Annotated in this window: 50 protein-coding genes and 2 pseudogenes (1 of these 52 running past the window's edge); 26 read left to right on the top strand and 26 right to left on the bottom strand. The window is 64.2% G+C overall.

Translation table 11 applies throughout. The features are described 5' to 3' along the window. Together EPN51_RS08495 and EPN51_RS08490 are read left to right on the top strand one after the other, a co-directional pair. Positions 1–137: the 3' end of a hypothetical protein gene (locus EPN51_RS08495; protein ID WP_293040315.1), read on the top strand. 622 nt of this gene lie to the left of the window's left edge; 137 of the gene's 759 nt are visible here — the last part of the coding sequence; its start codon lies off the left edge, out of view; it ends in the stop codon at positions 135–137. 194 nt (positions 138–331) lie between these two features. Beyond that, complete coding sequence (locus EPN51_RS08490; protein WP_293040312.1) at positions 332–1,528, top strand: aminoglycoside phosphotransferase family protein; 1,197 nt, start codon at positions 332–334, stop codon at positions 1,526–1,528. Between the two features lie 15 nt (positions 1,529–1,543). On the opposite strand, the gene EPN51_RS08485 is transcribed toward EPN51_RS08490, so the two are convergent. The 7 genes from EPN51_RS08485 to EPN51_RS08455 all read right to left on the bottom strand — a co-directional run bounded on the left by EPN51_RS08485 (position 1,544) and on the right by EPN51_RS08455 (position 10,032). Next, positions 1,544–2,431, bottom strand: coding sequence for a hypothetical protein (locus EPN51_RS08485; RefSeq protein WP_293040309.1), 888 nt, complete (start codon positions 2,429–2,431; stop codon positions 1,544–1,546). Positions 2,432–2,981: 550 nt separating this feature from the next. Continuing rightward, on the bottom strand, positions 2,982–4,172 hold the full coding sequence (locus tag EPN51_RS08480) for an acyl-CoA dehydrogenase family protein (protein WP_293040306.1): 1,191 nt from the start codon (positions 4,170–4,172) through the stop codon (positions 2,982–2,984). Positions 4,173–4,197: 25 nt separating this feature from the next. Further along, complete coding sequence (locus EPN51_RS08475) at positions 4,198–5,415, bottom strand: cytochrome P450 (protein WP_293040303.1); 1,218 nt, start codon at positions 5,413–5,415, stop codon at positions 4,198–4,200. Next, positions 5,412–6,656 carry a cytochrome P450 gene (locus EPN51_RS08470; RefSeq protein ID WP_293040300.1) on the bottom strand — a complete coding sequence of 415 codons (1,245 nt, stop codon included), beginning with the start codon at positions 6,654–6,656 and terminating at the stop codon, positions 5,412–5,414. Before EPN51_RS08470 ends, EPN51_RS08475 begins: the two co-directional genes overlap by 4 nt. Positions 6,657–6,740: 84 nt before the next feature. Then, positions 6,741–8,003: a helix-turn-helix domain-containing protein gene (locus tag EPN51_RS08465; RefSeq protein WP_293040297.1), complete on the bottom strand. Its 1,263-nt coding sequence runs from the start codon at positions 8,001–8,003 to the stop codon at positions 6,741–6,743. A gap of 531 nt (positions 8,004–8,534) precedes the next feature. Continuing rightward, the gene (locus EPN51_RS08460) at positions 8,535–9,155 is read right to left on the bottom strand and encodes a TetR/AcrR family transcriptional regulator (RefSeq protein ID WP_293040294.1); all 621 of its coding nucleotides are present in this window, start codon (positions 9,153–9,155) and stop codon (positions 8,535–8,537) included. A 7-nt stretch (positions 9,156–9,162) separates the two neighbouring features. Further along, positions 9,163–10,032 (bottom strand): enoyl-CoA hydratase-related protein, encoded by an 870-nt coding sequence (locus EPN51_RS08455; RefSeq protein ID WP_293040291.1) that lies wholly within the window; start codon positions 10,030–10,032, stop codon positions 9,163–9,165. A 92-nt stretch (positions 10,033–10,124) separates the two neighbouring features. On the opposite strand from EPN51_RS08455, the gene EPN51_RS08450 reads away from it, so the two are divergent. The 4 genes and pseudogenes from EPN51_RS08450 to EPN51_RS08435 all read left to right on the top strand — a co-directional run. Beyond that, complete coding sequence (locus tag EPN51_RS08450; protein WP_293040288.1) at positions 10,125–11,789, top strand: AMP-binding protein; 1,665 nt, start codon at positions 10,125–10,127, stop codon at positions 11,787–11,789. A gap of 38 nt (positions 11,790–11,827) precedes the next feature. Continuing rightward, positions 11,828–12,982, top strand: coding sequence for an acyl-CoA dehydrogenase family protein (locus EPN51_RS08445; RefSeq protein WP_293040517.1), 1,155 nt, complete (start codon positions 11,828–11,830; stop codon positions 12,980–12,982). A gap of 57 nt (positions 12,983–13,039) precedes the next feature. Further along, the gene (locus tag EPN51_RS08440) at positions 13,040–14,278 is read left to right on the top strand and encodes a cytochrome P450 (RefSeq protein ID WP_293040285.1); all 1,239 of its coding nucleotides are present in this window, start codon (positions 13,040–13,042) and stop codon (positions 14,276–14,278) included. 240 nt (positions 14,279–14,518) lie between these two features. After that, positions 14,519–14,650 (top strand): annotated as a pseudogene (locus tag EPN51_RS08435) (DDE-type integrase/transposase/recombinase); the annotation flags it as partial. 197 nt (positions 14,651–14,847) lie between these two features. Here EPN51_RS08435 and EPN51_RS08430 read toward each other — a convergent pair. The 6 genes from EPN51_RS08430 to EPN51_RS08405 all read right to left on the bottom strand — a co-directional run bounded on the left by EPN51_RS08430 (position 14,848) and on the right by EPN51_RS08405 (position 21,350). Beyond that, positions 14,848–15,030 carry a hypothetical protein gene (locus tag EPN51_RS08430; protein WP_293040282.1) on the bottom strand — a complete coding sequence of 61 codons (183 nt, stop codon included), beginning with the start codon at positions 15,028–15,030 and terminating at the stop codon, positions 14,848–14,850. Beyond that, positions 15,027–16,334: a Rieske (2Fe-2S) protein gene (locus EPN51_RS08425; RefSeq protein ID WP_293040280.1), complete on the bottom strand. Its 1,308-nt coding sequence runs from the start codon at positions 16,332–16,334 to the stop codon at positions 15,027–15,029. The genes EPN51_RS08430 and EPN51_RS08425 overlap by 4 nt, the downstream gene beginning before the upstream one ends. A gap of 85 nt (positions 16,335–16,419) precedes the next feature. Then, positions 16,420–17,088: a TetR/AcrR family transcriptional regulator gene (locus EPN51_RS08420; protein ID WP_293040277.1), complete on the bottom strand. Its 669-nt coding sequence runs from the start codon at positions 17,086–17,088 to the stop codon at positions 16,420–16,422. Positions 17,089–17,163: 75 nt separating this feature from the next. Further along, entirely contained in the window at positions 17,164–18,945 is a 1,782-nt protein-coding gene (locus EPN51_RS08415; RefSeq protein WP_293040274.1) for a long-chain fatty acid--CoA ligase, read from the bottom strand. A 28-nt stretch (positions 18,946–18,973) separates the two neighbouring features. Then, complete coding sequence (locus EPN51_RS08410) at positions 18,974–20,530, bottom strand: aldehyde dehydrogenase family protein (RefSeq protein WP_293040271.1); 1,557 nt, start codon at positions 20,528–20,530, stop codon at positions 18,974–18,976. Positions 20,531–20,666: 136 nt separating this feature from the next. Beyond that, on the bottom strand, positions 20,667–21,350 hold the full coding sequence (locus EPN51_RS08405) for a TetR/AcrR family transcriptional regulator (RefSeq protein WP_293040268.1): 684 nt from the start codon (positions 21,348–21,350) through the stop codon (positions 20,667–20,669). 258 nt (positions 21,351–21,608) lie between these two features. On the opposite strand from EPN51_RS08405, the gene EPN51_RS08400 reads away from it, so the two are divergent. The 5 genes from EPN51_RS08400 (at position 21,609) to EPN51_RS08380 (ending at position 27,528) form a co-directional block, all read left to right on the top strand. Then, the gene (locus EPN51_RS08400) at positions 21,609–22,859 is read left to right on the top strand and encodes a cytochrome P450 (RefSeq protein ID WP_293040265.1); all 1,251 of its coding nucleotides are present in this window, start codon (positions 21,609–21,611) and stop codon (positions 22,857–22,859) included. Then, on the top strand, positions 22,798–23,775 hold the full coding sequence (locus tag EPN51_RS08395) for an LLM class flavin-dependent oxidoreductase (RefSeq protein ID WP_366509408.1): 978 nt from the start codon (positions 22,798–22,800) through the stop codon (positions 23,773–23,775). Before EPN51_RS08400 ends, EPN51_RS08395 begins: the two co-directional genes overlap by 62 nt. 244 nt (positions 23,776–24,019) lie before the next feature. Beyond that, the gene (locus tag EPN51_RS08390; protein ID WP_293040259.1) at positions 24,020–25,192 is read left to right on the top strand and encodes an acyl-CoA dehydrogenase family protein; all 1,173 of its coding nucleotides are present in this window, start codon (positions 24,020–24,022) and stop codon (positions 25,190–25,192) included. Positions 25,193–25,199: 7 nt separating this feature from the next. Beyond that, positions 25,200–25,796, top strand: coding sequence for a TetR/AcrR family transcriptional regulator (locus tag EPN51_RS08385; protein ID WP_293040255.1), 597 nt, complete (start codon positions 25,200–25,202; stop codon positions 25,794–25,796). Positions 25,797–26,004: 208 nt separating this feature from the next. Continuing rightward, complete coding sequence (locus EPN51_RS08380; RefSeq protein ID WP_293040252.1) at positions 26,005–27,528, top strand: AMP-binding protein; 1,524 nt, start codon at positions 26,005–26,007, stop codon at positions 27,526–27,528. Positions 27,529–27,850: 322 nt separating this feature from the next. On the opposite strand, the gene EPN51_RS08375 is transcribed toward EPN51_RS08380, so the two are convergent. From EPN51_RS08375 to EPN51_RS08355, 5 genes are all read right to left on the bottom strand, one after another. Continuing rightward, positions 27,851–28,543 (bottom strand): TetR/AcrR family transcriptional regulator, encoded by a 693-nt coding sequence (locus EPN51_RS08375; protein ID WP_293040249.1) that lies wholly within the window; start codon positions 28,541–28,543, stop codon positions 27,851–27,853. Between the two features lie 285 nt (positions 28,544–28,828). Then, the gene (locus tag EPN51_RS08370; RefSeq protein WP_293040246.1) at positions 28,829–29,104 is read right to left on the bottom strand and encodes a cytochrome C oxidase subunit IV family protein; all 276 of its coding nucleotides are present in this window, start codon (positions 29,102–29,104) and stop codon (positions 28,829–28,831) included. Between the two features lie 11 nt (positions 29,105–29,115). Beyond that, complete coding sequence (locus EPN51_RS08365; RefSeq protein ID WP_293040243.1) at positions 29,116–29,730, bottom strand: cytochrome c oxidase subunit 3; 615 nt, start codon at positions 29,728–29,730, stop codon at positions 29,116–29,118. Further along, positions 29,723–30,427, bottom strand: coding sequence for a hypothetical protein (locus tag EPN51_RS08360; protein ID WP_293040240.1), 705 nt, complete (start codon positions 30,425–30,427; stop codon positions 29,723–29,725). Before EPN51_RS08360 ends, EPN51_RS08365 begins: the two co-directional genes overlap by 8 nt. 409 nt (positions 30,428–30,836) lie before the next feature. Further along, positions 30,837–31,529, bottom strand: coding sequence for a TetR/AcrR family transcriptional regulator (locus EPN51_RS08355; protein WP_293040238.1), 693 nt, complete (start codon positions 31,527–31,529; stop codon positions 30,837–30,839). Positions 31,530–31,609: 80 nt separating this feature from the next. On the opposite strand from EPN51_RS08355, the gene EPN51_RS08350 reads away from it, so the two are divergent. The 3 genes from EPN51_RS08350 to EPN51_RS08340 are packed head-to-tail and all read left to right on the top strand — an operon-like array spanning position 31,610 to position 34,613. Beyond that, positions 31,610–32,968, top strand: coding sequence for an NAD(P)/FAD-dependent oxidoreductase (locus EPN51_RS08350; protein ID WP_293040236.1), 1,359 nt, complete (start codon positions 31,610–31,612; stop codon positions 32,966–32,968). Between the two features lie 2 nt (positions 32,969–32,970). Next, positions 32,971–33,789 carry a hypothetical protein gene (locus EPN51_RS08345; RefSeq protein WP_293040233.1) on the top strand — a complete coding sequence of 273 codons (819 nt, stop codon included), beginning with the start codon at positions 32,971–32,973 and terminating at the stop codon, positions 33,787–33,789. After that, entirely contained in the window at positions 33,786–34,613 is an 828-nt protein-coding gene (locus EPN51_RS08340) for a hypothetical protein (protein ID WP_293040229.1), read from the top strand. Before EPN51_RS08345 ends, EPN51_RS08340 begins: the two co-directional genes overlap by 4 nt. Here the strand turns inward: EPN51_RS08340 and EPN51_RS08335 are convergent. Then, positions 34,606–35,376 (bottom strand): annotated as a pseudogene (locus EPN51_RS08335) (spirocyclase AveC family protein); the annotation flags it as partial. The gene EPN51_RS08340 and the pseudogene EPN51_RS08335 sit on opposite strands and share 8 nt — an antisense overlap. A gap of 21 nt (positions 35,377–35,397) precedes the next feature. After that, positions 35,398–35,787 carry a hypothetical protein gene (locus EPN51_RS08330; RefSeq protein WP_293040226.1) on the bottom strand — a complete coding sequence of 130 codons (390 nt, stop codon included), beginning with the start codon at positions 35,785–35,787 and terminating at the stop codon, positions 35,398–35,400. A gap of 344 nt (positions 35,788–36,131) precedes the next feature. Between EPN51_RS08330 and EPN51_RS08325 the strand changes: the two genes are divergently transcribed. Continuing rightward, positions 36,132–37,730 (top strand): PEP-utilizing enzyme, encoded by a 1,599-nt coding sequence (locus EPN51_RS08325; protein ID WP_293040224.1) that lies wholly within the window; start codon positions 36,132–36,134, stop codon positions 37,728–37,730. Positions 37,731–37,752: 22 nt separating this feature from the next. After that, on the top strand, positions 37,753–38,763 hold the full coding sequence (locus tag EPN51_RS08320; protein WP_293040221.1) for a hypothetical protein: 1,011 nt from the start codon (positions 37,753–37,755) through the stop codon (positions 38,761–38,763). Between the two features lie 47 nt (positions 38,764–38,810). Here EPN51_RS08320 and EPN51_RS08315 read toward each other — a convergent pair whose 3' ends face one another. From EPN51_RS08315 to EPN51_RS08305, 3 genes are read right to left on the bottom strand one after another with little or no spacing between them, the layout of a single operon-like run. Then, on the bottom strand, positions 38,811–39,782 hold the full coding sequence (locus tag EPN51_RS08315) for a hypothetical protein (RefSeq protein WP_293040219.1): 972 nt from the start codon (positions 39,780–39,782) through the stop codon (positions 38,811–38,813). A gap of 57 nt (positions 39,783–39,839) precedes the next feature. Further along, on the bottom strand, positions 39,840–41,474 hold the full coding sequence (locus EPN51_RS08310) for a PEP-utilizing enzyme (RefSeq protein WP_293040217.1): 1,635 nt from the start codon (positions 41,472–41,474) through the stop codon (positions 39,840–39,842). Positions 41,475–41,479: 5 nt separating this feature from the next. Continuing rightward, complete coding sequence (locus EPN51_RS08305; protein WP_293040215.1) at positions 41,480–42,496, bottom strand: hypothetical protein; 1,017 nt, start codon at positions 42,494–42,496, stop codon at positions 41,480–41,482. A 147-nt stretch (positions 42,497–42,643) separates the two neighbouring features. Here EPN51_RS08305 and EPN51_RS08300 point away from each other — a divergent pair, with 147 nt between their 5' ends. Then, a complete protein-coding gene (locus tag EPN51_RS08300; protein WP_293040213.1) occupies positions 42,644–43,249 on the top strand; it encodes a TetR/AcrR family transcriptional regulator in 606 nt (201 codons plus the stop codon). 131 nt (positions 43,250–43,380) lie between these two features. Continuing rightward, the gene (locus EPN51_RS08295) at positions 43,381–44,244 is read left to right on the top strand and encodes a hypothetical protein (protein ID WP_293040210.1); all 864 of its coding nucleotides are present in this window, start codon (positions 43,381–43,383) and stop codon (positions 44,242–44,244) included. 198 nt (positions 44,245–44,442) lie between these two features. On the opposite strand, the gene EPN51_RS08290 is transcribed toward EPN51_RS08295, so the two are convergent. From EPN51_RS08290 to EPN51_RS08280, 3 genes are read right to left on the bottom strand one after another with little or no spacing between them, the layout of a single operon-like run. Further along, positions 44,443–45,072: a TetR family transcriptional regulator gene (locus EPN51_RS08290; RefSeq protein ID WP_293040208.1), complete on the bottom strand. Its 630-nt coding sequence runs from the start codon at positions 45,070–45,072 to the stop codon at positions 44,443–44,445. Further along, positions 45,069–46,100, bottom strand: coding sequence for a hypothetical protein (locus EPN51_RS08285; protein WP_293040205.1), 1,032 nt, complete (start codon positions 46,098–46,100; stop codon positions 45,069–45,071). The genes EPN51_RS08290 and EPN51_RS08285 overlap by 4 nt, the downstream gene beginning before the upstream one ends. Then, positions 46,097–47,701 (bottom strand): PEP-utilizing enzyme, encoded by a 1,605-nt coding sequence (locus EPN51_RS08280; protein WP_293040203.1) that lies wholly within the window; start codon positions 47,699–47,701, stop codon positions 46,097–46,099. Before EPN51_RS08280 ends, EPN51_RS08285 begins: the two co-directional genes overlap by 4 nt. A 358-nt stretch (positions 47,702–48,059) precedes the next feature. Here EPN51_RS08280 and EPN51_RS08275 point away from each other — a divergent pair, with 358 nt between their 5' ends. The 8 genes from EPN51_RS08275 (at position 48,060) to EPN51_RS08240 (ending at position 57,467) form a co-directional block, all read left to right on the top strand. Continuing rightward, a complete protein-coding gene (locus EPN51_RS08275; protein ID WP_293040200.1) occupies positions 48,060–48,938 on the top strand; it encodes a TetR/AcrR family transcriptional regulator in 879 nt (292 codons plus the stop codon). Further along, the gene (locus EPN51_RS08270) at positions 48,935–49,570 is read left to right on the top strand and encodes a TetR/AcrR family transcriptional regulator (RefSeq protein WP_293040198.1); all 636 of its coding nucleotides are present in this window, start codon (positions 48,935–48,937) and stop codon (positions 49,568–49,570) included. The genes EPN51_RS08275 and EPN51_RS08270 overlap by 4 nt, the downstream gene beginning before the upstream one ends. 140 nt (positions 49,571–49,710) lie before the next feature. Further along, positions 49,711–50,904 (top strand): LLM class flavin-dependent oxidoreductase, encoded by a 1,194-nt coding sequence (locus tag EPN51_RS08265; protein ID WP_293040196.1) that lies wholly within the window; start codon positions 49,711–49,713, stop codon positions 50,902–50,904. After that, a complete protein-coding gene (locus EPN51_RS08260; protein ID WP_293040194.1) occupies positions 50,901–52,583 on the top strand; it encodes an NAD(P)/FAD-dependent oxidoreductase in 1,683 nt (560 codons plus the stop codon). Before EPN51_RS08265 ends, EPN51_RS08260 begins: the two co-directional genes overlap by 4 nt. 37 nt (positions 52,584–52,620) lie before the next feature. Further along, positions 52,621–53,712, top strand: a complete 1,092-nt coding sequence (locus EPN51_RS08255; RefSeq protein ID WP_293040192.1) for a tyrosine protein kinase — start codon at positions 52,621–52,623, stop codon at positions 53,710–53,712. Between the two features lie 27 nt (positions 53,713–53,739). Beyond that, a complete protein-coding gene (locus EPN51_RS08250) occupies positions 53,740–54,780 on the top strand; it encodes a tyrosine protein kinase (protein ID WP_293040190.1) in 1,041 nt (346 codons plus the stop codon). Between the two features lie 3 nt (positions 54,781–54,783). Next, the gene (locus EPN51_RS08245) at positions 54,784–55,854 is read left to right on the top strand and encodes an SRPBCC family protein (protein ID WP_293040185.1); all 1,071 of its coding nucleotides are present in this window, start codon (positions 54,784–54,786) and stop codon (positions 55,852–55,854) included. After that, the gene (locus EPN51_RS08240) at positions 55,851–57,467 is read left to right on the top strand and encodes a PEP-utilizing enzyme (RefSeq protein WP_293040182.1); all 1,617 of its coding nucleotides are present in this window, start codon (positions 55,851–55,853) and stop codon (positions 57,465–57,467) included. Before EPN51_RS08245 ends, EPN51_RS08240 begins: the two co-directional genes overlap by 4 nt. The last annotated feature ends 204 nt before the right edge of the window (positions 57,468–57,671 follow it).

Raw genomic sequence — 57,671 nt, 5'->3', positions numbered from 1 at the left:
GCATCTTCTTCGTCTGGCTGGCGGTCATGACCGTCTACACCATCAAGAACATCAACGCCGGCGCCTACCACGACCCGCGAACCGAGCCAGCCGCCAACCACGGCGGCACTCACCTGGCCGTGAATACGGCGCGCTGAGCCCCGGATCGCTTCGACGCCCAGCACCCGCCTTCGAAAGCCATCCCGGCTGTCTGCGAACGGTCGTTCGGATATTTCACCGAATTCATGGTCGGTACGGCGATAAACCGATGGTCTTATGGCACCATCGGGGCGTACGATCGTTCGCGCCCGCCGTACGGTCGGTGCAATCAACGAACGGTAGGAGACAGCGCATGCCCTCGATCGCCGCCGTCACCGAGATCGGGTCCGCCGTGGCCAGGACGTCGGCCGCCATCGTCTACGAGAAGATCACCCGGCCGCGACCGACCACACTCGACCAGGTGCCACCGTCGCCGTCGGCGCTGACCACCGAATGGCTCACCGCCGCGTTGTGCGCGGGGACGCCGGGTGCCCGGGTGGAAGGATTCACCCTGGGCTCGAAGAACGATGGCACATCCGCCCGCCGAACCCTCGAGGTGACCTACAACGCGGCGGGTGGAGCGGCGGGCCTGCCCACTCACCTGTTCACCAAGTCTTCCCCCACGCTATTGACCCGGCTGGTCACGACCACCGCCAACCTGCTGCCCTCCGAGCACGCGTTTTACAGCGCGATCCGGCGCGAACTCAACATCGAGGCGCCGACCGGTTTCTACGCGGCCTGGGATCCCAGGTCCAACCGTTCGCTGTTCATCATCGACGACGTGACACGGACCCGGGGCGCCAAAACCGATACGATCCTCACCCGTCACTTCAGTAGAGAGCAGGCCGAGGACGCCATCGACCTGCTTGCGACACTGCACGCCGCCTACTGGGACCGGCCCGGCCTGGCGCGCCGCTTCGGCTGGCTGATGGACCCGTACTCATGGCAGCTTCGAATCAACAAGCTGATGATGATGGACCGCAACGCAGTCGTCGGATTCGACCGCTCCGAGCATGTCATGCCGCGTGAGATCTATTTGCGCAAACACGATTTCATCGGAGCGCTGCTTCGCAGCAGACAAATCTCGGCCGACGGTCCGCGCACCATCGTGCATAGCGATGTGCACGCCGGTAACTGGTATCTCACCGGTGACGGACGAGTCGGCCTGTTCGACTGGCAATGCATGCTGCACGGCTTCGGAGCCCAGGACATCGCCTACGCGCTGATCGGCAACCTGACCATCGAACACCGACGCGCATGGGAACGCGACCTCGTGGAGCTCTACCGCGAGCGTCTCCGCGAGCGCGGCGCTACCGACGTGCCCGACTCCGAGACACTCTGGCTGCGCTACCGCCAGATGGTCCCGCACGCAATGTTCATGTGGCTGGGCACTATTGGCGCCAACAAGATGCAGCCGCAGATGCAGAAGCGCGAGATCAGCCTCGCCAACATCGAGCGCTCGGCGCAGGCCTGCGCCGACCTCGACGCTTTCGGCGCGCTCGGCATGTGACCGTCCGACCGGCGGCTATGCGAGCCTTCGGACGATCCCCTGCTCGACCAACCCCCGCCCCACGCCGCCGGTTCCGGTTGTGAGCTCGAGGAACTCGTCGTAGGCACTCATCGTCGGACCGACGCGCTCCCATCCCATCGGGACCCAGAACCCGCCGGTGCGGCGCGTCGCCCGAAGCGTCACGCGCTCACCACCCTCGATGGTGATCTCGGCGGCCGCGAACAGCCCCGAGGCGTCACGGGCGATCTGGGACAGGTCGGTCACCGCGCGGGCCCGGTCGCCGAGCAGGAACCCTTCCGCTCGGGTGGTGCCGTCGGCGTGGGCGAACTTCATCACGGTCAGCAACTCGCCGTCCAGGTCCGCGATGACGCCGATGTACTCGGGAAACATTGCCGACTCGTCGCGGTAGCCCCACGTGCGGTCACGCAAACCAACGCCGTCGACGACGGACTCGGTTCCGCAGACCGTCACGGTTCCGGTGACGATCGCCGCCTGCTGGAAATGCTGCAGCGGTTCGCCGGGGACAAGCTCGGGAATGATCTTGCCGGCCGTGTAGTCCGCCGCGACACCGCGCGGGGCGAGTCGCAGGTCGGCGGAGAGATCTTTGGACCGCACGGTGATCCGGCCATCGAGGTCGAAGTAGATGGATGACGTCTTGTATGAACCCGCCGCGGGATCTTCGGCGACCTCGGCGCTGACGCGGCCAATGGCGATGCTCGCGCGCACCCTGCGCCCCTCCGCGTTCGGCGATGTCGAGGCGTGGACCACACCGTTGATGCCGTTGGTCGCATCCCAGAACGCGAGGTAGGCGTTGTCCTTCCACGGTGGCTTCTCCGGGCCGGGGTCGTCGGTCCGGATGGGGAAGGCCAGCGGCCCCCACTCCGTGGTGAGAGTCTCGGTCATAGTGGCGTCCTTTCTTCACTGCCGGCTGGCTGAGTATCGCCGGTCCCGCGACGAATGCCTGCCCCGGGCGCAGTGTCGACGGTGGGCTCGATCAGACCTGTCGCGGCGCGCTCAGCCGAACGATCCCCGCTGCTTTCGAAAGCAGCATCTTTGTTCGCTTCCCGCGATGGACAATAAGATTATATGCGAACGATAGTTCTTTCGGAGATACGGTATCAGGATTGCTGATGGTGCGACAGAGCATGAACGGTATGTACGAGACTCACGAATGTAGTTAACGTGCGTTAACGGTTTGTAACAGTGATTCCCCACTGTGACCGAGGGGCGCGACTTGCCGAGCGCGTGCCCTCGCGGCCGCAACTTCGGCCGATTCGCCAGCGACGATCTACACTCGGCGCTCATATCGATCGAAGGAGTAAGACGGTGCGCCGGCCCAATGTGCCACCGGTCCTGCACAGCGATCAGCGATGGTTGTTCGAAGTATGGAGTGACCGAGTCGTTAACAACGCGCACCGTTGTTACGGTCGGCGGTTGAGTCGTACCTGACCCCTCAGTACGAGCGTGGCAGGCCGAGTGAATGTTCGGCGACGAAGTTGAGGACCATCTCACGCGAGACGGGTGCGATGAGCAGCAGCCGGGCGAGGAACCAATAGTTGGTGAGGTTGTATTCGCGCGCGACACCGTTGCCGCCGTGGGTCTGGATGGCGTGGTCTAGACAGAACACGCCGGCTTCGGCGGCGGTGAGCTTGGCGATGTTGCTGGCCTCGCCGGCGGCAAGCCCCGCGTCGTAGAGCGCCGCCGCGCGCTGGGTCATCAACGCCGCCGACTCCAATTTGATCTTTCCCTCGGCCAGCGGGTGCGCGATTGCCTGGTGCGCACCGATCGGAGCGTCCCACACCGTGCGGGTGCGCGCGTATGCGGCGGCTTTGTCCAGTGCGTAACGGCCGATGCCGATCGAGACGGCTGCGGAGAGAATTCGTTCCGGATTCAGACCGTCGAACGCTGCCTGCAGCCCGCGGCCCTCCTGTCCGATCAGGCGATCGGCCGGCACCGCGACATTGTCGAAGAACAGCGTGAATTGCTTCTCCGGTTCCTCGAGGGCGGTTTCGATCGGCTGCATGGTCAATCCGGGACTGCGCGGATCCACCATGAGCAGTGTGAGCCGTGCCCTGCCCTTGTGGTCGGTGCCGGTCTTGGTCACGAGCAGAAGCTCATCGCACTCGTCGACCCCGGAGATGTAGTACTTCTGACCGTTGACGACGTATCTGTCCCCCTCTTTGCGCGCGGTCGTGGAGATGTTGTGCGAGTTGGATCCCGCTCCGGGCTCGGTGAGCCCGAACGAGAAACGCATTTGCGCCGAAGCGATTCCGCGCAACCACCGATCTTTCTGCTCCGGCGTGGCATGACGGTTGAGGATGGTGCCGATGATGCCGGGGGAGACCAGCAACCGCAGCAGGGGGCAGCCCGCGGCCGCTGTCTCCTCGAGCACAGCTGTCAACTGCAGCAGCCCTTGTCCCGCACCGCCGTATTCCTCGGGCAGGTGAACACCGAGAAACCCTTGTGTTCCCAACGCATTCCACAGTTCGACCGGGGACCGGCCTTGGTCGTTGACCTTCTTGTAGTAGGTTGGCCCGAATTCGGATGCGATCGCGAACACGGTCTCGCGCAGCATCCGGTCCTCGTCGGAAGGGATGAGGGGTAGCATCGGTGCCGCCTGGGTGCTCGACGAGACTGCGGTCATGTTGGCTTCTCTCTTCCGTAGGTTGCTAGCTGATCTTCACCGGGAGGCTGTGGACGCCGCGTAGGAAATTATCGCGGACATAACCGATTTCACCGATCATTTCGATCGTCGATGTCTCGCGGAGCAATTCTTCGAACAGCAATTTGATCTCCAGCGCGGCGATGTGTCTACCGATGCAGGCGTGTGGTCCCATCCCGAACGAGAGATGGCGGTTGGGATCGCGGGACAGGTCGAACGTACGCGGGTCGTCGATCACCGCAGGGTCGAAATTGGCGCCCGGCAGCAGCATCGCGACCCGATCGCCGGCCGTGATGGGCTGCCCGGCGATCTCGGTGTCCGTCGTCGCCGTCCGACCGATGTGGATGACCGGCGTCGCCCATCGGACGATTTCCTGGATGGCGCTTGCCGGGATGTCGTCGGCGCGTTCGCGCAGCCAGGCCATCTGCTCCGGCTTGCGGATCAGAGCATGTAGCCCGTGCGAGAACGCATTACGGGTGGTGTCGCCCCCTCCGCCGGCGAGTAGCAGCACGAACCCCTGCAGTTCCTCATCATCAAGCGTGTCCTCGTCGCGTGCCTGCACAATCTTCGACATCAAGTCCTCGCCGGGTTGCGTTCGTCGGTGCTCGGCGAGTTCGAGTGCGTACTGCCAGATTCCGGCGACTGCCCCCAGCGCCGCCTCCGGCGAGGGAGCGTAGTCGGGATCGGTCGGCACCGCATACGCGTTCACCCAGGACAAGAACGTCCGCCGATCCTTTTCCGGAACTCCCATCAGCTCACAGATCGCGTTGAGCGGCATCTCCACCGCGATCTCCTCGACGAAGTTGAATGTCCCTTTCGCCAAGGCTTTTTGGACAATCCGCCGACACATCACCCGGAACTCGGCTTCGAAGCGTTTGACGACATTAGGGGTAAACGCCTTGCTCACCACGCGCCGATTGCGCACGTGGTCTTCCCCGTCCAAGCCGATCATGGCGGGTTTGCCACCCAATTCGACCTCGAACGGTGTCCACAACCGCGCGGTGAGGCCGCGCCTGGACGAGAATGCGGCCGGGTCGCGGGAAACCTGTTGGATGTCCTCTTCGCGGGTGAGTACCCAGATCTCGTCGACCATCATCGGGTCGTCCAACCGGTGCCGATAGCAGGGTGCTTGCTCGCGCATGCGGTCCATCGCGTCCAGCGGCAGCCCGTTCTGCGCGGGGTCGCCTTTGGCGTACACCTCGGGACTCAGGACGTCGAAGGTCATGCCGACCGCTCCAGCACGCGGTCCCAACCGATCATGAGTCCGGTGGGGGCACGGAAGGGCAGATTCTCTCTGTCCCAATCGACCTCGCCTGCCAGCCGAAGCCCTTCCAGGCGGCCGACGAGGGCCTCGAGCGCGACCTCGAGCGTCGCCTGTGCCAGGTGGCGGCCCACGCACTTGTGCGGACCTTCGCTGAACGTCAGGTGATTTTTGGGTTCGGTGCGGGTGATGTCGAACCGGTCAGCGTGCGGGCACCACGATTCGTCATGGTTGGCGGCTGCCAGGTACACCACGATCGGCGTGTCGGCTGGAATGGTTCGACCGCCCAGCTGCATCTCGTGGTCGAAGATCCGGTGGGTTGCCTGCGTCGGGCCGCAGTACCGCAGCACCTCGTCGACCGTCTGCGGCACCAACGACAAATCGTTTCGTAGCTGTTGGAGTTGGTCGGGGTGCTGCAGCAACGTCAGGATCGCGGTGCACATCGTGTTGGCCGTGGTCTCGTGGCCGCCGCCGTACAGTCCCCAGGCGTTTGCGATCAGCTCATCCTCTGTCAGGTCACCCGCATCGGCTTCCTCGATGAGCATGCTGAGCAGATCGTCGCCCATGTTCTGGCGACGCTCGACGATCATGTCTGCGAAGTACTCGGTCAACCCACCGATGCTGGCGTTGGCCTGGGCCAGCTGTTCGTCGGTCATGGGCAGGAACTGGATCGCCAGCTTGAAATGCCTGAGCAGGCCGTCGATGTTGTGCTCGTCCTCCGCGGAGACGTCCAGCATCCGGCTGATGATCGACAGCGGCAGCGGCATGGCGAACGCGTCCATGAGGTCGGTCGTGCCCTGATCCGGGAAACGGTCCAGCAGGTCATGGGCGGTGGCGAGCATCTGGTCGCGCATGCCGTTGACCCGTGCGGGGGTGAAGAGCTTGTTGAAGCTCCGGCGAACCCGTTTGTGCTCCTCGCCGCCTTTCATCAACGCGAAGTCACGCAGTCCCCGGCAGTAGGGCTCGTCGGTGACGTCGCGGCCCATTCGGGCGTGCTGGAACTCCACGAACCGCAGGTCTCCGCCGGGTTCGCGCAGCGTGGTCACCGCCTCCGGGTGGCTCATCACGAACCACCAACCGAACATCTCCTCAAAGTGCACTGGATCGGCCTCACGCACTTCGCGGTAGATGGGGTAGGGATCCTCCACCAGCCGCGGGTCGAGCGGGTTGAAGACCACTGGTGCGACGTCGGTTTCGGAGTCCATACCCTGATGGTGGCGCCGCGCGTGCCACGTGTCTTGTGTCCAGCGGGACAATTTGAACACCCCGAATGTGCTCCGCGGTCTCGCTTAGGTCGTGCCGAAGACCTCGGCGAGCATCAACGCAAGCTGCAGCTGAAGCCGGTGTTCGTCGATCGGGTGACCGAGCAGTTGCTCGATGCGCTCAATCCGGTGGCGAATGGTGTTCTTGTGAGTTCCGAGCTCGCGGGCCGCGGCGCTGGCGCTGCCCGAGCGCAAATACGTCAGTGCGGTGGCGCGCAGCGCATCGAGTCCCGGTCCATCGGCGGCCAGCCCGCCCAACTCGTGAGCGATGAGCGCCCGCATCGCCCGCTCATCGTGAGACAACAGCGAGACGACCTCCACGTCGTCATAGCGCGTGCACGCCGGCCGCCGCGGATCGGCCAGCCCGATACGCCGCGCGGCCAGCGCCTCGAGATGGCTCTGGCGAAATCCAATCACGTCGCGACCGCTCCGGCCGATCGCCACACGATCATGCCCCGTTATGGGTAACGCATGTCCGACCTCGTGGGCATCGAGCGCGTCGACCAACCCGATCCACGCATAGATTTCCCTCGATCCGGCCGGCACCGTCAGCGCTAACGATGATCCCAGCGCGCGCGCTGCCGTCTGCGCGACCCGTTCGAGCCTGCCGATCACCTCTTCCTGGGGTGCGGCCGCGTCCGCCCACAGGATCATCGCGATGTGGCAGCGTCGCAGCTCAAAGCCGAGTTGTCTACTGGCCCGGTCGGAGTCGACCTCGCCCCCGGCCACGATGGTCCGTACAGTTTCCGATCGTCGAGCGGATGCCCCCTGCAGCCAGCGCCTGCGCTCCTCGTCGTAGGCCGATGATAATTCGTCGAGGAGAAATTCAAGCCAGAGGTTCAGCCGCTCCCACATCAGGGTGAGCACCCGGTTGCGCAAACCCGGGTCGGCGATGAAGCGTTCGGATTCGTCCATCGTGACGTGCCAGAAGAATGACTGCCCAAGGCGGTAGACCTTCAGCAGCACCGCCACATCGAGCCCGCGCCGCGCCAGCGTCCGCGCGAACGCGACTCCCGCCGACGGAATGTGGGCGGACTCCGATCCGCCGGTGGCAAGAAGCTCGAGAAACGAGTTCAAGCTGTCGGACGCCATTGCCAGCAGATCACTTCGCAGCGCGGGATCACACGCAATCTCGGGTACGCCCGTCGTCGCGGTGTCGACGGCCTGGCCGACGAACTCCGTGAGCCGTTCCGGGTCGGCCGAGGCAACGAACCAGTTGATCCACTCGGCCGGCTCGGTGGGAATCATCGATCCAGTAGGCGCGGTCACCCACGGACGTCGCGCGTTCATATTCGGGCTCCCTTCCTGCTGTCTGACCGTCGGCTGATGGCTTGACTTTGGGTTGTTCCCAAGCGATCGCGTTTTTCGCACGTTTGGTCTCACATCCGATCGCAAGTCTATTCCTCTGCGTCGAACGTGTTCCCGATCCTGTCGTACGGCATTTGGGCGGCGCCTGAAGAACGTACGTTCACAGATCGCGCTGATGACTGTTAAGGTCTGGCGGGAAAAGCGGTTTGGAACGCATAACGCAACGAGACCGCGCTGGCACATCCCGGTGTCCAGATTCAACGTGAACGCTCGATCAGCCGGAGGAGGATCCATGTCGGTGCCCGGGTACCTTCGCGGCCATGGTGCTCGCCGAGCTTGGCGCACACGTCATCCGTGTGCGCCGCCATGGCGAGAAAAGCCCAGTCCCGCTGACGATTCCGCGATCACCGTGCTCACCAGTCGGGGCTAGTGCATTACATATTCGTCATTGTCCATGCGCTCTCAGGAATCGCCGCTGACGCCGGCGGCGGTGAACTGAGCGCACCCGCTGGGTTAGCTCAGCTCCCAGTTCGGCGAGGTGTTGTCGGGGCGGCCGGCGGCGAACGCGATGTCGACGAGGTCGCGGGCGCGTCTGCGCATCGCGCGGTCGCCGATGAGGCCGGCGGCCCATTGGTGCACGATGCCGACCAGCCCGCTGAAGATCATCGCTCCAAGCCGCCGCACGTCGACACCGCCCGCAATGTGGCCTTCATCGGCCGCCTGCTGTAGGCATGCGACGAGCGCGGTGCTGGGTTCGCGCTCCAGCACGCGACCGCTGTCGCGCCACCCCGAGATCAGCGCACGCCAGACCGGAGCTTCTGCGCCGATGATGCGCATGACCTCGTCGACGATCTTGCGGGCACGCTGATGCGGGTTCGCTACCTCAGCGGCGATGACGGGCCAATCGGCTAGTGACTCGTTGGCGAGCGCGGCCCATAGATCGTCGCGGGTTCCGATCAGGTTGAAGATGGTCATCGGAGCCACGCCGGCGCGCGCGGCGACCTCGGGGATGGTGGGGCTCTCGTCGGGCCGTTCGTGAATAAGATCCCGCGCCGCGCTGATAATGCGTTGAGTTCGTACCCGTTTCCCACGCTCCCGCCCGTTCTCGGGAATGGCAAAGTCCGGTTCGCTCATGCCAGTCTCAAAAGCTTTCAAGGTAGGCCTTTGCCGCCGCGCTGGCGTCGGCAAAGCCGAAAAGGCGTGTCTGATTATGCCATTCGCGCTCGAGTTGGCTCTCGAGTGTGGATTCGGTCGATTGACGCAAGAGTCGCTTCATCATCCGGACCGAGACCTTCGGAAGCTGGGCGAAGTGCGCCGCACGGGCCAGTGCGGCGTCGAGCAGCTCGTGCGGCTCGACCACTGCCTCAACGAGCCCGATCTCAAGGGCTTCGTCAGCCTCGATCGGGCGAACTCGGGTAAGCAGATCGAATGCCTTGGGCCAGCCAACGATCCGGGGCAGCAGCCAGCTCACGCCCATCTCAGGAGAAACACCCAGCGGGACGAAGGCGGGAGCGAACTTGGCCGTCTTCGACGCGATCCGGATGTCATGCAACAGCGCAAGAGCCAGGCCGCCGCCGGCGACTCCTCCGTTGATTGCCGCGATGGTCGGCGTGGTGACGTCGAGGATGCGCATGACCCAACGCCCGAACCCGAGGGTATCGGAGCGACGTTGCACCGCGGAGGGCTGTGGCATCCCCCAATCTCCGCCGAGCGCGCCCTGGTAGCCGTGCTCGTGAAAATTGATTCCTCCCTCGGAGTTGAGGCGACCCAGTACATCCCGATCCGCGCCCACGCAATAGGTAGATCCCACGCCGATTGTCACGATCGCCCGGACACTGTCGTCAGCATCGGCGGTCTCGAACGCAAGCAGCAGATCGCGCATCAGGGTGCCCTGCACCGAGTTGCCGTGCTCAGGACGGTTGAGTTGCGCCACCGCGGTTGTGTCGCGACGCTCAACTCGCACGTCGTGGTCGTCGCCAGTGGGTTCTTCTTGCCTTCTCTCGATCGCCATAGTTAGATGGTAACCTAAATTATATGGGAATATAAACTATCGCGTATGTTCACGGTGTTGAGGAGGAATCGGGACGTGGAGTACCACAGTTGATGTCGGTTACGAAACCCGTTGCCCGCGAATCGCGGAAGGTGCTCTCGCTTGGCGAGTTGCTGCGCGTCCGCGCCGTGGGGCTGCCCGATCGGCTCTACCTGACCGTCAGCGGCCGCGGGTACACGTTCGCGGAACTCGACGCCCGCTCGGACACGGTCGCGGCGGCGTTGCACCGCCACGGCGTGCAAGCCGGTGACCGGGTGGCGCTGCTCACCCCCAACCGGCCGGAAGTGGTCGAGCTGTTCTTCGGGCTGGCCAAGCTCGGCGCAATCCAGGTCCCGCTCAACGCGGCCTTGAAGGGCGAATTCCTTCGCTATCAACTCAACCAATCGCAGGCGTCGGTGATCGTCGTCGACACCGACGGTGCCGCCGCGCTCACCCCCGTCGCAGACGAACTGCCCGAGCTTCGTCTGTGCGTGTTACTCGACGGCGACCATGACGGGGCCGGAGTGGGTGGCATCGCGCAGACCGGCTATGCGGAATTCGCACGGGACACCGCGACACCTCCCGCCGTCAGCGTGGATCCGGCCGCCACCATGACGATCATGTACACCTCGGGCACCACCGGGTTGCCCAAGGGCTGCCTGCTCAGTCACGGCTACTACCAGCGCGCTGCCCGGGCGGTGGGCCGCGGTGTGGAGATGACCGAGCGGGACGTGCTGTTCACCACACTGCCGATGTTCCACGCGGCCGCGATGTTCAGCACCGTCATCGGTGGGCTGGTGTACGCGACGTCAGCGGTGATCGATCCCGCCTTCAGCGCAAGGAATTTCCTCAACCGCGCAGCCGAGACGCAGGCGACGATCGCCTTCGCCGTCGGGGCCATGGGCAATGCGCTGCTGGCGACGCCCCCCGGCGCCGCCGATCGGGCGCACCGACTCAGGACGATGGTCGTCGCTCCGTTTCCGCCCCAGGCGCAGCGGGCGTTTCGTGACCGCTTCGGGATCGAGCCGCATGCGCAGCTGTACGGCCAGACCGAGTGCATGCCGATCACCTGCACACCCCTGTCAAGCATGCGTGATCCCGCTGGCTGCGGGACACCCGCCGAGGACCTGGAACTCGGACTGCTCGACGACGAAGACCGGGCGGTCACGCCTGGCGAAGTCGGCGAGATCGCGGTCCGGCCGAAAGAGCGGTTTGTCATGTTCGACGGTTACTGGAACCAACCGGAAGCCACCCTCGACGCCTTCCGCGACTTGTGGTATCACACAGGCGATTTCGGTCGGCTCCTGCCCAGCGGACAACTGGAGTTCATCGACCGCAAGAAGGACGCGCTGCGCCGGCGCGGGGAGAACATCTCCAGCATGCAGCTCGAAACGGCGATCGGCGCGCATCCGAAGGTGGTCGACGTCGCCGTGCATGCCGTGGCGTCCGAACTGACGGAGGACGACGTCAAGGCGTGCATCGTGCTCGCCGAAGGGGCGACCATCGCCCCCGAGGAACTGTTCGCGTTCTTTTGCGAGCGGGTGCCGTCCTACGCGATACCGCGCTACGTCGAGTTCCTCGACGAGCTTCCGCGCACGGCCGTCGGCCGAATCATGAAATACAAGTTGCGCGACCGACCGCTCGACGAGCGGGTGTGGGACTTCGAACGACTCGGGCTGCGGCTCACCAAATCCATACGGCAACAAGATGAACAACAGACATTAGAGAGGCACACATGACAGGCATCACCCAGGACGTTCTCGGCACCGAACCGGTAATGCGGCTGGTACCTTCCGACGAAGAGAAGATGCTGCGCGACAGCGTGGCCCAGATCGCGCAGAGCTTCGGACACTCATATTTCATGGAGCAGGTGCGCGGTGGCGGGTCCGCGCAGGAACTGTGGAAAGCCCTGGGCGACAGCGGATTCCTCGGCGTATGCCTGCCGACGGAGTACGGTGGCGGCGGGCAGAGCCTGTGGACGCTCATGATCGTGGCCGAGGAACTGGCCGCCGCGGGCTGCCCCATGGTGCCGCTGGTCTTCTCCCAGGCGATTTGCGGTCAGTTGATCGCCAAGTACGGCACCACCCAGCAGAAAGACGCCTGGTTGGAGGGCATCGCCACCGGCACACTGCGGTTCTCGTTTGCGATCACCGAACCCGACGCGGGGTCGAACTCCCACAACATCAGCACCGTTGCGGAAAAAGTGGGGGACCAGTGGGTCCTGCGCGGAACGAAGACGTTCATCTCCGGGGTCGAGAGCGCCGACCAGATCGTGGTGGTCGCGCGCACCGGCCACCGGCCGGACGGGCGGGGACTGCTGTCGCTTTTCGTCGTCGATCCCTACGCCGAAGGGTTGACCCGCCAACATATCCCGACTGCGGTAGACGTTCCCGACCAGCAGTGGACACTGTTCTTTGACGGCGTCACCCTGGGCGCTGACCGGCTCATCGGCAACGAGCACGAGGGCCTGCGCGCGGTGTTCGACGGGCTCAACCCCGAGCGGATCCTCGGCGCGATCCAGACCATCGGCATCGGCCGTTACGCCCTCGACAAGGCGGTGCGCTACGCCCGGGAACGCAACGTGTGGGGGGTGCCGATCGGTGCCCACCAGGCCGTTGCTCACCCGCTTGCCAAGGCGAAGATCGAACTCGAGGCCGCGCGTCTGTTCGTCCAAAAGGCTTGCATGATGTACGACGTCGGGGATCCCGGCGTCGGCGAAGTGGCCAACATGGCGAAATACGCTGCCGCCGAGGCCGGTGTGAATTGCCTCGACCACGCCATCCAGGTGCACGGCGGCAACGGCGTCGCACTCGAATACGGCTTGACCGATATGTACTGGCTGGCACGGATGATCAAATTCGCGCCGGTGTCTCACGAGATGGTGCTGAACTATGTCGCCGAGCACACGCTGGGGCTGCCTCGATCCTACTGAGTCCCACTGAGTCCCACTGAGTCCTACTGGGTCCTACTGAATGCCAAGGGGTCAACGATGACCACAGCAAAGCCCGACATCCGCGTCTTGGATGCGGACACCTACGCCAACGGCGACCCGACCACATTCGGGCTGCCGCTGGAGCAGTACGCCTACCTACGTGACGAGCAACCGTGCTATCTCTACGAATTCAACGATCCGATGCTCATCGAGCGAGCCTGGGTCGTCAGCCGCAACGCCGACATCTGGGCCATGGACAAGAATTCGGAGCTATACGCGGCCGATCGCGGCGGCGTGCTGATGTGGAAGTTCAGCCCGCTGGATCCGAGTGTCGGCGGTAAGCCGGCCATGCTGACGATGGACGGGGCCAAGCATCGCACCCAGCGTGGGGTGATGAGTAAGGCGTTCACGCCGTACATGGTCAAGCAGTTGGAGGACAAGTTCCGCCGGTATGCAGCCAATGCTGTCGATGCGGCACTGGAGAAGGGCACCTTCAACTTCGTGGACGACATCGCGTATGCGATGCCGATGGAGGCCCTCGGCGATGTGTTGGGGGTGCCGCCGGGGGACCGGGCCAAGTTCTTCGGCTGGGTGGACACTTTCGCCGCGCCGTTTGACACGCGCATCACCCCGTCGTTCGAGTACGTGTTGCAGGCGATCTTTGACCTGCTCGGCTATGCCGTCGAATTGGCTGAGATCAAGCGGCGCGAGGCCGGTGACGACGTGATCACCCAGTTGGTGCAGGCCGGGGCCGAGGTTATTTCGGAGGATGAGCTGATGGGCAACGTCGCGTTGCTGGCCAGCGGGGCCGCTGAGAGCACCCGCAACGCGATTTCACACGGCATGCACGAGCTGATGCGTAATCCGGCGCAGATGGCCTGGCTGCGTCAGCACGCTCACGACATCCCTAACACCGCGATTCAAGAGTTCGTGCGCATCGCGACCCCGTTCACCCATCTGGTGCGCACCGCAACCACCGACCACGAGCTGCACGGCCAACACATCAAAGAAGGCGACATCATGCTGATGTTGTTCACCGCAGGCAACTTCGACGAGCGCGCCTTCGACGACCCCAACACGTTCGATCTGGCCCGCGAAAAGAATCCACATGTCAGCTTTGGCCGCGGCCCCCATCAGTGCCTGGGCAAGCACGTTGCCGCACTGGAGATGAAGATCCTGCTCGAAGAACTTTTGCAGCGCACGAAAGACATCACCCAGGTGGGGGATATCAGCTATGTCCGAGATGCGTTCTCGCGCGGCGTATACCAGCTGCCCGTCACGATCACCCCAGCGTAACAAGGGGTTGATGAGGTGTCAGACAATGCTGCTTTTTGTACCCGCCCGCTGTGAACGCAGCTCCTTGACTTCGTCGCGTCGGGATCACCGCTCGTCTCGACGACGCTGAGTTGGTCACCTTGGTGGTCGCCCAGACACTGCTCGGGCCTCTTCCGAGGCCCGCCGGCTACGCTCGGCACGTAGCTGTCTGCACGAGTTGTTCCCTTATCTCCCAACACAATCTTGCTAGTAAGCTGCGCGGTCATTTTCCATAGCGACCGTGGCAGCACCTACACCGCCAACGAGTTCCGCAGCTTGTGCGCCAGACCCGGTATTCGTCAGTCGATGGGCCGGGTGGGGTCGTGTTTCGATAACACCGCTGCGGAGCCATTCTTGTCGTTGTTCGAGTGGGAAGTGTTGTGAGGCCGCGGGGCCGCCGACGGGCCACCCGTCAACGACGAGATCAGGGAACAGCAACCGAAGCCCGAAGCGGCTTAGAAACCCCTCCACGATCTCGGGGGAACCGCACGGTTCCGCTCAGGTATTGGAACGGGCGCGGGTTTGCGTGCGGCCCCGAAAGTGGTTGGCACTCAGCGGGCCACCGTGGTCGGCCGCGCCGCCTTGATGGTGCTGCGCATCGTGATTCCGTTCGCCGCGTTGATTCCCTTGGGCATCAGCACCAGTTGACGGCGCCGGTGCCGGCGGTACAGCCGCCAACCCGTGAAGCTCACCGCCAACGGGATGGCGACCTTGCCGATCAGCTCGCGATTCACAAAGCACCGCCCACCGAAGCGTCGCCGCTTGCCGTCCGGGTGGGGTCGTCCGGCCACGCGCAGCCCGCCCGGGCGCCAGAGCTGTGCACGTTGTCACCTGCCCACAGGCTGCGGTCGAGGAGGCGGCTGTCGCAGAACCGGCGGAACTTGACCAGTCCGCGGTCAAACCGGTTGTACGCCGGCTGTTCGGGCTCCTGCCGGTACATCATCAACGAGGTGTCTTGCATGATGGCAAACCAGTTGCGCCGCACCAGCAACGACCGCACGATCGGGCGACCGATCAGGCGCAGCGCCGGGTTCTTGATCTTTGGTGTGATCATCGTCAGGTAGACGATGTGGCTGTCGGCATCGACGGGTGTGAAGCTGAGGATCAGCCGCGCGCTGTCGCTGAGATCGTTGACCTTCTCGGTGAGCGCGATGATGGCCCGCGGCAGGCGCGCGGTCACTTTGGAGCGGCTTTCCGCCAGCTCCGGCGGCGACGCCGTCAGGTCGATCAGGTGCAGGCCGCCGCCGTAGGTCGTGGCATGGAAGTCGCCGCCGGCCGCGTCGGATACTCCCCACATTTCGCCGCGCCGGTAGCTGCGTTTGAGGTCTTCCCAGCCGACGTAGGGCGCTCGGCCGTAGAAGTGGCAGATGTATTCGAGCCTGGTGTCCGACTTGGACAGGATCTCGGTGTTGCCCCACGATCCCAGCCGGTGCAGGCCGGCGAAATGTGCCGAATCGGGCAGATTCTCGACGAACCACTTGGCCGGGAAGGGCAGCTTGTAGCGGACGTGCTCGAAGACGATCGAGTCCTCTGCAATGCCCTCGTCGGCGAGGAAGTCTGGCAGTTCGTGGTCGGGCGGCTCGGGCCCGTTCCACAAGAAGACGGTGCCGTAGCGCTCGATCACCCGATACGTGGGCAGACACGCTTTGGTCTTCGGCGCCTCGGTGAGGCCCGGGACGTGCACGACCTTCCCGTCGGCGTTGTAGCGCCAGGCGTGAAAGGGGCAGCGCAAGGTGTCAGCGACCACTTCGCCCCCGTACCCGAGGTTGGCGCCCAAATGGACGCAGTGGGCGGCCGCGCAGTGCAGCACTCCTCCCGAATCGCGCCACAAGACCACGTCGCGTTCGAGAACCCGCAGTGGAATGACCGATTCCTTGGCGATGTCGTTCGAAAAGGCGATCTGCCAATACGACATCGGGTATTGCGGATTGAGGACGCCCTTGGCGATCGACTCCCGCCGGGCCGGCCTTGCGCCCACGGGCGTATCGCCGCTCGGCCCTTCCGTCGCAGTGTGATCCGAAACCATGCCGGTCGTCATGTCGCACTCCTTACTGAATGAATCATCAGCGAGCCGCGCCGGCGCGCCGACGCGAACTCAGTGTGGAGTGCGATGACGCCCGCTGTCAAGGGACAATGTTGTCCCTTAGCTCGCCAGGTCGCAGCGCGAGGCCGTACAGGATCAGCGAAGCCAGGTGTGTGACGACGTGGTCCTCGTCGGAGGTGGCCGTCCGCAACAGCGCAGGATCCAAGGTCACATAGCCCAACACCATGCTGATGATCGCCCGGACGGTCACGTCGACGTCGCGCGTTGGATATCCGTGCGACCCGATCTCGCGGTGTGCGATGTCCAGCACCGCGCCTAGCCCATGGTTGAGGTTCTGCCAGACCTGTTGTCGCACCGCGGGTTCAAGGTGTTCGTCGGAGAACATCAACAGCCGGAGCGCCCCCACGTGGGCGCGACTGTTGCGGTAGAGGTCGGAGACGAACTCATAGACCAGTTCGGGCTCGGTGGGCTGACCGTCGAGCCTATCGGTCCACCGCCGGGTCCACTCGTCGATGAACTGCAGCAGTGGCTTGGTCATCACCTCGGTGAACAGCTCTGCCTTGGTGGCGAAGTGACGGGTCAGTACCGATCGGGTGACCCCGGCTCGGGCCGCAATGCCGGCCATGGTGGCGCCCTTGTAGCCGAGTTGGCTGAACGAATACTCGGCGGCCTCCACCACCATCGCCCGCAGGTCCGTCGAGCGGCGCCGTGTGCGGATCTGGTCGGCTGACTGGTTCGTTATGCCCATGCTAGTGATCGTCTCGCAAAGATGGCGGGTTGTCATAGGGCCTGCTGGAGAACGCTCGCGCCGATGAGGGCTTGGTCAGGAATACAGAGATTCGATGGTGTCCCGGTGCTTTTCGGCGATCTGGCGGCGCTTGAGCTTCATCGTCGGACTGAGTTCATCGCCGCCGGGCAGCCACTCGCGCTCCATGATCCGATACCTCTTGATCTGCTCGACCCGGGACAAGGTCCGATTCGCAGTGCTCACCGCGGCGTCGACCGCCGCGATGATCCGCGGGTTCTCGTGCAGACCGGTTACCGCGTCGGTGACGGTCGCCGCCACGACACTGTCGATGACGATGAGTGCCGTGATGTAGGGCCGGGCGTCGCCGACAACGCAGACCTGCGCGATCAGCGGGCTGGCGCTCTTGACCGCGAACTCGATGTTCGATGGTGACATGTTCTTGCCGAAGGCGCTGATGATCAGTTCCTTCTTTCGGTCGACGATCGACAGTCGCCCGTCCACCAGCGCACCGATGTCGCCGGTGTGCAACCAGCCGTCGCTGTCGATCGTCTCGGCCGTCAGGTCCGGCCGACCACGGTATCCCGACATCAACCATGGGCTGCGGAATAGGATCTCACCGTCGGCGGCAAGGCGAATCTCGGCTCCGCGCAACGGGTATCCGACCGTGGCGACGCGGGTGTCGCCGGGGCGATTGAACGCTCCGAACGCGGTGACCTCGGACATGCCCCAGCCCTCGTACACCGCAAGCCCCAGTATCAGGAAGAACCGGACCAGGTCCGGGGGTACCGGCGCCGATCCCGTGAGGGCAACGACGACCTGGTCGAGCCCGACGAGTTCTAGTGCTGGGGCAAAGATTTCGGCGCGAAGCTCTTGATAACGCGCGCTGAGGCGCTCGTCCGCCGGGCGGTCGGACTGTTCGAGGTCAACCTTCTCGGCGCCGATGCGCAGGCCCTCCGCGATGAGGGCCTGGCGTCGCGGATCGCGTTCGGCGGCGAAATACACCTCGATGGCGCCGCGCAGCTTCTCGAAGAGGCGCGGCGGCGAAAAGACATACTGCGGGCGCACATCCAGCAGATACGGCGCGACTTCGCTGGGATGCGGGCAGGGCGTCACGGTGAATCCACCGACGATGCCCCGCCAGTGCGAAAACATGCGCTCGGCGACGTGGGCCATCGGCAGGAACGACACCATGCGTGCTCCGTCGATCGATCCGTACACCTCATTGATGGCTTGGATGCTTCGCAGGATCGAACGATGGCTCAGCTCTACGCCTTTCGGCGCACCGGTCGTGCCGGAGGTGTAGCTGATGGTGGCGAGGTCCTCGGGCTCCAGGCGCCGCAGAGCTGCGTCCAGGTCGAAGTCGGGTGCGCCATGCATCAAGTCGTTCAGCGATATGGCGTCTTCAGTGGTTTCGTCGATGGCGATGATGTGGTCCAACGTGGCGCCATGGTGGTCGACCTGGCGAAGCGCAGGTAAGAACGCGTTCTCGGCGAACACGGTCCGCGCACCGGAATTCTGCAGGATGTACGCGATATCCTTGGGCGGCAACGTGTTGTAGATCGACACCGGCACCGCACCCAGATGCATGATCGCGGTGTCGATGAAGTGGAATTCGATCCGGTTGCTGCTCATGATCGCGATGGCTTCGCCGTGCGTGACGCCGAGGTCGGCCAGCCCGGCGGCCACTTGCCGAACCTTCGCCGCGTATTCCCTCCAGGTCACCTCACGCGCGCCGTGCAACGTGCGGAGCGCGACCCGATCGGGCACGCGCGATGCGGTGTGTTGGAAGACGTGGCATAGCGTCGTGTCCGTCCGCGGACCGGCTGTCGAGGCCTCTGCGAGGATGCTGGGCCGCACTTCTTTTCGTTCCTCCGGGTAGGGCTGGTCAGCCGAGCTTGAGGCGCCGTTTCCAGGTGTTGGTCGACAGGAATCGTGCGGCCCGGGTCATGAGCCGGACATTCCTGGCCTTGGTCGGATACCAGTAGATCTCGGCCGGCAGGTTGAACCGCTCTTCGATGACCGACTTCCGCCAGCAGTACTTGCGAATTCCGTCGGCTGCACCGTGCCGGGAGCCGAGGCCGGAGTTGCGCCTGCCGCCAAAGGGCACCGGCAGCTGAAAGACATTGGTCATCACGTTGTTGACGTTCACCGAGCCGGAGTCGATCCGGCCGGCGACCTCCCGGCCCTTCGCGTGGTCCTTGGTGAATACGCTGGCTGCCAGGCCGAACTCGGAGGCGTTGGCCCGACGAATGGCCTCGTCGGCATCCGCGACCCGCACTATGGGTAGGGTCGGCCCGAACGTCTCCTGACTCATGCATTGCATCGATTCGTCGACGTCGAGCAGCACCGTCGGCTCGAAGAACAGGCCATCGCCCGGAATCCGGCGCCCGCCGGTGATGACCCGCGCGCCGCGCTCCACCGCATCGGTGACGTGCCGTTCGATGATGGCAAGCTGACCGGCGGTGGCTACGGCGCCGACATCCGAGGACAACGCGCCGGGCGCATCCGTGCCGACTCGGAGCCGGCGAGTCAGTTCGACCACCTTGTCGACGAATTTGTCGTAGACGACAGACTCGACGTATACCCGCTCGATCGAGACGCAGATCTGCCCGGCGTTGTAAAAACCACCCCAGACGGCGGCTTTGGCCGCGCGGTCGATGTCTGCATCGGCCAGAACGATCATGGCGTCCTTGCCGCCGAGTTCCAGGCAACACGGGATCATGCGTTCGGCGGCGCGGATCCCGATGCGCCGTCCGGTGCTCACCGAGCCGGTGAACTGCACCATGTCGACGGCATCGACTACGGCCGCTCCGGCCTCGCCGCCCCCGGTGACCGCGTCGAGCACGTCCGGGGCGCCGATGTCCTTCCAGCCCCGCACCGCGGCGGCCCAGCCCAGCGGGGTCACCTCCGACGCCTTGGTGAGCACAGCGCAGCCGGCCATCAGCGCCGCCGGGATATCGAGCATCTGCATGGCCAGCTGTGCGTTCCACGGCGTGATCGAGCCGACGAGTTGGTGCGGGTGGAACGTGACGTGCATGCGTTTGGTCGACATCAACGGGCTGTGTGGGCGTGGCTTCTGCGGTGCGAGGAATTTCTCGGCATTGCGGGCCCAGTAATTGAGGACGTCGACCGATGCCACGATCTCGCCGAGCGGAAGGTCGCCCCACGCTTTTCCGGTTTCGGCCTGAACCTGTCGCAGCAACGCATCCTCGTTGTCGAGGATCCAGTCGCGAAAACGTTCCAGCCAGATACGTCTGGAATGGAACCCGATAGCCTGCCATTCCGGTTGTGCGGCGCGGAGTCGCGCGGCTACCGCGAAGACCTCTGCCGAAGTCATGTCGGACACCGCACCCACCACGTGGCCGTCGGCCGGTGAGTGCACGGGGATTTCCGGCCGCCGATCGGTGTTGTCCGCGACCCGACCATTCGTTGTCGTCGTCACCTTGATCCTCCACGGAGGCAATGGCGTCCCCGGCGTAGGGGCCGCTCCACATTGTCATCATGCCCAACCGCATGGTTAATTGCAACGAGTCGTCTCAAATATCCGCCGGACGGGTCCGGTGGGTGTGGGCCGGCCGTCAACGCCGGCCCGGGCTCCGACGGTCGAGTTGCTTTTCCGCGTCCGAGACCTGCCGCACACCGTAGAGCAGCATGCTGGCCATCTGCTCGATGAGGATTTCTCTGGGGGCGGTCGGCCCGGGATCGGGAAGTAACCATCGGCCAAACGACGCGACACCGACGTTCATGGCGATCGCCAACCGGGTATTGATACGGACGTGCTCGATATCGAGTTGTCGCGTCGCGCCCGCCCGGGCCGCCAGTTCCGCAATCTCGTCGAGAACGTCATCGAGGTGCCTTCGGAGCTCGTCGCGGTCGGACTCCTCCAGCGGTGAGGCCTCCGACATCGCCATCATCAGGAAGTCGCGGTGGTCGGACAGGATGTCCATCAGGTCGCCGAGGAATCCGACCATCAGATCCCACAGCGGGGTGGGTTCGGCTTCGTCGGCGCGGGCGGTCATCAGCTGGATGCGGCCGAGGAACTCGCGAAACGGGCCCAACGCGGCGAGTTGGATCAGCTCCTGTGCCCCGGTGAAGTGGCGGTAGAGCACGGACCGATGTACCCCGGCCTCGATGGCGATCTCCTGTGCGTTTGCCGACATACCCTTGCGGACCACGACCCGTTCGGCCGCTTCCACAAGCAGCCTGCGCACTTCTTCGGGCCGACGGCGTGGCCCGCGGGCAACGCCGGTTTCGGTAACCACCGCGCCATCATGCCACCGCGGGGTGCTCGCCGAGGCCCCATTCATCAAGAGACACATCTGTCGCTTGACGGACAGGTGTGTGGTCTGGTTCACTCTCTCCACACGGCCCGCGGGCGATGAGGTAACTGGTGTACCGCCGTGGTCAATTCGTCGAAGGTACTGACCGGTGGCCGAAATGGGGGTCTACATAGTGCTTTTCGTGGCTTCGGCGGGTCACTTCATGGTGCCTGATGGGCTAGATGGAAAGGATCGCAACGGATGACTAGCACGCTCGACCCTGGCCTGCACATCGGTGTCCTGGATGCCGACGTGTACGCCAACGGTAATCCCGACACCTATGGCCTGCCGCTGGACCAGTATGCGTATCTCCGCGAGTTCGAACCTGTCTACCGTCAGCGCTTCGACGATCCGCTGCTGATCAAAGAGGTGCGGGTCCTGACGCGCTACGACGACATCCTGATGGTGGACCGAGATCCGGAAACCTTTGCTGCCGATCGTGGACATCTCAATATTTGGACCGTCAACCCCATCGATCCGGCGGTCGGGGGTAAGCCGGCAATGCTCACCCAGGACGGCGCGGACCATCGCCGCCATCGGCGGGTGGCGAGCCGGGCCTTCACCCTTCCCATGGTCAGGCGGCTGGAGGAGAAGTTTCGCGGCTACGCCCGCACGGTGGTCGATGAGGCGCTGGCCAAGGGAACGTTCAACTTCGTCACCGACGTCGCCCATGCCATGCCGATGGAGGCTCTCGGCGATGTCTTGGGTGTGCCTGCCGATGACCGCCCGCAATTCTTCAACTGGGTCGACCGGTTTGCCGCACCCTTCGACACCCGGATCACCCCGTCTTTCGAGAACGTGATCGAGGCGATCTTCAACCTGACGGCGTATGCGGGTGAGCTTGCGCAGCGAAAGCGGGCGGAGCCCGCGGATGACGTGGTGACCCAGATGGTGCACGCGGATAGTGCGGACACCATGTCCGAGGATGAAATCCTGGGCAACATTGTGCTGTTGGCCAGCGGGGCGGCCGAAAGCACCCGCACCGCACTCAGCCATACCATGCACCAACTGATGCGTGACCCCGAGCAAATAGCTTGGCTGCGCGAACATTCCGACGACATTCCGGACAGTGCGATCCAAGAGATGGTGCGGATATCGACGCCGTTCCTGCACTTCGTCCGGACGGTGACCAAAGACATCGAAATGCACGGGCAGCCGATCGCCGCCGGCGAGCGAGTGTGCATGCTGCTGGCCGCCGGTAATTTCGATCCGACCGAATTCGACGAACCTGAGAAGTTCGACCTGGCCCGAGACCCTAACCGCCACCTGAGTTTTGGTCGTGGTACACACAGCTGTCTGGGCAAGCACATTGCCGTATTGGAGATGAAGATCCTGCTGGAGGAATTCTTGCAGCGCACCAAGGAGATTCGCCCCGCGGGGCCGATCCTCTATGTCCGGGACGTCTTCAGCCGCGGCGTCTACGAATTACCGGTCACGGTCACACCGGCCTGACATGCGGGTTGGTATCACTGTCAGTGACCCTGACACCGTGGTAGCTGAGGCCTGCACGGCCGAGGACCTCGGGTTCGACCTGCTCGGCTGTGGTGAGCATCTGTTCTTCCACGGACCGACCCCGAACGGATTCACCATGCTGGCCGCCGCGGCCGCCGTGACCGGCAGGATTCGCCTGGTGTCGTCGATCACGCTGCTGCCGCTGTATGCGCCGGCGATGGTGGCGAAGATGGCCACGACCATCGATCGCATCTCGGGCGGTCGTTTCGAGTTGGGGGTCGGAGCCGGCGGGGAATACCCGCCGGAATTCGCCGCTGCCGGCATCGATCCCGCCACGCGGTTCCGGCGCATCGAGGAAGGCCTGCACGTGGTGCGCCGGCTGTTCTCGGGAGATCGGGTGGATTTCGAGGGTGCCTTCTCGTCGTTATCGGGCGTTCGGCTGGATCCGCCGCCGCGGCAACGCGGTGGGCCACCCATCTGGCTGGGGGGACGCAAGGAGCGCGCACTGCGTAGGGTGGGCCAATTCGCCGATGTGTGGCTCCCGTACATGGTCGAACCCGATCAGGTCGCGGCCGGACTCCAATCCGCCCGCAGATACGCAGTCGAGCACGGACGAAAGTCGAGTGACGTCTCGGCGGCGCTGTTCGTCTGGGCGGCAGTCGATCCCGATGCCGACTGGGCCCGCGACGCCGGCATCGGCACCGTGAGTGCGGCGTATCAACAGGACTTCGGCCCGCTGGCCGATCGCTATCTGCTCCTTGGTAACCCAGCGGCCGTCACGGCCCGGCTCGTGGAGTTTCGCGAGGCCGGCGTGGAAAGCGTGCTGCTGCAGATTGCGGCCGAGGACCCCGACGATCGACGCCGGATACGCGACACCCTGGCCCGCGAGGTGCTGCCGGCAGTCCGCGATCTCTGAATCCGGCTGACCATCGATACCCGTAATCTCACGGGGAGGTGTCGGGGTTGCATGTTGGTGGTCGATGGTTCGTCCCGCTTGACGAAGGGCAGCAACGACTTCGGTGCCGATGCCTCGACTCGCCACCAGGGTGAGAACCCTGGCTTAATCTATAGAGATACCTAAAATTAGGTAGTAATATAGATTTTTTGGGGCGTCCCGGTTGGATGCGACAATACGAGGCCAAGAGGCGGGAGAACTGGGCATGCCGGTATCGACTGGAACGGTCCTGCAGGCGACGGATGAGGAACGGGCTATCCGCGAGGCCGTCCATGGCATCGTCGCGAACTATGGGCCCGACTACTACCAGCAGCAGGTTGACACCGGTGGGAACTGCGGCGAGCTCTGGGCTGATCTGGGGGCCAGCGGTTATCTCGGCGTTCATCTGCCTGAGGAACACGGCGGTGGCGGACTGGGCCTGGCCGAACTCGATATGGTCGTGCACGAGACTGCGGTCGCCGGCTGCCCGATGCAGTCGATGTTGTTCTCCTCCGGCGTCACCGGCACCGTCCTGGATCGCAGCGCCAGTTCCGCCCAGAAGGAGCGCTGGCTGCCCGGCGTGGCGACGGGGCAGACGCGCCTGTCCTTTGCCATCACCGAGCCGGATGCCGGGTCCAACGCACATCGGATATCGACCACGGCACGCCGTGAAGGTGACCGTTACATCCTCAACGGTCAGAAGGTATTCATCACCGGGATGGAATCGGCGCAGTGGGTGATGGTGGTGGCGCGCACCGGCGTCGACGAAAGCGGTGGCCGGGGACGGCTGTCGGTGCTCATGGTGAGTACCGATTCTCCCGGATTATCGTGGGCTCCCATCCGGACGGTGATGAACCAGCCCGACAAGAGCCATCAGGTGTTCTTCGATGACGTTGCGGTGCCGGCCGAAAACCTGGTCGGGGCCGAGGGGCGGGGGCTGGCGGTCGCATTCACCGGGTTGAACACCGAGCGGATCCTGACGAGTTCGCTGTGCACGGGGATCGGACGGTACGCACTGAACAAGGCGGTCGGCTACGCCAACGAGCGGCGCGTGTGGGACGTGCCGATCGGCGCTCATCAGGCGGTGGCGCATCCGCTGGCTGCCGCCCATATGCATCTACAGGCCGCAGAACTCGTTACCGCGCGAGCGTGTGCACTCTACGACGGCGGTGCAGAAGTCGGTGAACTCGCAAACACCGCAAAGTATCTGGGTGCCAGCGCCGGGCTCGAAGCGCTCGATGCCGCGGTGGCCACGCACGGCGGCAACGGGGTCACCTACGAATACCAACTGGCCACTTACTTCTGGGTGGTGCGGATGCTCAATATGGGTCCGGTGTCCAAGGAGATGATCCTCAATTTCGTCGCAGAACACTCACTGGGGCTACCGAGGTCGTATTGAACGCATGGTGACGACCACCCCGGGCGCGCCGGGTCTGCGAGAGCGCAACAAGCAGCGCCGCACCGAAGCGATCCTTGACGCCGGCCTGCAATTATTGCGTGAGGATCCGGCCCAGAACTTCACCATCGAGCGGGTCGCCGCACTTGCGGGGGTCGCCCCGATGACGGTCTTCAACCTGATCGGAAATCGCGATCAGCTTTGGGGCTCAATGGCGGACCGGGCCCTGGAGGGGCTCGATCTGTCGGCGATCGACGAGGCCGACCCGCATCAACGAGCCCTGCGTATCGTCGATGAAGTGGTGCGGGTCCTGCGCTCGGACGCAGCGGTGTTCCGGGCGCTACTGTCCGGTTGGGCGGAAAGCGGCAAGCTGTTGGCCCATGACCCGAGCGACGAGTTGACCAGGTGTCTCGAGGCCGGGTATCGGCAAGCGCAAGAACGTGGGCACGCCCGCGCCGACGTTGAGGTGCGACGCATCGGCGAGGTGTTGGCGGCCGGCCTAGTCGGCACCATCCACCAGTGGACGGCCGGCCTCATCGGGGATCGCAGGTTTCGCAGCCGCGCGCACGCGGTTGTCGACGTCGCCTTCTTGGCGGTGCGCGGATAGCCCATCGAGCCCGGCGCAACCCCGGCAACGTGGTGCCGCAGGGGCCCCGATCGCACCGGCTTGCCAGAGACTCAATCAGGGATCACCGAAACTTCTGCGAGTCACGTGCCACCGATCGGCCGGGACCTCTGGACCATGCCGCAGCACCTCCTTATATTGACATGGCTGGGCTCAATAATCGGCGGGCCAGAACGGAGGCGGGGCAAGCATGCCGACCATAGGCGGGACGGCGTTGAGCAATGCCAATCGAGTGGGTGACCGCGAGGCGATCATCACCGCGCAGCGCCGGTGGACATGGCGAGCGCTGGAGACCGACATCGCCAACGCGGCCGGTGCGTTTGACGCGTTCGGAGTGCGCAAAGGCGACCGAATCGCCATCCTGTCGGCGAACTCCGCGGAATTCATCATCGCGTCCCACGCCGCGTCGCGCCTCGGTGCGATCGTCGTCCCGGTGAATACCCGCTTGGCCGCACCGGAGCTCGCCCACATCCTGGGGGATTCCGGTAGCACGGTGTTGGCGTTCAACCCCGCCGAATCCGGGCTTGCCGAGGCCGCGAGTCGGCTGGCGGCGTCCATCGCGTTGCTCTCGCTGGGCCCGTCGACGCACTACCCGAACCTGCTCGCCGGCGGACACGGCGCACCGGTACACGAGGATCGCGCGGTCGAAGAGGACGACGCGTTCATCCTGTACACCTCGGGCACCACCGGAAAGCCCAAGGGCGTGTTGCTCGATCACCACCGCGCCGTGTGGGCGGCGATGGCGCAGATTGTGTCGTTGGGCCTGCGCGACGGTGATCGCTACCTGCACTTGGCGCCCATGTATCACTCGGGCGGAATGACCTATATGAACGCGACGACGCTGCTGGGTGGAACCCACATTGTGGTACCGAAATTCGATCCCTGCGCCGTTTTGGATATGGTGGAACGGTACCGCGCCACAGTGCTTTTCGCGGTCCCGACCATGTTCCAGCAGATCCTCGATTCGTATGACGGCGACTGCTCCGCCCTGACGTCGTGGCGCATCGGCGTGTTCGGCGCCGCACCGATGCCGGCAGCGGCAGTGGAGCAGTTATTGGCCGCGTTCCCCCAAGTCTCGTTCTTCCAACAATGCGGTCAGACCGAAGCCGGACCTACCGGCATCTACTCGACCATGGAACAGGTACGGTCTCGACCGCTGTCCTCCGGCCACCTCGCACAGCCGTTCGTCGAGGCGCGGATTGTCGACGGGTGCGGCAACGACACGCCACCAGGGCAGGTGGGGGAGTTGGTGTTTCGCGGTGAGGCCATCACCAAGGGCTACTGGAATAATGCGCCAGCAACTGCGGAGGTGATCCGCGACGGTTGGCTACACACCGGAGATTTGATGCACGTGTACGACGATGGCGGCATGCTTCTGGTCGATCGCTTGCGGGACGTGATCATCACCGGTGGTCGCAACGTCTATTCCGCCGAGGTCGAGCAAGCCATCGCCGACCATCCCGACGTGATGGATGTGGCGGTGATCGGTCGGCCGGACCCGGAATGGGGGGAAACGGTCGTGGCGTTCATCACCGCCACCGACGGGTCCGGACTCACCCTCGCCTCGATACGGCAGCACTGCAGCGCTCGCATCGCGGACTACAAGATTCCGCGCGAAGTCGTTTTTGCGCGCATTCCGCGCAATGGAGCCGGGAAAATTCAAAAGCATTTGCTGCGAGACGATGTTTCGGTTTCGCGGGGCGGCAGCGGATGAGCAATGGCTCTCGAGCAGTTCACGGCTCGTTGACTGCATGGAGGACTCCTTGGCTCACGGAGGCGCCGGTACACCGCCAATGCATCATGGTATTGCGACGCTGTACGGTTGGCAGTAGCGGAGGTCAAGGCCTGTCCTGCATGTTCCGCGCAGGCAGTCTGTGGACGTCTTGAGTTGGCCGTAATGTGTCCGGGAGCGTGGGTTCAAGAGGGGAAAGATGCTGTGCCGCAGCCAATGAGGTAGTCACCGTTGTGCGTTTTGGAGGCGGGTTAGGCGTGCGGGAGCGAGGGCAAGGCGTTCACCGTGGTACGTCGAAGGGGCGCTACCGCTTGCCGCGCGGCCTGTCTTCGACACCGTGAATGATCAGCTGTGCCATCTCCTCGATCATGTCGTCCGCCGCGGGCCAACTGACTCCTTTGCCCGGCTTCATATCAAGTACGGATGCAGCAAGTCCCATGCCGAAAAGTATGCGGGTCATCACCTTAGGGTCGAACTTTCGCCAGTGGCGGTTTTCGCCCTCCCGCAACGCGATTGGCTCGAAACGCTCGAGGATCGCTGCCAACCATGGCCCGGGGCCCTCTTCGCTCGCTAGCGGCCCGTTGCCGTTATCGGCAGCGATCAGCGCCTCAACCATCTCTCGGTTAGCGTGCAACACGTCATAGACGCCTCGGAGGAAGTCGCGGGCCTCGTCGACCGGGTCGCGAACACCATGCGGTCGGTGTTCCCAATCGTCGACGAATTCGTCAATAAACTCGCTGAACTGGGCAAAGGCCACCTCGCGGAAGAGACCCGCCTTGGAGCCAAAGTGCCGGAACAACATGGCTTCCGTAACGCTGGCTCGCGCTGCAAGTTCGCGAGTGCTGGTACCCGCATAGCCCTTCTCGGCGAAAAGCTCTCGCGCTGCTTGCACCAAGAGTTCGCGCCCTTTCCCCCACGCTGACGAGGGCGGGCTCGCGCGCACCGGCGACTTGGGCCGCAGTCGACTGTTCGCACCGGGGGTGCTGGACTTCGCCATCGCGCCATTCTATAGTCCCACTAGGCTGGTATAGCGACACTACACCAGTTGGGTGCGGCCGCACCGAATAGGTGACTTGTCAAAGTAAGAAAAATGGCGATCTCGATTAACAGAGGGCCCAGGGTGGGACAGAAGTACCGCGTTATCCAGTGGGGTGTCGGCTACACAGGCCAGACGTCACTCCGCTATGTCGTAAACAACCACAAGGGTCTGCTGCACGATCGGGTGACAGGTAGGCCAGGTCAGGTCAAGATGTCACCTATTCGTGCAGCAGACCCATGTGGTTCAGTGCAGCACATAGAGCGCGATCACGACGGCGCAGGTGATGACGGTCCAGCCGTTGAATAATAACGCCAGCCGACGCGGGGCGTGTTGGAGTTCCATGAAGTAGCGACCAACGAGATCCACCTTGACGAACGCGATCAGTAGCACGAATATGGTCGCGACGCGGGCACTGTCGACGATTACGGTATGGCCGGCGCCCAGCATCCAGGTGGCCAGTGTCGCCACGAGAAGCACAGCCCACACTGCGGTGGCTGGTGTGCGTAGATAAGTTTTCATAGCTTCACCAATCACGCCATCAAATAGAGCAGAGCGAACAACACGATCCACAGCAGATCCACCAAATGCCAGTAGACAGCACCGGTTTCGAAGGTATGCAAGTCGCGCTCGCCGAAGTCAGATCTGGCGGCGAGGCGCCAAAGATAGGTCAGCACGCTCAGTCCGATGGTGACGTGGATGGCGTGGATACCGGTGAACGCAAAAAAGTACGTGAAGAAGTCGTTGCTGATCGGCGTGAGACCGCGGGATATCTCATGGCCCCATTCGAGTGCCTTGTTCACCAGGAACCACACCCCCGTGCCGAATCCGGCGACGAGGAAGCGGCGCGCGGCGGCCCGTTCGCCGCGCCGGACTGCTTGCACCATCCAGACCACGAACAGCGATCCCGTCAGCAACAGGCAGGTGTTAAACGCGCCAAAGAACAAGCTCAGTTCCGCGCGGGAGGAGTCGAACAGTTTGGGTTGAGAGCCCCGCGCGAAGACGAACTGACCGAAGAAGAAGGCGAACATGCTCAGGTCACCCAGGATGAAGACCCACAAGCCGGCCTCGCCGGGGGTGTGGCGGCGCTTGGGCGACTCGATGATTGCCCCCGAAGCGCAGGACCGATCGATCGCCGTGTCAGACATTCTCCAGCTCCGCCATCCTTGGTGGTAAGTCATTTGCATTGGCGGCCAGCAATTCCCGGCGCTCAGCCTTCAGACGTCCGCTCAGTCCGAACGTGACGGCTTCAACCCAGACGAAGAAGATCAACAGTGGAATCCACATACCCAGCAGGCCGTCATAGCCGTAGCCGGTGTGCTTGAAGAACAACACCAGCGCCGCCGGCGCGAACAAGAAGGCGGTCAGCAGGCTCATGTACCCAACCCAGCGGGGGAATTCTCGCACCGAGTCATCCATCCGCCGGTCGCGGAACACGGTAATCGCGACGGTGAGACACCACATGCTAAACGGGCCCCACGGGAGCAGAAAGAACATGAACGCAATGTCATTGAGCGTGGCAGTGATCTGCGGGGCAATCTGTCCCGGGCGAAACGAGGCGATGGCCCAGAACGCCGTGCAGAGCACCCCGACCACTTCGGAGACCGTCATGGACACGATCTGGGCATAGGCCAGTGTTTGGCCACCGCCTCGGGCGCGCCGTGTCCAGGACGCGACCACCGACCCCCACACCGCCCAGAACGCCATGCTCAGCAGCATCAGGGTGGCACCGACCTGAATGCCGGCCCGGTTGTCGGCGAACCGGCGAGCGATCTCTTCCGCACTGTCGCTGGGCGAGGGTGACGGGATGAAGCGGCAGCCAAGGATCCAGCCGACGAAGAACATCGCGAACAGGATGTGTGCACCCCATTGCACACATCGGGTCTCGAGTTGATTCTCTTGCAGGGTACGGACTTCCAAGGCGAACCCCTTTTCAACTTCCGGTCAGGCGACATCGCGCCCGGCCCCGCCTTGTCCAGGACGATGGCCAGTGTCGCTCGACACTGATGCAGTGTCACTATACCAGTACTTGTCGGACTTTAGAATGCCGTCATTCCTGAGTCGGCTCGCAGTGGTTGAACCTGAACAGATTTTGAGACCACCCAGGGCCTATGGTCGAGGCCCCGGCCGCACCTGCTGGGATGCCGGTCAGCGACATCTTCCATCCCAGCCACCGGCCACTGATTTCGCGGCGCAATCGACACGCCCGGGGACCCAAGCGGTGCGCGGACAGTAGCATCCGGGGCTTCTGAAGCTACTTGGCCGATCTCCGCTTGGTCGTCGGGTCCGGCGCCTTTACTCGCCGGGTCTGGGCATCGCGACCGCTGAGATATACGACGCGCCACACGATTTCGACGAGTGAATCGAGCTGACGTTCGACCTCCTCGTCGTCGGCGGTACCGACCAACTGGTAGAGGCCGCGTTCGATCATCCAGATCAGCCACTGCGCCGTGCGCGCGGCGTCGAGCTCGGCATCGGCCACGCCGGCACGCTGCGCGTCGCCGATATAGGTGGTCAGCGCACTCACCACCTGGCCGATCAGGTTCTGCTGTTGTTCCTGCGCTCGCGGGTCGTAGGCCGCGGTCTCGGCTATGGTTCCCAAAATCGTCCGGTGCTTGCTGTAGGTGTCGATCGGCACCCGTAAGGCCTTGCGCAGATCCTCGCGTCTCGCGCCGACGGGCAGGTCCCACCACGACGAACCGTCGGCGAGCAGATCACCGATGACGTCCTGCGCCATGGCCACAAGGAGATCGCCCTTGTCGTCGAAGTAGACGTAGAACGTGGACCGCGAGATTCCGCCCGCGGTGATGATCGACTCGACGCTCAGGTCGGAGTAGCGCACCCCGTTCTCGACCAGCTCCTCGACGACGCTCACGAGGTGGCGGGCGAGCATGCTGCGGCGCTGGGCCCTGGACAGTTGCAGGGGCCGCGCGGGTGACGCATTCATGCATGGAGAGTATACGCACTGTTCAGTGGGTCATACAGAATGTCTTTTTACCAAACGCTCTGTTTGATACAGTGCACGGCATGTCTGAGTCCTCGAAGGTATATGTCATCGGAGCGGGGCCGTCGGGCCTGGCGGCGGCCTGGCGGCTACACGAGGCCGGCCGCGAGGTCGTCGTGATGGAATCTCGGGATCGCGTTGGCGGACAACTGCTCTCGATCAAGCGCGACGGGTATCTGATGGAAGCCGGGACGACGATCCTGCCGGCCGCCTACGACAGCGTGATGCGGCTGGTCGACGACATCGGCATGACGAATGAGTTGATACCCGCGAACTCGCTGATGGGTTTCATGCGCGGCAATCAGATGCATTACCTGCGGGCGAACCGGCTTGTCCTGGATGCGGCGCGGACGAAGCTGCTCTCGCTGCGCTCCAAGCTGAAGGTTGCCAGACTCGCCGCGGACTCGTTCAAGCTGCGTAACCTGCTCAGTTACGAAGACCTATCTATCGCGGGCGCCTACGACACCGAGACGCCCGAGCAGTACTGCCGGCGGCGCGGTCTCGACGGCGAGCTGTACGACTACCTGATTGAACCCACCGTACGTGGCGGAGCCGGCGTGCCGGCCAGCGTCATCTCGGTGGTCGAGTTCTTCTTTTTGTGGCAGAAGGTGCTGGGCACCAAGCTGTACGCGTTTCGCGACGGGTATTCGTCGTTTCCCGAACGGCTGGCCGCGGCGATACCCGATGTGCGCCTGGGTACCGACGTGGTTCAGGTCGTCGAAGACTCCGACGGCGTGACGATCACGTTCACGGAGCCCGACGGCACGGAACACACCGAACGGGGAGCAGGTGCCATCGTCAGCTCGATGGGTAACCGAGTCCCCGATATCGTGCCGCAGCTGGATCCCGAACGTGCGAAATTCCTGCGGGAGTTGAATTACACGTCGACGATGTCGATCAACCTGGGGCTGAACCGGATTCCGGAATGCCCGGCGTCCTTCGTCGTCGTGCCCCGGCCGGTGTCCGAGGGACTCTTCGCGGTCATTCTCGAGCACAACAAGGCGCCGGGGCGTGCTCCGGCGGGCAAGGGTCTGGTGTCGCTGTTCATGATGAACCAGTGGGCAGTCGACCACATGGACGCCACCGACGACCAGATCCTGGCCGACGTGCTGCCCGACGCGGAGAAGGCAATACCCGGCTTGGGCGATGCGATCGAGTTCGTGCGAGTCAACCGCTGGTACCCGGTGCTCGTCTACAGCCACCCCGGGCTGTATCGCGCGCTGGGCCGCTTCCACGCCGCGCGCAACCTGCAAAGCCGGATTCACCTCGCCGGTTCCTACAACTCGTCGGGCAACGTCAACACGGCCACCACGGCCGGTGAGCGCGCCGCACGTGAGCTGTTGGAGGCGCTTTCGCCGGCTGCCGCGTTGACGGTGCGATAAGCATGGCCCAGTTCAACATCCCGACACCGCCACCGATGGTGTTCCCGCGGACACCGCAGACCATCGCCGAAATCGTGCTCTGGGTGGTGGTCGTCGGGTTCGTGGCGTTTGCGGTGCGCCAGTGGCGTCGGACCGGGTCGCCGCTGGGGTTGGTGCTGCTGGCGGGTGGCGGGATCGCTTTGCTCAACGAACCGCTCGACGACATTTTGGGACTGGTGCACCATCCCAGGCCGGGCCAGGATGTGGTCTTTGAGACGATGGGGCCGATACCGCACTGGGGGCTGCCCACGTACATCATCTTCTTCGGCGGTATCGCCTATGTCCTGCTGCTGGAACTGCGCAGGCTCACCTTCACGCCACGCGCGTTCTGGACGGGAATCGCGATCACCTTCGTGGCCGACCTACTGATCGAGTTGCCGCTCTTGTACTTTCGGCTCTACACGTACTTCGGGTACGGCGAGGTGCCGATGAGCATCGGTGGATTTCCGTTGTATTGGCTGTTCATCAACACCACGGGCCCGATCCTGTGTGCGGCCATTCTGTTCGCGGCACCGAGCTACTTCACCGGCTGGCGGACCGGCCTGGTGCTGTTCTTGCCGCTGGTCACCGACGCCGGCTGCAGCGCGGCGGTGGGTTTGCCCGTGTACAACGCGCTGCACGTACCCGGCGCCTCCGCCTGGGTGACGTGGGCGGGCGCATTCGCCTCCTGCGCAATCGGTTTAGCGATACTCGATGCCTCGGCGCGCTGGATCTACGCCCATACGCTGAAGCTGAGGCAAGCCACGGAGTTGGCTGCGCCCGAGTTGCAGGAGCAGGGATGAGTTGGTTCCGTGGGCATTTCGATCTGCCGGCGACTCCCGACGGCACGCAGATGCCGCAATCGGCTCAGCTCGTGGTGACCGTGGCCATGGCCGTGCTGGTTGTCGGATTCATCGGGTACGCGATGCGGGAGCTTGTCCGGACGCGGTCGGCCACCCTGGCGTTGTTACTGGCCGGGGGAGCGGTGTCGTACTTCAACGAGCCGATCGACGATGTGCTGGGACTGGTGTGGCACCCGGTCGCCGGCCAATGGACCGCGCTCGATACCTTCGCACGGGTTCCGTTGTGGGGGTTGGGCATTTACGTCGTTTTCTTTGGTGGAATGCCGTACGTGATCCTGCAGGCTCTGCGCCGCGGCCTGACCCGTCGCCGGCTGTGGGCCTGGGTGGGAGTCTTGGTGGTGGTCGACGTCGCCGTCGAACTGCCGGTGCTGGCCAGCGGCATCTACAGCTACTACGGTCACGCACCCATGCTGATCGGAGGCTTCCCGGTGTACTGGATCGTCATCAACGCGGTCGGGCCGCTGGCGCTGGCCGTGTTGCTGTTGGCCGCCGGGGACACGTTCACCGGCTGGCGCACACTGTATCTGACGTTCCTGCCGATGATGTTCGACGCGGCCGGCAGTATCGCGGTGGGATGGCCGATCTTCAGTGCGCTCAACGCCCAGGCTTCCGCGCCGGTTCGATGGCTGGCTGCGGCGCTGACCATTGCGATCGGTCTTGCCGTGCTGGACCTGCTGATCGCCTACGCGGCGCGAATGTCGGCGGCGAGGGCGAGCGGCCGCCTTGCGGCTTCGAATTTGCCGCGGCCCGGTTTGGTTACCTGAACGGGAACTGCACCGGCAGTTTGGTGTTCGGCGGTATGACGGCCTTGCCGTCGGGCGTGAGGTAACCAGACCCCTTGCCGGAACCGCTATTGTCGTTGCGACTCAACGGAACACCGGGGCCGGGGCAGGCGCGGTCAGTATCCTGGCCGCACAGTCCGTCGGTGAAGTACGACCGGTCGAGCAGATCGCGCTGCCATTCCTTGGAGTGTGTCCCGATCCAGTAGTTGGGCACGTTGTAGGTAAGGAACAACGCCACGTGCACGCCGGCCAGCACCGCAAGCGCGCGCACGACCATCTGGGTGCGGTCGGACATCCGAAGGTTTTCGGCACCGCGCTCGACCAACGTCTGCCCTCTGTCATTGCGGAAGTACCGCAGGCAGGCAACAGCGGTGAAGGTCGCCGAGACGGTGACCACTTCGTTGAGGGGGAAGGCGTGGTAGGTCCCGGTGAAGATCGCGGGGCCGCGTCCCCCCGGGTATTCCCAAATGCCGGGCGGCATGAAGATCACGCCCTCGAGGATGATGTCGAAGCCGACCATGGCGACGAAGCAGGCAACGACCAGTCCCAGTGTGCCGATCTGTGGCCATTTGGCCTTGGCCCGTCGCATGACCGCGCAACCGAGGAACATGGTGATGACGAAAACATAGACGTACAGCCCCGGCATGATGAGGATCGGCTCGACCACCATCGCGCCGGGCTTTCCGTTGGACAGCCAACCCGGGACGCTATGCACCCATGAGCCGTAGTTGATCGCCCACGAGTTGTAGGTGAACCAGTGACCGCCCTAGGCCGACAACGGATCTTGGAACCAGAGCGTCGAAAAGGCGAGAACCAGCATGCCGTCCAGAGTCAGCCTGCGCTGCCGGATGATCGGGCGTATCACGAACCAGCCGACGAGGCAGAGGCCGACGGGAATCGACACGGCCTGGAAGAAGACCATCGCCACCTTCATGTAGATCGGTGGGTCGGTCGGACCGGTTGGCACCCGCTCGAAGAACGGGCCGGTTACCCAGTCGGTCAAGACGTATGCGATGAAGACGAGGATCACCGCCCCCAGGCCTGCCCACCACTTCACCGGAACCAGCCGGCGTGGTTCCTGCGCAACCGCGGTCCGGTTGGCGGCGGCACCGGTTGACCGTGGAATCTTCGTGACGGCGGCAGGAGTCGTTGCCATGCACCTGATAATGAAACTCGACGTATCAAATTGTCAACGCTAGGGTACTGGCGCTTCGCTGTGATATCCGGAAGATGAGATCGACAGGCGGGATCTCTCCGCGGTACTCAAGATCCCCGATCCGTATGGTGCACGACATCTTTGAGATCGAATACCCCTTCGCCGCGGCGAGTCCCGATGGCGTGTTCGATGGCATCGAGCGACCAACTCCTCCGCCGGCCGCGCAGAGATGGTGAGCCGGCGCCCAGACAGGCTGTTGACGTAACGATACACACATCATATTCTCGTATCGTTAATCACACTGTGATGCGCACCATGTGGCCGCTGGGGGCCGAGGAGTTCTCTTGACGCAGATCACCGACCCGGTCCGAGGGACCTCGGAACCGGGCCGCTTCTGGACACTGGCCAACACGGGTGAAGTGACGCCGGGGGTGCTGTCCCCGTTGGACTGGAGTGTGTGGGACAGCTTCGAGCTTGCAACCCGAGAGGGCTGGTACGACCTCGGCATCATGGCGAAGTCCGAGATTTTCCTGCCGCAGGATCCCAACATGCGGCAAAGCGCGGTGTTCTTCGGTCGGCATGCGATGAACGTCGATTACGTCCGTGCCCGGATGGGCACGATCCCCGGCGGCTCCCCTGATGATTTCGAGCGCGACACCTGCGGCAGCATCCGGGATGGCTTGCCGCCGCAGCGGAACTCCTATCGTCGGGTACCCGCGATGGTATGGCGGCTGCCGCGCTGCTATCGCCGCACCAGTGTGGAGCTGATCGAATCCAACGCCGAGACGAAACGATGGTGGACGCGGGAAGTGTTGCACGGCAACGGTTCCACTGACCCCGTCGCTGATCTGCGCAATGCCAGCGTGCGTTTCCGGGAGACGATGCGACTGCATATCCGGGTGCGGACTTTCATCACCGGTGTGCAGGGTGCGCTGGTCAGTCTGGCCGACAAGGTCGGCCGCCCTGATTTGGCGTTACCTGTGTTCGCCGGTTACGGCGACATCACGGAGCTGTCGCTGGGCCGCGACATGCGCCTCCTGGGCACCGGAGAGATTAGCGCCGCGGACTTCGTGGAGCGCTACGGCTATTACGGCCCGAACGAAGGGCTGGTGTGGACGCGGGCGTGGCGCGAGAATCCCGAGGCGCTGCTGCCACGCGCGCGGGCATTGGCCGAGCGTGCTGATCCCGATGTCCGTTCCCGCGCGGCGACCGAGGCGCGGATCGATGCGGAACGTCAGATCTTGGCCGCGTGCCGGCCGCTGCAACGATCGCTGGCCAGGCAGCTCTTCGCCCACGCCGCCAGGCAGGTGCGCAACCTTGAACTGGCCAAGAGCACCTATCACATGGCCATTGACGGCTGCCGCGCCGCGGCGCGGCGCGTCGGGCTCGATCTCGCCGATCGCGGCGTCATCGACCACCCCGAGGACGTGTTCTTCTTCACCATCGCCGAGCTCGAGCAGCGTCCGCCCGTACAAGCCCGGGAGATCGTCGAATTCCGTAAGGCGCGGCGGGCCGAGTACCTGTCGTTCGACATCCCGATGACCTTCCACGGTGTGCCCGAGACGATTCCGCGTGCCACCGCCGAACCGGTAGCCGACGTCGATGCGCTCTCGGGTATCCCCGGCAGCCCGGGCACCGTCGAGGGGGTGGTGTGCGTCGTCGATGACGCCGATGACGATATCGATCCCGGTGTGGTGCTGGTGTGCCGCACCACGAATCCCAGTTGGACACCATTGTTCGGCATGGCCGACGCCCTGGTGCTCGACATCGGTGGGCCCAACAGCCACGGCCCGATCATCGCCCGAGAGATGGGCATTCCGTGCGTCATCAACGTCGGCAACGCCACCGCGGTGCTGCGCGACGGCGACCGGGTCCGGGTCAACGGCACCGACGGCACGGTCACGATCCTGGCGCGCGCCAACAACGACCTCGCAGCATACTAATCGAAGGGAAGGTTGAAACACCATGGCACGACAGACATTCGGGGACTTCGGGCACCGCGTGGTGGTGGGATCGTTCGATCCCGACCCCGCCCACATGCAGGTCGATCAACCGCTGCACGGGTTGAACGTTCAGGCGACGTGGCTCTACGGATTCTTGCGTGATGACGAGGGCCTCACCTACGGCGTCGAGCGGAAGTTCGTCGGTTCCCTGACTAGCGGCGGATTCATCATGACGCAGGACGGTGACCCCAGCCAGGAACTCAACGTGCACAAAGACTCCGGTCGTTCGGCCCGCGGGGAACTGCGCCGCGTTATCGGCGGCGTGGAACGCAAGTGGTCGGATCCGGTGTTCCAGCGTCTGCCGAAAGGCACTCTTCCCGAAGGGGAACAGCCGATGACGCTGTACTGGAACGGCGCCAATCTGGCCTATGACGAGGGCGATATCCTGTCCATCGAAGGGCCGTCGGTGGGCAACGGCATGCAGTTCTTCGTACCGTCGTTCCATGAGCCGTTGATCTACACCAGTACCTGCTACTGGATGACGGGCACCATCCAGGGCAAGAACGTTGAAGGGCCGATCTGGTACGACAACGCCTACTGGCGCCATGGCCTGGAGTGGAAAGAGTACGGCTACTTCAACGATCTGCAGATCATGTGGCAGGTGTTCTGCAACAAATTCGATGACGGCACCTTTGAGTGGGGACACCTCGTCAACGGCAAAGACGGCTTCACCCCGGGTGTTGTGATCCGCGGCAAGGAGGTTGCGGCGATGACACCGACAGTCACTGCCAAGTTCGAGTTGGATCCCGCCGGGTGGCCGCTGGCGGCTGTCTATGACGTGGCCGGTGAGAAGTACGAATTCGAGGGTCCGATTACCGGTCGCATGACGGAGTTCTCCGAATCCCGGTGGGCCAACTACCGCGCCCAGTACGGCTACCTCCGTAAGGTCGGCGATGACCGCACACTGGTCGCCGGCTTGTCCTGGCTGGAAGGGTTCGTGGACCGTCTCATCGACGAGGGCCTCGACCGTTAGCACGGACTTTCGCCGCTGCGCTTAGTGGCGTTGCGCCACCCGAGTTTTCACCGCAGGTAGTTTTTGCGGCGCACACTGCGCTCGACCTGACCGTAGCCGACCGATCCATCGGCGGCGGTGAGCCGGGCCACGCATTCGGTGAGGATCAACGTGTCATCGGGCAGATCCCAGCCGATACCATTGAGATTGTCGTTGCGGTCGGTGATCGTCACGGGCAGCGTGTGAACGATCTCGACGTCCAGTGTGGTGCTCTGGCCGTCGACACTGTCGATCCGGAGTGGGAACGCATGCGGTCCGCCGATGAGATCGGTGAGATTGGGCATGTCGACCGCGACGATCTTGGATTCCGAACCGTCGGAGAACACCGCGCCGGCCACCATTTGCAGTTGTCCATCGTGACCTCGCACCGCCATGGCGTGCACCGACACCTCGGGGAGAACAGCATTGACGAAGACGTGGCTGCCCACGCCGGCGAACGACCGTGGTCCGCTGGAGTGGTCGATGTAGCCGACTCCGTCGAGGTTGAGCGTAGTTCCCTCGAATGTCACTGTGCCGGTGGTGGTGTAGGTCTGCTGTGTGTGTCGGGAAGCCCACGCCTCGCCGTTGCCATGACCGCCGAACGGATCGAACGGTGGAGCCGCGGCGTGGGCCGACAGCTCGACGCGAAATGGTACGGCAATTCCTGCGCCCGCGGTCTTCTCGGCGAGTGCGGCAGTGGTGCACAGTTCCCCTGCGCCGTCGAACGCGAGTGAAAAGCGTTGGAATTCTTCGTCGGCGCACAGCCGCAGGTTGCCGTCGAGCACGACAGGACTCTGCCCGCTACGGCACCAGGACCGGCTCACGATGAGACGCTCGCCGGGCAGGTAGACGTTCGTCTGCACCCACCAGAGCTCGAGGTCTTCCCGGCAACGGCCGACGTGCAGCCACAGGCCGCACTGCGATTCCGGGCTCCAGGTACCGATCCAGCGTGTCTCGCTCCATCCGGCGATCTCGGGGAAAGTGGGGTGGTTGGCGTCCATCGAGCGGATCTCCTGGGTCGTCGAAGGGCAGAGTGGACGGGGCGCTTGGTTGGGTTGTCATCGAGGTGGTGTCGGTGTGTCGTGGGCCAACACCCGCACGGTGGCCGTGGCGCCGTCGACAAGGATCTGGTCACCGTCGCGGATGATCGCGGTGCCGTTGCCGGTGCCGATCACGTACGGGATGCCCAGCTCCCGAGCCACGACGGCACCGTGACTTGACGCCGACCCGATGTCGATGACCAGGGCAGTAGCGGTCCCGAACAGCGGCGCCCAGCTCGGATCGGTGTATCGGCACACCAGGATATCGCCGGAATCCAGATCGACATCGTCATTGGGGTCGAGCACCACGCGTGCTCGACCCTGGACCTGTCCGCCGCCACCGGCAACTCCGTTGGCGGCCTCGGTGGGTTGGTCATGTCGCGCTGGCGCAGACGACGCGATGCCGGTCGGCATTCCAGTGAAACTCACTGGAAGCTCGATACTCGCGTAGTGGGTGCGTTGGAGCCGTCGATACGCAATCAGCTCTTTCACATCGCAGAGTCGCCCGTTGGCGAGATCGCGATGTTCGCCGATGGTGAGAAAGAACGCGTCATCGACCTCGTCGATCAGTGCTTGCGCCACGAGTTGCCGTCCGAGGTCGCGAGCGGCGGCTCGGGCGCCGTCGAGTGCCCGAAGGTACGACGCTTTGGTCATCTCCAGATTCCGAGTCAGGTTGGCTGCGCGGCGCAGCGCAAACCGCAGTGCGAGTCGTCGGTGACGAGGAAGTTCTTGCAGGACAAGGCTTTCTGCCTCGACCCGGGAGCGTATCGCGTCGCGTTCGCGGTCGCGGGGCCGGGGCACGTCGACGCGGCCGCGGTAGGAGGACGCCAGCGCGTGCACCCGTTCGGGCTGTTCCCGCCAGGATTTCGTGTAGACATTGCCTTCATTCGGTCCGTGGAACCCGTACTCGGACAGGAAGGCCTCGATCGTCAAGTCGTTGCGGCTCACTCGCCACATATCGTCTGCTAGCGCGGTCTCGGCAACATTACCGAAGCCGCTCAGCAGCTTTCGCGTGTGTTCTGGGTCGGCCGAGGCCGCCGCTGCGATTGAGGCAACCGCGCCCTCGGCGGCCGGGACGAGGAACCGGATGCGTGAGTGCAGGTTCATCGCGTCGGCGAACCTGCCGCTGGAGGCCCGGAGGCGCTGTAACGGTGGCGTATGGGAGGCATTGCCGAGTACATCGGTGCGCCACCATTGGCGGTTGCGGGTGTGCATGGAACGGACCAGGGCGGTGGTGCGCAGCATTGCCCACGGCAGACGTACCGCGATGACGGGCAGCCGCCGACCGGCCCCTGGCTCTTGCGGCAGATCCGAACGGACGCTGCCAAGAAGGTCCCGCTCGACGTCGTCGGGGCTGACGCCGGGAAGTCGGCCCATCACGGTGCGGATCACGGCGACGTTGGCGACTTGACGGCCGTAAATGGCGGCGGTGGAGCGCTTGTTGGGATCGATGTGCATCGCGGTTTCGTGGCGGGACAAAAGACCGAAGTCGAACATCGATTGCAGCCAGGCACGTTCCAGGCCGTCACTCCAGATGTCCCAGCACAGCGGCGACAACAGATCGGGCGTGGCCTCGGCGACATTGGTGGTGGTCCAGAAGCGTTCTGGCTCACTGGATCCCGCTACAGGATCGGTGAAATGGCTGTCCGACACGGTCGTCAATTGGTACGGCTGCCGGCAGGAATTCGGTCGGCGAAGTACTCGAACCACCCGTAGCTGAAGGTCGGCACCCGAACGTCACCGCGACGGGTGGTCGACCCCGCTTGCGACCCGTAGCCACCCCATCGCGAATTGGCGAATTCGTCCATCCAGCCGGTCTTGTCGCCATGGAACTCCCAGACGTTACCGTCGGCTTCCATTGTCGAGCTGTCGATATGGCCACCCGCGTCGAACACGTAGTGCTGGGTGTGGTCGCTGGCGGCGGTCAGCACCGTGCCCTCACCGTTGAGGTCTTCGACGACGACCGCGCAGGACAGGCCCCGCTTGCCGTTGACGATCATGCCCCACTGCATCGCGCCGTCGTCGAGGAGATTGCCGAACGCATTGAAGCTGATCTCCAATTCGGCGTAGAACGCGAACTCCTTCGGTTCGATGCCGTGTGGCCAAAAGCCCTGTTCCAGGACGACGATTCCGCGCGCCGGTCTGCCCAGGAGCGTGCCTTCAGCTCGGTGGGGGACTTGCGAATAAAACCACGGCTGGTCGGGCATCGGGGCGAATGCCTGCACGCCCAGTGCGCCGGTCTGGCCTTCCAGATGCAGGATGTCACCCTCGTCCCAGGTGATATTGCTGTCGGTGAGATCAATGGTCAGGGGAGCCTCATCGGCAGGCGCCACACCGGACGCGAGTCGCTGCATCACGGGTTCGGCCCAGCGTCGATTGCCGGCAGTCGAACTGCGGCGCAGTTCTCCTCGGGCGCTGCGACTGGTGGCCGGCAGGACCTGGAGAGAGCCGTGCTCCGTCGACATCACGTAACAACCACCGGTCATGGAGCCCATGAACTTGCGCTCCACCACATAGGAATTGCCGACATCGTCCTGGAGGAATCCGTAGATGTACTGAACCTGCATGCCGAGGCCGTGGTAGGTCTTCGTCGGCAGCATCGACGCCACCGTCGGCCGAAACGCACCGACCACCGTGCGGTAGTCGAAGTCGGCGAAGGGACTGAACTCGGACATCGGGCATTCTCCTGTTCGCGCGGGCCGCATACGCGGGGTTCACGTGACGCTTGACGGGCGGTGACCCGGAGGCTAACGATACGCATGGATGATTTTTGTATCAATGGGGTCTTCTGCGGGGTAAGTTCGTTTGGCACACTGTTAGCCGTGGCTCAACCCGATCCGATTCGACGACGTTCACCGGACGAGGTGCGCGAGCGTGTCCTGAGTGCCGCGCGCGTGTGTTTCCGCCGCAACGGTGTGATGGCCACGCGGATGGATGAGATCGCCGACGAGGCTCAGCTGCTGCGGCCCAACCTGTATCGCTACTTCGCCAGTCGTGAGGCGTTGATTGCCTCGGCCCTCGAACGGGAGATCGAGATCACCAATGGCATACGGCGCGAGAAAATTCCGCTGGACGGTCCGGTGGCGGCGGTGTTGGTGGAGTCGCTGGTGCTCGGGTACGAGATTCACCGCGCCGAAGAGATGACGCAGTTGGTGGTCGTCAAGGAGATGATCGAGATCACCTCCTCGATCGTGGCGGGCGACGAGCTGATCATGGCCGCCGAGAGCGATTATTGGTATCCCGTGCTGGCCTATGGGCGTTCGCGCGGCGAGATTAACGACCGCCTCAGCGATGAGCGCATCATCCGATGGTTTTTGGCTTCGCAGGTGCAACTGTCCACCCGCAACGAGTTGTTCGACAACGTCGCCCGTGACGCACGCGAGTTCTTCGCCGATTTCATCGTTCCACCGGTCCTATCGCGGCCCTGAGTTCTCGCCGCTTTCGGCATCGACCTGTTGACCTAACGATACGCAGATAATATTCTCGTATCACTCTGGCTGTGTGACGCGGCGCACATACGCTCGCCAACGAGCCTGTCTACGCAAAGGAGCCGATTGCCATGACGGCAACCACGTCCTGGGTCAATCCCGTTCCCGTGCCCGACTTTTCGATCGCACTCGGTGCTACAACCAGCACCGTGGTGACGTGGATCTGCGTCGCCACCGCCGCCGCTTGCCTCATCGCCGCTATCGGGGAAATCATGCTCAAGCGCACCGCGGTGCTGCTGTTCTGTTGCATCGGTGGCATCTTCTGCAACGCCATCGAGCCGCTCTGGGATGTCCTGGGCCACCTGCATTTCAATCGCGGTAACACCGTCGTCTTTCAGGCGTTCGCCCAGGCCGCGTTCCCGGTGGACTATCCATTGTGGGCGGTGCTGCTCTACATCCAGTTCGGTGGATTCCAGTGCTGGGTCTTCTATTTGATGCTCAAACTCGGCGCCAGCCGCCGCACGTTCTGGACGGTGGCAGCGTGGCAGGTTGTTGTCAACGGACTGATCGAGATCCCACTCATCAACGCCAAGGTCTACCAGTACTACGGCGATCAGCCCTTCCGGCTCTTCGGGTTCCCGCTGTGGTGGGTCTTCACGAATTTCGGTGAGCTGCTCGGCGCAGTCGTGCTGTTCCTGTTGATCAAGAGGTTCGGCAACACGGGTGCCGTTTCGGCGATCTTCATCGTTCCTGCCGCATTCGGGGCATGGGAACTGTGGACGGGCTGGCCCGTCTACGCCGCCCTCAACTTCGACACTCTGTCGGTAGTGAAACACTTCGCGGCGCTCGTCTCCGCGGCCGTCACGGTGCTGACGCTCTGGACTTTCGCGAAGTTCATGCCCGTGCTGCAATCACTACCGGACTGGCATTCACTCGAATTCGACCGGGCCGGCCGCGCAGACCAGGGCGACAAGGTGGGTGCCTCCTCCAGCTAACGCCCGCACTGCCAGTGCTTGGACCGCCGACCAGACCGTCACCAGTGCAGGGGCCGTTGCATCTGACGAGCGGACCAGTGTCCCGACTCGGGGCACCCAGAATCGACGTCGAATACGGGACGAACGCACGACGGCAGGATCGGCTGTGCGTCGAGTAACGGAATCCTGTTGTGAACTAACGAATTCAGAAAATGGCGATCACAGGCCTTCGTAGGCGTGGATCAATCGTCGTAGCGCCGTGCGAAACCGCCCACCCGCGTCGTCGTTGCCGAAGTGCTGCGCTATGAGGGGCAGGGCGGGAACCGCTTCCTGATCGATGCTGGGTAGGCGAGCGCGGTAGATGTCGTGTAGCCGCTGTCCGGTGCCTGGCAGCGAGGCGCCTAACGTGAACTGCGCGAGCGCAACTATCGCTTCGACGGCTACGTCAGGCGGGAAACCCGCATCGAGCAGGACTCCCACCAAATGATCTGCGTGCGAGCGAAATTGGCTACCGGCGACCGCTTGCTGGGCAATGATCTTCGCGACCGCCGGCGAGGCCACCAACAGCTCGTACATGCCGGTGAAGAACTCCAGGAGCGCGGCCTGCCACGCAAGCCTGGGTGACGGCACGGACACGTCGGCGAGGGCGCGGTCCGCCAGCAGTTCCAGCACTTCCTCCTTGTCGGACACGTGCCGGTACAACGCACGCGGAGTGCAGCCGAGTCGGTCGGCCAAAGCTCGCATGGACACCGCGTCGAGTCCGTCGGCATCCGCTACCGCTCGCGCCTCGGCAACGATTGCGTCCAGGCTGAGGAAGTTTCGGTAGCCGCGCTCCGACGGTTCAGTCAAGCGGAATTCCCGAAGGCGGCGCGTACGAAATCGGTCCACATCGCCACCTGGCTGTCGCCGTGCCCGACCCGTCCGTTGCACTCCCATCGCGCGAGGCCGACGTTCATGTGGACATTGGACCAGGTGTGCCAATTCGCCGCTGCGCGGATCTGCCCATGCATCCGGTGCTCGGTCCCGGTCTCGTCGATGACGACGACCCGGTGGGCGACCTGACGACGTCCGGTGAAATCCCAGTCCGTTTCGATGTGGGCTGACGTGACGGTGTGCAGGCGTCCGTTCTGCCATACCCAACCGCGATTCATCGCCCGAGACAGCGCTGCGTCCTCGGCGAACCGATCACGCCACTGGGCGGTCTGGGGGTTTTCCAGGCCGGTGACGTGAACGGCATAGTCGTCTCCGAAAATGGCTACCAGCCAGTGGATTCCGGACATCCCAGTCGGATTCTCGGTGCGCGCCTCGCCCCACGAGCGGTCTCGCACCGAAAAGCCGTCCACCCGGAATTCCTCGCCGCGCAGCGTCAGCGTGCCCGACGTCCGCATCACCTGGTCGAAATGCCGGTTGGAGGGCAGCATCGCCGGCGGCATGACGGCCGTCGCGGAGACGTCCATGGAGTTGCCGCGACTCGGGTCCTCGTAGCTCATCCGGATCTCTTCGAAGGGCTTGAGCACCTGGTACCGGTAGCCGTTGGGCAGGGTGACGTCGAGGAGATCACCGCCGTCGTCGGTGATGGCCCGGTCGGGGATGAAGTCGCGCATGTCGAACAGCTCGGCTTCCAACTGGGTGCGTTTGAAGCCTTGCCAGGCCCACGCGCCGCCGCTCATCAGCCGCAGATTCGGGTGCAGCCAGATGTAGTTCAGGCAGTGCACGTCTGCCTCGGGGATGCTGAAGCCGCAGAATACCGTCTCGACGAGCGCGGGATCGCTTACCCTGTCGCGCTCGGCGCGGTGCATGCCCTCGTCGTCCGGGCCGACGGCGCCAAACGAGTCCGCGACTTGTGGATTCATGAAATACGAAGTGTTGCCGCTCATTTCGCCTTCTGAAGAATGGTGACCGTGCCGGAACCCCCATCGATGCGGATGAGATCACCGGTGCGCAGCACGAGGGTGCCGTTGCCAGTACCTATTACGCACGGCATGCCCATTTCACGCGCCACGATCGCGCCGTGCGACGACGTTGATCCGATGTCGATGACCGCGCCGGCGGCCAAATGAAACGCCGACGCCCACGACGGGTCGGTGGTGCGGCAGACCAGGATCTCGTCGGGCTCCAAGTCATCGAGATCGTCGGCACTGGCCAGCACGCGGGCACGGCCCTCGGCCACCCCATGCGCTGCGGCCACACCCGTCAACGAAGCCGTTCGGTCTTCGGCATGCTCTCCCAATTTGACCGCGATGGGAGGACCCACCCAAGCGTCGGGCACGTCGATCTGTTCGTAAGCGGTACGCAAACAGCGCCGTGCCGTCACCAACGCGCGGGCGTCCACCGGTGGAGCGCCCCGGATCTCATCGAGGGTCAGGTAGAAGACATCGTCCACGTCATCGATCACATCGGCCGCGACCAGTTCACGACCGCGGACGCCGCAGGCAGCTCGCGCACCGTCGAAAGCTTTTGCAAGCGCGGCCTTTCCTTCTTCCCGCAGTGGAATGAAGGTGGCCCCCAGTCTCAGCAGCAGTTGGCCCAGGGGGCGTTTCCACCGCGGCAGGGCCGCCAGCAATTCGCGCTCGGCCCGCTGCCGGGCGCTAGCCCGGGCCGCCGCCTGGGCGTGGGGATCGGGCCGATGCGGAGCGCCCTTGTACTTCTCCACCATCCGCTGGACCAATTCCGGACGCTCCCGCCACGACGGATTGGACACCTCGATTTCGCCCGCACACCGAAAGCCGTACTCGGCGAGGAATTCCGACATGGTTGACCTGTTCTCTGCGACATCATGCAGTGCCGCAACGAATTCGGTCTCCACCATCTGGCCATAACCGGTGGACAACTCGAGGTGCAGCCCCGGCCGACCGACGGACTCGGCCAGTTTGGCGAGCGCGTCAAACACCCCTTGCGCCACGAAAGTTCCGGCAACGTGCACCCGCATCGCGTACTCGAGCATCTCGAACGACTGGGCGAATTGTTCGTCGACCGGACGGGCCAGTCCGTCGGTCGAGGTAGCGAGCCGCCACCAGGTATCTATCTTCCGGGACATCTCACGAATGCGCCGCGGCAGGAGCACTGCCGTGATCGGCGCTTTTGTGGCCACGAACAAATAGCGCCGTCTGCTCGATGAATCCGGTACGACGTCCTCGCGCGAGGAGCCGAAAATCTGCTCCTCGAATGCCGCGCCCGATTGGCCGGGAATCAGATCGCTGATTCGGCGGAAGTAATTGATGCTCGCTGTGTAGCGGCCGTAGAAAACCGTCGAGGAAGAATCCTGCGCGGTCTTGCCCACAACCACCTCGTCACGGCGCAGCACGCCCAGATCGTGGAAGGTTCCGTTGACGCCCAGATCACTGATCGGCAGCCATAGCGTCGCGCCGAGCGGGCTCATGACGCCTTGGTAGTTCTCCCGGGTGTTGATCGTCGACCAGGCGTCATTCGGCCCGGACACACGGTGCATCGGGTTGGGCGCGTGCAGGTCCAGCGTCATTGGCCCTCGCCGGTAAGTGGGTTGTCCGACGCGGTCAGTGCGTCGGTACCGGCGCCGAGATTCGCCACCACTGCCTCGGCCGCGTAGTCCATGAGCGCATGTATACGGTGTGTACTTCTATTTCGTCAAGGTGTGTGAAGCAGATTTCGGCGCACCGGCGATCTATGCCAGGTTCACCTCGATGGCGCCTGCGACGACCACGGCCTTCGGCGTGCGGCGGAATTTAACCCCGGATACACACGCCGTGTAACGAGTTCCCTCGCGTGCGGGCACCGTTGATGGTGATCACCGAAACACCGTGGGTGACGACCATCGCGCCTCATTCGATGCGACGACTGCGCGCAGTAACCTTCGGTACGTGGCCGACATCATCCTGCTGAGTGCCCAGGGCCGGATGCTGCTCGCAGTCGCAGAGGACGCCGGGCGGCCGACGGCGCAACTGGCCGCGGCCGCCGGCATGACGGTGGGCGCAGCGGAGGCCGTGCTCGCAGAGCTCGTCGATGCCGGTTGTCTGGATACCGCCGACAGCTCTTATTCGGTGAACTCGTCGGCGCAGGTGCGTCTGTCCGGCGAGCGACGGATGGCGGTCGGCGCTGTGGTGGCGGCCATGCTGGGCGGCGAGGGAATCGGGTCGCTGCACGCGACGCGGCGCGATGTGGTGCGGGCCCGGTTGCTGACCGCGATCGAGGCCCTTTTCGACCACGGTGAGACATTCGCGGGACTGACGGTGGAGCGGCTGATCTCGGAGGCGGGGCTGTCGCGCTCGACGTTCTATACCTATTTCACCGACAAGACCGAGCTGCTCCAGGAGTTGGCAGCCGACGTGCTCGAGGAGTTGTTGTTCGACGCCGCCGCGCACTGGTGGGAGCGCGATCGCATCGCGTCACGGGAGGAACTACACGAGGGAACCCGTCGGATCATCCTCGCCTTCGTCAAGCACCGCGTCATCATGCGGGCAATGAGCGATGCCGCGGCCACCAACGCCGCCATCCGCGAGCAGTGGGGCGGTCTGATGCGCGAGTCCGCGGGCCTGGTCGCTCGCCACATCAAAATCGGCCAGGCGGCCGGATTCATCGACGCGAGTTTGGATCCGGAAGCGACGGGAACCTGGCTCAACTGGGCCGCCGAGCGCAGTCTGACGATGCTGGTCGCACCGTCGACCCCCGACGATGCCGCGCGCTGGCACACGGTGATGACGGATCTGTATTGGAACGTCCTTTACCGCGGGGCGGCGTGAGCACCCGCGTGCGGGCGCCCGTGCGGGAGCTGCGTGCGCAGGCGCGCGTTCGGCTCATTGCGATTGCCGAACGGCTCGTCGACACGGGCCTGGCCTACTCGACAATCTCGGTCGAGCGACTGACCCGCGAGGCGGGGATGCCGCGCACCCGCTTCTACAGCTACTTCGACGACAAGGCCGACCTTCTCCTCGCCTGGTTCGACTCGGCCCGGCCCGAGATCGAAGATGCAACCGCGAAATGGTCTGGCCTGCAACGGGTTAACTCCAATCAGCAATTGCGATCTGTGTTACGCGAGTTGCTTGACGCCCACAGGGTGCGGCGGTCGCTCTTTGCGGCGATGTCGGAGGGCGCGCCCACCGACCCGCGCCTGCAGTCGGCGTACGAGCAGTTGCTGCAGACGATCGCATTGGCGCTGCGCGAGCACATCGAGCGGGGCCAGCGTGAGGGTTGGATCGATCCCGGTCTGCTCAGCGCCGGTACGGCGGACTGGCTGATCTGGGGCTGGGAGCGTAACGCGTCGATGGTGTCCGACTGGGCGACGGACGCCGAAATCGCGAGATCCCTCGATGGCTTCACCAGTTTCGTCTGGGGCGCGCTCTACCGTTGCGCTGCTGACACTGTGTCCGACTAGCCAGGACAGACTGTCGACACTTGGTTTGATGATTCTGGACACGGTGTTGACAACGAAAACCAAACTGTGATCGGATTCCCACAGCGTGACGTGCTTCACACGTCGCGGTAGCACGAGACGTGCCCAGTGGGAGGGTCTGAATGAGGGATATCAGGTATGGCGCATGCGGCTCGCTGACCGACGTGACGATGAATCGGATGGCCGCCCAGATGTTCGAAGCTCAGGGCTACGACTTCATGATCTGGCCCGATCAGATGGGCATGACGATTCCGCGGTCGATCTGGACTCCCGACATCGCGCCGGGTTCGGAAGTCTTCGACATCGACACGAACTTCGACGCGTGGGCGCTGTGCGCCGACGCCGCCGCTCACAGCGAGCGGATCAATCTGGGCATCACCGTCAATGACGCGATCCGGCGCGGCCCGGCCAACTATGCGCAGATGGTGCTCACCATGGACCACCTCTCCCAGGGCCGCTACTTCCACGGGATGGGCGCCGGCGAAATACGCCACTTCAAGCCGTACGGCCTGGCTCGCAACAAGCCCTTCACCCACCTCGAAGAATCCATCAAGATCCAGAAGTTGCTGATGGACGCGGACGGGCCGGTCAGCTATGACGGCCCGATCTGGAGCCTCGATAAGGCGGTGATGACCGCCATGCCCTATGGCGACAAGGCGCCGCCGATCCTGGTCGCGGGTGGTGGTCGCGCAATGAAGATCGCCGCCGAGTACGCCGACGGCTGGATCACCATGCTGCCGGCGGCGGGCGACCCGGATCACTACGCGGCTCAGGTCCGCCAGATCAAGCGGTGGGCCGAGGAAGCGGGCCGCGATCCCGAGGCGTTGCGTTTCTACGCCCTGATCCTGGGGCTGATCTGCGCCAGTGACGACGAGACCGAGGCGGTGGTGAACCATCCGCTGCTGCGCTTCGATTCGATCGCGCTGATTCCCGACGTGAACGTGTTCAACAGCTGGGGAATCATCGAGCACCCGATCCGCCCCGACTACAACTACTCTCGCGACATCATCTCGACCGACTGGTCCCGCGAGGACACACTGGCGGTGATCGACAAGGTGCCCCCGTCGGTGGTTCGCAGGGCCCGTGCGTGCGGCACCCCGAAGCAGGTCGCCGATCAGCTACAGCCCTACATCGACGCGGGCCTGGACTGGCTGAACATCATCAATTACGCGGCGTTCGTGGGCAGCGGCAACTTCGCGGACAGTGCGGCTTCGCTCGCGCTGGTCACCGAGACGGTGCGGCTGCTGCGCGAACGCAACGGTCAGCCGATCCCCGAGGGAATGGCGGGCGCGGCGGCAAGCGGGGCGGCGCTGTGACCGCGGCACAGCGCTCCGTCGATGTCATCGTCGCGGGTGCGGGTCACAACGGCCTGGTGGCGGCCGCCTATCTGGCCAAGGCCGGCCTCGACGTCCTGGTCCTGGAGGCGTCACCGGTCTTCGGTGGGATGACGGCCACCAACGCGATCTTCCCCGAGGCCCCCGACCACCTGGTCAACGAGGGTTCGGTGCAAGCCTCGCTATTCCGCACCACCACCATCGACGCCGACCTCGAGTTGTCGACGAAGTACGGTCTGCGGCAACGGGTTACCGATCCGGCCCATGTGCAAATGCAGCTCGACCACCGTTCCCTCGCGCTGTGGCGCGACCCCCGCAAGGTCGCCGACGAGCTGCGGTACTTCTCACCCCAGGATGCCAAGGCCTACCTAGACATGTACGAGGTGATCGCCGCGGGCATGGAGATCGGGTTACCGCTCATGCAGACCAACCCGCGCCATCCCGAGTTCCCCGCGGTGCGCAAGTTCCTGGTGCGGGCCGCACGGCACAGCCGCAAGCTCGGCGAGATCATCCGGTGGGCAGGTGCGACGCAGGCCGAAACCGTCGAGGAGCGCTTCGAATCTGACATCATCAGGGCGGCACTGATGATCGGACTGCCGTTCATGAACTACCACTCCGACGCCAGTGGTTGGTCGTTGATCTACCTCGGCATCCTGTCCAAGTACGGCGTGTCGATGTTCGAAGGCGGCACCGGCGCGTTTCCGCGCGCGCTGTCCCAAGTGATCGCGGACAACGGCGGCCGAATCCGCACCAGCGCCAAGGTAACCCAGTTGGTCGTCCGGGCGGGGCGGGTGGTCGGCGTCGAGGTCAACGGTGACGAGCAACTGTATGCGCGCCGCGGTGTGCTGACCGCGTTCTCGCCCAGCCAGACGCTCAATCGCCTGTTGCCCGAGGGCGTTCTGCCGCGCAGGCAAGCCAACCGGGTTGCGCACATCCCGACCAGCGGCCGCGGGTTCGCCGACGCGAAAGTCAATGTGGTGCTCAAAGGCAAGATCACGATGAAGAAGATGGAGCAGTGGCGCGGTGACGGGCTGAACCTGAAGGTCCCGTTGAACAGCTTCCACACCTATCAGGAGACCCTCGACGCGCAAAAGGCCTGCATCCGCGGCGAGGTGCCCGATCACGTTCCCGGCCTCGGCTACTGCACCACCGCGTTCGACCCGTCGCTCGGCCCCCCGGACAAGGACACCTGGTGGTTCTGGACCGGTCTGGTGCCCTTCGACCCCCACACCGGCTGGGACGCCGCGCGCAAGGCCATCACCGACACCGTGATCGAACAGTCCTCGTTCTACTACGAGGGCCTCGATGAGCTCGAGATCGCTCGAAAGTCGTTGATGCCGCCCGACATCGAGGAGCGGTTCAACGCCGTCGACGGAAGTGTCTATCACGTCGACCCGGTGATCACCCGGTTCGGCCCCGCCAAGCCCGCCTGGGGGTTCGCCGGCTACAGCACGCCGGTCCCCGGACTGTTTCTCAGCGGTTCGGGCACCCACCCCGTCGCGGGTATCAGCGGCATGCCGGGCCAGAACGCCGCGAAGACGATGATCAAGCTGTTCCGCCGCGAGGACAAAAAGGGCGTCGCCAATCACGCGGTCGAGGAGGCGCGGGCCCGGGACCGGGCGCTGTCGAATTCCGCTGACGCCCAATCCGATCGCTCGTAACTTCCGACCCCCGACCACTTCCGCAAAGGAGACCCTCGTGCCGCACGCGACCCACCCACCCGAATCCGACAGATACCTGGCGCTGCCCAAGGCCGGCGCCAACTGGGACCCGGCCATGCTCTACACCTACTACCACGGCATGCACATCCCCGAGGAGCGGATCGGCGCCTACATCTACTTCCTGGGCAGGCCCACCTTCGGGGTGTGCCAGGGCGGCGTCCTGATCTTCCAGGGCGACCAGAACTTCGACCCGCTCGACATGGCCTACATGGACTACGAGATGACCATGCCGTGGCCCACCGTCGACGAGAAGTCCCTCACAACGGACAATGGCCTGCGCATCGAGTTCGTGGAATTGGGACGCACGAATCGCCTGACCTACACCAGCCCGAATGGTGAGGCCAGCTTCGACTTGATCGCCGAGGCGGTGACCCCGCTGTACGCGCGTGGACACATCATTCCCGGGGAGGATCTGCACGGCGATCCGGCGCTGACACCCGGCGGCACCGAACAGATGATGCACGTGACCGGCGAACTAATGTTGCGTGGAAAGCGTTACGACGTCGACTGTTACAACCCGCGGGACCGGTCGTGGCGACAGATTCGCACCGAGTCCAAACATCGCCGGGCCCAGATCCCGACGCTGCCACCGGTGGGCTGGACCCCGATGTACTTCGGTCCCGACCTCATCTTCAACTCCGCCGGTTATGTCTCCCCGAGCACGAATCCCAACTGGACGGGCCTCTACGACGTGGATCCCGCCAAACCCTCGCACTACTTCGCGTGGATCATGGTCGACGGCGAGGACCTGCCGGTCACCAAGGTGATCCGCACGGTGCACGAGAGCCACCCGGTGCTGTATTCGGCGCAACGCCAAGAGGTCGAGGTCGAGGTGGAGGGCGGCCGGCGATTCCACTTCTACGGTGAGACAACGGCGATGTGCAACGCCGTCGCGTGGCCCAACGCGGCCATCCGCGTCGGTACCGCACACTGGCGCTCCGACGACGGACGCGAATGCGACAACACCTATCAGGAAATGTGGTTCGACGACATCTACATGCGGACCATGAACGAGCGTGCGGGACAACGTGTTTACCGCTCACCCGCCCCGGCGCCAACGGGGGTGTGACGCGAGATGTTCCCGACCCGAGACCGAATGACGGATCTCATCCTGCCGAATCGACAGCCGGGTGAAACGCTCGACCCACACCTGATCTACACCTACGCTTGGCTTTTCACGGTGCCCGAAGACGAGATCAGCATCTTCGCCTACGTCAAGTGCAAGCCGTACTTCTCAATGTCGGAGGGCGGCCTGTGCGTCTTCCGCGGCCTGGACAATCTCGACCCGCCCGATATGGCGTACATGGACTACCAGATGACCATGCCATGGCCGGATTTCGAGAACGGGGTGTTGACCATGGCCAACGGGCTGCGAGTCGACATCCTCGAGCCTGGCAAGCGATTCCGGATCACTTACCGCAGTCCGGACGGCAAGACGGCACTGGAGGTTGAGTCGACGGGTGTCACACCGCTGCTGGCCCGCGGACACGTGATACCCGGCGAGGATGCGCACGGCGCAACGGGGGAGCGGGCCAAGGGGGGCTCGGAGCAGATGATGCGCAACATGGGTCAGCTGGTCCTCGACGGCCGACGCTACGAGTTCGACAGCGTCGACGGGCGCGACCGGTCCTGGGGGCAGGTCCGCTCGGAGTACCGCGACGCGATCGTGTTCCCTCCTGCCATCTGGACGCCGGTCTGGTACAACGACTTTGCTTTCAACCAGGTGGGATACGAAGCGCCCGGCACCGATCCGTCTTGGGAAGGCGTGTTCGACGTACCGGCCGACCGGCCGACATTCCACAACGCCTGGGTGATTGTCGACGGGGAAGTGCGGCAGGTGGCGTCAGTACACCTCAACGCCACCGCGCGACACCCGTACCTGCACATGGTGTCCGCGTTCGAGGTCTCTGCGGTCGACACGACGGGCGCCACGCACGAACTCACCGCGGAGGCCATGGCCATGACCGCACTGCCCACCTGGAACCATTCGATTCTGCGGCAGGCGCTGTACCGCTGGCGGGACGCGAAGGGCCGGGTGGCCTACAACTCGGCGCAGGAAATGTGGTGGGACCAGGCATTCCAGCACTCAATGAATCGCCGCTCACCCAGATCGGCACTCCTGCACAGCGAAGTCTGAGCTGTGACAATCGCCGATTTCAATCTGGACGGCCTGATCGAAGACAGCCGGGTACACGGTTCGCTCTACACCGATCCCCAGATTTACGCCGAAGAGCTGCGACGCATCTGGTATCGCGGCTGGGTTTTCGTCGGACACGACAGCGAGATCCCGGCACCGGGTGATGCCATCCGCCGCGCGATAGCGCACCGTCCGGTCACCCTGCTACGCCGTTCCGACGGCACGGTGGACATAGACGGCGTAGCGCGGGCGGACTCCATCCACGGCTTCGTCTTCGGATCCTTCGCCGCCGACGGACCCGGGCTCGACGAACACCTCGGCGACGCGACTGCGGTTTTCGACCAGATCGCGCGGCTGTCCCCGACGGGCAAGGTCCGCCTGGACTGCGGCTGGCTCGAACACGAGGTCAATGCCAACTGGAAGCTGCTGGTGGAGAACGAGGTTGACGGGTATCACCCGACGTTTGTGCACGGCTCCATCTTCTCGGTGGCAAGAGGGCCACTGACCGGGCTGTTCGACGGGCGGTCGGTGGCGGGTGCACGCGCGCTCGACCAAGGCCACACCGAATTGGTGGTGGCGCCCCAGTTCCGGCAGGCGGGACCGCTGTCCTGGGTAAGCGCTACACCGGCACAGATGCCCGAATACATGCAGCGCATGCACGACGCCTACGGTGAGCGAGCCGACGAGTACATCCTCGAGGGGCCGCCGCACGCGATGATCTTCCCCAATTTGTTCATCGCCGAGATCCAGGTATTCGTCATCGCGCCGTGCGCCGTGGACCGTACGGTGCAGTTGGTCACCGCCCTACAACTCGACGATGCGGCCGAACTGAACTCGAAACTCTTTCGCAATACCATGGGCTCAGTCGGGCCCGCCGGACTGCTATTGGCCGACGATGCCGAGATGTATGAACGCAACCAACGAGGGGTGACCGCCCGTCATCCGGAATGGTTGGACCTCAGCCGTGGGCTGGGCCGCGAATACCGCGACGCCGACGGTCATCTCGCCGGGCACGTCACCGACGAGGTGACTCAACGGGCGATCTGGCGACACTACCGGCAGGTGATGGCTTGAACGACAAGGGCTTTGCAGATCCACTGCACCAGCCAGGGGGCGAAAACACCTGCTGGACAACGATCAACGCCGAAGAGAACCTGGTCGGTGTCGTCGACCCGCTCAGCGGGACGTTCTGGCTGGAGCCGGTCAACCGAGGCACCCTGGGAGCGTTTGCTGACATGGGAGTGGTTCCCGAACGCGATGTCGTGCATGCCGCCGACTCCGATCGGCGCATCTCGTCGCTGATCTGCGGGCGTTATTCGGTCAACGTCGATCTCGTTCGCCGCCTGGCCGACTCGATGCCGGGCACCTCGGGTGACGCGATGGAGCGCGACCTGTTCGGCAATCCGCGTGAGGGCATTCCCAGCCAGCGCTCGCTGCGGCGCTACCCGATCGTGGCCGTGAAGGCGCCGGGCGCGGCGCTGGGCGTTGCGGGGCGGATCAACCGGGAAATGCCGGTCAGTCAGCGTTGGTGGCAGCGGTCGATCGCCGAACTCAAGGACGCCGACGCCGCCACCGCTCGGGCGAAACTCCGCGAGGGGCACGACCATATGACCGCGATGATGCGGCCGCACACCTTGGGCACCATGCTCATTCAGGGCGTCCTGGGACGCGTCCGCACGCTCGTGGAGAGCGTCGGCAGGCCCGAGCTCGAACTGGAGTTGTCCCGCGGCCTGGGCTCCTTGCAAGAGGTGAACATGTTGAACCGGCTATGGGGAGTGTCCCGCGGCCACGGAGATCTCGACGGTTTCCTGGCCGAGTACGGGTTCCACTGCCCGGGCGAGGGCGCCGTGACCAGTGTGGCGTGGCGGGAGGATCCGCGCGCACTGCACGCAACAGTCGACTCGTACCGCGCAATGGACGAGGACCGGGCTCCGCTGCGCAGCGCCGCGGAGGTCGGAAGGCGCCGTCGCGCAGCAACGGCCGAGTTGATGGCTGCGCTGCCCCCACATCGCCGTCCGGCCGCCAAGATGGTGTTGTCGCTGAGCGACAAACTGTGGGCGTTGCGTGAGACCGGCAAGGCCACCTACTTGCACGGCATTGACGTCGCGCGCGCCGCCGTGCGTATCGTCGGGCCGTCGATGGCCGCCGACGGAATGATCGATACCCCAGACGATGTCGCGTTCCTGACGATCGACGAACTGAAGGCCGGGGTATCACGCGACTACCGCGCGGAGGTCGAATTTCGCCGCGCCCGGCGCGACACGTACGCGGCATTCGATGTCCCGCAGACCTGGGAGGGCACACCCACCCAGATAGCCAAACACGCCGACACCACCTCTACCGTGCGCATCGAGGGTCTGGCGGCCAGCCCCGGAGTCGTCGAGGGCCGGGTGAAAGTGGTCACCGATCCGAATGCAGCGGAGCTGCAGGAAGGTGAGATCCTCGTCTGCAAGTCGACGGACCCGTCATACGGAACGTTGTTCATGCTTGCGGCGGGAGCCGTCATCGACGTCGGTGCGCCCTCCAGCCATGGGGCCATCGTCGCGCGCGAACTCGGAATTCCGTGTGTGATCAACACCCGGATTGGTACCCGAGCCCTGAAGAACGGCGACGTTGTTCGTATCGACGGTGGCAGAGGCGTCGTCGACGTCCTCGAGTCGGCGCGACGGCGCAGCCCGACCCGCTAACGTCGGCAGCACCAGCTCGCCACCTCGACATCGTTGTAAACGCCGCGTTCGCAGCGGATTACCGTATCGCTCCGGGCTCGTCGCCGCGTTAGCGGAAGTCCATCCAGTGTCCGTGTGGGGTCCAGCCCATGTGGAAGGGGAGTTCGATTTTGCAGATGGGGCCGGTGGTGATGTCGTCGGTGTCGAAGATTTGGAATTCGCCGC

This window comes from Mycobacterium sp. (assembly GCF_004298145.1).
GTDB lineage: Bacteria > Actinomycetota > Actinomycetes > Mycobacteriales > Mycobacteriaceae > Mycobacterium.
This window is presented reverse-complemented; position numbering and strand designations above follow the sequence as displayed.

Bases quoted from the DNA above. Each gene is read 5' to 3' on its own strand.
- EPN51_RS08490 (WP_293040312.1), top strand. From the start codon at position 332: ATGCCCTCGATCGCCGCCGTCACCGAGATCGGGTCCGCCGTGGCCAGG.
- EPN51_RS08485 (WP_293040309.1), bottom strand. From the start codon at position 2,431: ATGACCGAGACTCTCACCACGGAGTGGGGGCCGCTGGCCTTCCCCATC.
- EPN51_RS08480 (WP_293040306.1), bottom strand. From the start codon at position 4,172: ATGACCGCAGTCTCGTCGAGCACCCAGGCGGCACCGATGCTACCCCTC.
- EPN51_RS08475 (WP_293040303.1), bottom strand. From the start codon at position 5,415: ATGACCTTCGACGTCCTGAGTCCCGAGGTGTACGCCAAAGGCGACCCC.
- EPN51_RS08470 (WP_293040300.1), bottom strand. From the start codon at position 6,656: ATGGACTCCGAAACCGACGTCGCACCAGTGGTCTTCAACCCGCTCGAC.
- EPN51_RS08465 (WP_293040297.1), bottom strand. From the start codon at position 8,003: ATGAACGCGCGACGTCCGTGGGTGACCGCGCCTACTGGATCGATGATT.
- EPN51_RS08460 (WP_293040294.1), bottom strand. From the start codon at position 9,155: ATGAGCGAACCGGACTTTGCCATTCCCGAGAACGGGCGGGAGCGTGGG.
- EPN51_RS08455 (WP_293040291.1), bottom strand. From the start codon at position 10,032: ATGGCGATCGAGAGAAGGCAAGAAGAACCCACTGGCGACGACCACGAC.
- EPN51_RS08450 (WP_293040288.1), top strand. From the start codon at position 10,125: ATGTCGGTTACGAAACCCGTTGCCCGCGAATCGCGGAAGGTGCTCTCG.
- EPN51_RS08445 (WP_293040517.1), top strand. From the start codon at position 11,828: ATGCGGCTGGTACCTTCCGACGAAGAGAAGATGCTGCGCGACAGCGTG.
- EPN51_RS08440 (WP_293040285.1), top strand. From the start codon at position 13,040: ATGACCACAGCAAAGCCCGACATCCGCGTCTTGGATGCGGACACCTAC.
- EPN51_RS08425 (WP_293040280.1), bottom strand. From the start codon at position 16,334: ATGACGACCGGCATGGTTTCGGATCACACTGCGACGGAAGGGCCGAGC.
- EPN51_RS08420 (WP_293040277.1), bottom strand. From the start codon at position 17,088: ATGGGCATAACGAACCAGTCAGCCGACCAGATCCGCACACGGCGCCGC.
- EPN51_RS08400 (WP_293040265.1), top strand. From the start codon at position 21,609: ATGACTAGCACGCTCGACCCTGGCCTGCACATCGGTGTCCTGGATGCC.
- EPN51_RS08395 (WP_366509408.1), top strand. From the start codon at position 22,798: ATGTCCGGGACGTCTTCAGCCGCGGCGTCTACGAATTACCGGTCACGG.
- EPN51_RS08390 (WP_293040259.1), top strand. From the start codon at position 24,020: ATGCCGGTATCGACTGGAACGGTCCTGCAGGCGACGGATGAGGAACGG.
- EPN51_RS08380 (WP_293040252.1), top strand. From the start codon at position 26,005: ATGCCGACCATAGGCGGGACGGCGTTGAGCAATGCCAATCGAGTGGGT.
- EPN51_RS08375 (WP_293040249.1), bottom strand. From the start codon at position 28,543: ATGGCGAAGTCCAGCACCCCCGGTGCGAACAGTCGACTGCGGCCCAAG.
- EPN51_RS08370 (WP_293040246.1), bottom strand. From the start codon at position 29,104: ATGAAAACTTATCTACGCACACCAGCCACCGCAGTGTGGGCTGTGCTT.
- EPN51_RS08365 (WP_293040243.1), bottom strand. From the start codon at position 29,730: ATGTCTGACACGGCGATCGATCGGTCCTGCGCTTCGGGGGCAATCATC.
- EPN51_RS08360 (WP_293040240.1), bottom strand. From the start codon at position 30,427: ATGTTCTTCGTCGGCTGGATCCTTGGCTGCCGCTTCATCCCGTCACCC.
- EPN51_RS08355 (WP_293040238.1), bottom strand. From the start codon at position 31,529: ATGAATGCGTCACCCGCGCGGCCCCTGCAACTGTCCAGGGCCCAGCGC.
- EPN51_RS08350 (WP_293040236.1), top strand. From the start codon at position 31,610: ATGTCTGAGTCCTCGAAGGTATATGTCATCGGAGCGGGGCCGTCGGGC.
- EPN51_RS08345 (WP_293040233.1), top strand. From the start codon at position 32,971: ATGGCCCAGTTCAACATCCCGACACCGCCACCGATGGTGTTCCCGCGG.
- EPN51_RS08340 (WP_293040229.1), top strand. From the start codon at position 33,786: ATGAGTTGGTTCCGTGGGCATTTCGATCTGCCGGCGACTCCCGACGGC.
- EPN51_RS08330 (WP_293040226.1), bottom strand. From the start codon at position 35,787: ATGGCAACGACTCCTGCCGCCGTCACGAAGATTCCACGGTCAACCGGT.
- EPN51_RS08320 (WP_293040221.1), top strand. From the start codon at position 37,753: ATGGCACGACAGACATTCGGGGACTTCGGGCACCGCGTGGTGGTGGGA.
- EPN51_RS08315 (WP_293040219.1), bottom strand. From the start codon at position 39,782: ATGGACGCCAACCACCCCACTTTCCCCGAGATCGCCGGATGGAGCGAG.
- EPN51_RS08305 (WP_293040215.1), bottom strand. From the start codon at position 42,496: ATGTCCGAGTTCAGTCCCTTCGCCGACTTCGACTACCGCACGGTGGTC.
- EPN51_RS08295 (WP_293040210.1), top strand. From the start codon at position 43,381: ATGACGGCAACCACGTCCTGGGTCAATCCCGTTCCCGTGCCCGACTTT.
- EPN51_RS08285 (WP_293040205.1), bottom strand. From the start codon at position 46,100: ATGAGCGGCAACACTTCGTATTTCATGAATCCACAAGTCGCGGACTCG.
- EPN51_RS08280 (WP_293040203.1), bottom strand. From the start codon at position 47,701: ATGACGCTGGACCTGCACGCGCCCAACCCGATGCACCGTGTGTCCGGG.
- EPN51_RS08265 (WP_293040196.1), top strand. From the start codon at position 49,711: ATGAGGGATATCAGGTATGGCGCATGCGGCTCGCTGACCGACGTGACG.
- EPN51_RS08250 (WP_293040190.1), top strand. From the start codon at position 53,740: ATGACGGATCTCATCCTGCCGAATCGACAGCCGGGTGAAACGCTCGAC.